Source organism: Nocardia caishijiensis NBRC 108228 (assembly GCF_001612825.1).
GTDB lineage: Bacteria > Actinomycetota > Actinomycetes > Mycobacteriales > Mycobacteriaceae > Nocardia > Nocardia caishijiensis.
This window is the reverse complement of the sequence record NZ_BDBE01000021.1, coordinates 1-57,671: the sequence shown is the minus strand read 5'-3', so window position 1 is coordinate 57,671 and position 57,671 is coordinate 1. Positions and strand designations below refer to the sequence as shown.

General features: G+C 69.3%; 31 protein-coding genes (1 of these 31 running past the window's edge). 14 read left to right on the top strand and 17 right to left on the bottom strand.

What is annotated here, in order from left to right; all coding sequences use genetic code 11:
* From NC7_RS05690 to NC7_RS30365, 3 genes are all read right to left on the bottom strand, one after another.
* Nucleotides 1-5,841: the 5' portion of a non-ribosomal peptide synthetase gene (locus NC7_RS05690; protein ID WP_067979812.1), read on the bottom strand. Its footprint begins 39,027 nt before the window's first position; only the first 5,841 of its 44,868 coding nucleotides appear in the window; its start codon is at nt 5,839-5,841; its stop codon lies beyond the left edge, outside the window.
* A 457-nt stretch (nt 5,842-6,298) separates the two neighbouring features.
* On the bottom strand, nt 6,299-7,048 hold the full coding sequence (gene cobM, locus NC7_RS05685; RefSeq protein ID WP_067979809.1) for a precorrin-4 C(11)-methyltransferase: 750 nt from the start codon (nt 7,046-7,048) through the stop codon (nt 6,299-6,301).
* 95 nt (nt 7,049-7,143) lie between these two features.
* Nucleotides 7,144-10,599, bottom strand: coding sequence for an Ig-like domain repeat protein (locus tag NC7_RS30365; protein WP_067979807.1), 3,456 nt, complete (start codon nt 10,597-10,599; stop codon nt 7,144-7,146).
* Nucleotides 10,600-10,838: 239 nt separating this feature from the next.
* Here NC7_RS30365 and NC7_RS05675 point away from each other — a divergent pair, with 239 nt between their 5' ends.
* Complete coding sequence (locus tag NC7_RS05675; protein WP_201449840.1) at nt 10,839-12,035, top strand: TerD family protein; 1,197 nt, start codon at nt 10,839-10,841, stop codon at nt 12,033-12,035.
* 92 nt (nt 12,036-12,127) lie between these two features.
* Nucleotides 12,128-12,832, top strand: a complete 705-nt coding sequence (locus NC7_RS05670; RefSeq protein ID WP_084458004.1) for a thioredoxin-like domain-containing protein — start codon at nt 12,128-12,130, stop codon at nt 12,830-12,832.
* Between the two features lies 1 nt (nt 12,833).
* Here the strand turns inward: NC7_RS05670 and NC7_RS05665 are convergent, their stop codons facing one another.
* Nucleotides 12,834-13,259 (bottom strand): PPOX class F420-dependent oxidoreductase, encoded by a 426-nt coding sequence (locus tag NC7_RS05665; protein ID WP_067979805.1) that lies wholly within the window; start codon nt 13,257-13,259, stop codon nt 12,834-12,836.
* An 83-nt stretch (nt 13,260-13,342) separates the two neighbouring features.
* Here NC7_RS05665 and NC7_RS05660 point away from each other — a divergent pair, with 83 nt between their 5' ends.
* The 3 genes from NC7_RS05660 to NC7_RS05650 all read left to right on the top strand — a co-directional run bounded on the left by NC7_RS05660 (nt 13,343) and on the right by NC7_RS05650 (nt 14,428).
* Complete coding sequence (locus NC7_RS05660; RefSeq protein ID WP_067979802.1) at nt 13,343-13,702, top strand: NYN domain-containing protein; 360 nt, start codon at nt 13,343-13,345, stop codon at nt 13,700-13,702.
* A 70-nt stretch (nt 13,703-13,772) separates the two neighbouring features.
* The gene (locus NC7_RS05655; protein WP_067979799.1) at nt 13,773-14,015 is read left to right on the top strand and encodes a type II toxin-antitoxin system Phd/YefM family antitoxin; all 243 of its coding nucleotides are present in this window, start codon (nt 13,773-13,775) and stop codon (nt 14,013-14,015) included.
* Nucleotides 14,012-14,428 carry a type II toxin-antitoxin system VapC family toxin gene (locus NC7_RS05650; RefSeq protein ID WP_067979796.1) on the top strand — a complete coding sequence of 139 codons (417 nt, stop codon included), beginning with the start codon at nt 14,012-14,014 and terminating at the stop codon, nt 14,426-14,428. The genes NC7_RS05655 and NC7_RS05650 overlap by 4 nt, the downstream gene beginning before the upstream one ends.
* A 45-nt stretch (nt 14,429-14,473) precedes the next feature.
* Here NC7_RS05650 and NC7_RS05645 read toward each other — a convergent pair whose 3' ends face one another.
* Nucleotides 14,474-15,199, bottom strand: coding sequence for an SACE_7040 family transcriptional regulator (locus NC7_RS05645; RefSeq protein ID WP_084458001.1), 726 nt, complete (start codon nt 15,197-15,199; stop codon nt 14,474-14,476).
* 84 nt (nt 15,200-15,283) lie between these two features.
* Here NC7_RS05645 and NC7_RS05640 point away from each other — a divergent pair, with 84 nt between their 5' ends.
* From NC7_RS05640 to NC7_RS05610, 7 genes are all read left to right on the top strand, one after another.
* Nucleotides 15,284-16,891: a carboxyl transferase domain-containing protein gene (locus NC7_RS05640; protein WP_236573108.1), complete on the top strand. Its 1,608-nt coding sequence runs from the start codon at nt 15,284-15,286 to the stop codon at nt 16,889-16,891.
* An 85-nt stretch (nt 16,892-16,976) separates the two neighbouring features.
* The gene (locus tag NC7_RS05635) at nt 16,977-19,166 is read left to right on the top strand and encodes an ATP-binding protein (RefSeq protein ID WP_067979910.1); all 2,190 of its coding nucleotides are present in this window, start codon (nt 16,977-16,979) and stop codon (nt 19,164-19,166) included.
* Nucleotides 19,163-20,323: an acyl-CoA dehydrogenase family protein gene (locus NC7_RS05630; protein ID WP_067979793.1), complete on the top strand. Its 1,161-nt coding sequence runs from the start codon at nt 19,163-19,165 to the stop codon at nt 20,321-20,323. Before NC7_RS05635 ends, NC7_RS05630 begins: the two co-directional genes overlap by 4 nt.
* Nucleotides 20,320-20,802: a MaoC family dehydratase gene (locus tag NC7_RS05625; protein WP_067979790.1), complete on the top strand. Its 483-nt coding sequence runs from the start codon at nt 20,320-20,322 to the stop codon at nt 20,800-20,802. Before NC7_RS05630 ends, NC7_RS05625 begins: the two co-directional genes overlap by 4 nt.
* Entirely contained in the window at nt 20,799-21,614 is an 816-nt protein-coding gene (locus NC7_RS05620; RefSeq protein ID WP_067979786.1) for an HpcH/HpaI aldolase/citrate lyase family protein, read from the top strand. The genes NC7_RS05625 and NC7_RS05620 overlap by 4 nt, the downstream gene beginning before the upstream one ends.
* A 19-nt stretch (nt 21,615-21,633) precedes the next feature.
* Complete coding sequence (locus NC7_RS05615) at nt 21,634-23,577, top strand: acetoacetate--CoA ligase (protein WP_236573111.1); 1,944 nt, start codon at nt 21,634-21,636, stop codon at nt 23,575-23,577.
* Nucleotides 23,578-23,589: 12 nt separating this feature from the next.
* The gene (locus NC7_RS05610) at nt 23,590-24,801 is read left to right on the top strand and encodes a TetR/AcrR family transcriptional regulator (RefSeq protein ID WP_067979781.1); all 1,212 of its coding nucleotides are present in this window, start codon (nt 23,590-23,592) and stop codon (nt 24,799-24,801) included.
* 6 nt (nt 24,802-24,807) lie between these two features.
* Here NC7_RS05610 and NC7_RS05605 read toward each other — a convergent pair whose 3' ends face one another.
* From NC7_RS05605 to mftA, 9 genes are all read right to left on the bottom strand, one after another.
* On the bottom strand, nt 24,808-25,425 hold the full coding sequence (locus NC7_RS05605; protein ID WP_067979777.1) for a Uma2 family endonuclease: 618 nt from the start codon (nt 25,423-25,425) through the stop codon (nt 24,808-24,810).
* A gap of 70 nt (nt 25,426-25,495) precedes the next feature.
* Nucleotides 25,496-25,720 carry an MbtH family protein gene (locus NC7_RS05600; protein ID WP_067979774.1) on the bottom strand — a complete coding sequence of 75 codons (225 nt, stop codon included), beginning with the start codon at nt 25,718-25,720 and terminating at the stop codon, nt 25,496-25,498.
* On the bottom strand, nt 25,717-28,257 hold the full coding sequence (locus NC7_RS05595) for an AMP-binding protein (RefSeq protein WP_067979772.1): 2,541 nt from the start codon (nt 28,255-28,257) through the stop codon (nt 25,717-25,719). Before NC7_RS05595 ends, NC7_RS05600 begins: the two co-directional genes overlap by 4 nt.
* Nucleotides 28,257-47,273 carry a non-ribosomal peptide synthetase gene (locus NC7_RS05590; RefSeq protein ID WP_067979770.1) on the bottom strand — a complete coding sequence of 6,339 codons (19,017 nt, stop codon included), beginning with the start codon at nt 47,271-47,273 and terminating at the stop codon, nt 28,257-28,259. Before NC7_RS05590 ends, NC7_RS05595 begins: the two co-directional genes overlap by 1 nt.
* A 433-nt stretch (nt 47,274-47,706) precedes the next feature.
* Entirely contained in the window at nt 47,707-49,077 is a 1,371-nt protein-coding gene (locus tag NC7_RS05585; protein WP_067979767.1) for a GAF domain-containing protein, read from the bottom strand.
* Nucleotides 49,078-49,182: 105 nt separating this feature from the next.
* Complete coding sequence (gene mftG / locus NC7_RS05580) at nt 49,183-50,562, bottom strand: mycofactocin dehydrogenase MftG (RefSeq protein WP_067979764.1); 1,380 nt, start codon at nt 50,560-50,562, stop codon at nt 49,183-49,185.
* Nucleotides 50,563-50,572: 10 nt separating this feature from the next.
* Nucleotides 50,573-51,970: a mycofactocin biosynthesis glycosyltransferase MftF gene (mftF, locus tag NC7_RS05575; protein ID WP_067979762.1), complete on the bottom strand. Its 1,398-nt coding sequence runs from the start codon at nt 51,968-51,970 to the stop codon at nt 50,573-50,575.
* 142 nt (nt 51,971-52,112) lie between these two features.
* Complete coding sequence (mftC, locus tag NC7_RS05570) at nt 52,113-53,603, bottom strand: mycofactocin radical SAM maturase (RefSeq protein ID WP_084457996.1); 1,491 nt, start codon at nt 53,601-53,603, stop codon at nt 52,113-52,115.
* Nucleotides 53,604-53,605: 2 nt separating this feature from the next.
* Nucleotides 53,606-53,710 carry a mycofactocin precursor MftA gene (mftA, locus tag NC7_RS05565; protein ID WP_067979759.1) on the bottom strand — a complete coding sequence of 35 codons (105 nt, stop codon included), beginning with the start codon at nt 53,708-53,710 and terminating at the stop codon, nt 53,606-53,608.
* Between the two features lie 164 nt (nt 53,711-53,874).
* On the opposite strand from mftA, the gene mftR2 reads away from it, so the two are divergent.
* On the top strand, nt 53,875-54,513 hold the full coding sequence (mftR2, locus tag NC7_RS05560) for a mycofactocin system transcriptional regulator MftR2 (RefSeq protein WP_067979757.1): 639 nt from the start codon (nt 53,875-53,877) through the stop codon (nt 54,511-54,513).
* Nucleotides 54,514-54,550: 37 nt separating this feature from the next.
* A complete protein-coding gene (locus NC7_RS05555) occupies nt 54,551-55,606 on the top strand; it encodes a ferredoxin--NADP reductase (protein WP_067979754.1) in 1,056 nt (351 codons plus the stop codon).
* Here NC7_RS05555 and NC7_RS05550 read toward each other — a convergent pair.
* The 3 genes from NC7_RS05550 to NC7_RS05540 all read right to left on the bottom strand — a co-directional run bounded on the left by NC7_RS05550 (nt 55,603) and on the right by NC7_RS05540 (nt 57,451).
* Nucleotides 55,603-56,343, bottom strand: coding sequence for a DNA alkylation repair protein (locus NC7_RS05550; RefSeq protein ID WP_067979751.1), 741 nt, complete (start codon nt 56,341-56,343; stop codon nt 55,603-55,605). The two genes, NC7_RS05555 and NC7_RS05550, sit on opposite strands and share 4 nt — an antisense overlap.
* 92 nt (nt 56,344-56,435) lie before the next feature.
* A complete protein-coding gene (locus NC7_RS05545) occupies nt 56,436-57,200 on the bottom strand; it encodes a glutamate racemase (RefSeq protein ID WP_067979748.1) in 765 nt (254 codons plus the stop codon).
* Nucleotides 57,201-57,241: 41 nt separating this feature from the next.
* Nucleotides 57,242-57,451, bottom strand: coding sequence for a hypothetical protein (locus tag NC7_RS05540; RefSeq protein ID WP_067979887.1), 210 nt, complete (start codon nt 57,449-57,451; stop codon nt 57,242-57,244).
* Nucleotides 57,452-57,671 lie beyond the last annotated feature (220 nt).

Below are 57,671 nucleotides of genomic sequence, written 5' to 3'. Positions count from 1 at the left end.
TTCGCCGAAACGGTTCCAGCGCGCGAGGTCGCCGGAACGGTAGAGGCGTTCGCCGTCGCCCATCGGGCTCGCGACGAACCGGGTGGCGGTCAGGTCCGGGCGGCCGAGGTAGCCACGCGCCAATTGCGGTCCCGCGACATACATCTCACCCGCGACACCCACCGGGACAGGACGCAGACGCGAGTCGAGCACATACACGCTCAGACCGGCGATGGCGCGGCCGACGATGGAACCGGAAGCGGCGGCGATGGTTTCGGCATCGAGGGCGCGGTACGACACGTGCACCGTGGTCTCGGTGATGCCGTACATGTTCACCAGCGTCGGCGACGAATCACCGTGGCGGGCAACCCAATCCGACAGGCGACGCAACTCGAGCGCTTCACCACCGAAGACCACGTAACGCAGGCTCAGCGGCTCGGCGCCAGGGCCAGCATTCCGGTCAGCCTCGGCCAGCTGGTAGAACGCCGACGGCGTCTGGTTGAGCACGGTGACGCGCTCGGTGCGCAGCAGATCGAGGAACTGCTCGGGCGAGCGCGAGGTGAAGTAGTCGACGACCACCACGGTGCCGCCGAACAGCAGCGGACCCCACAGCTCCCACACCGAGAAGTCGAAGGCGTAGGAGTGGAACAGCGTCCACACATCGTCGGGACCGAAACCGAAGTCGCGATCGGTGTTCGCGAACAGTCGCACCACATTCCGGTGCGCGACGGCGACGCCCTTGGGGCGACCGGTCGAGCCGGAGGTGTAGATGACGTAGGCGACATTGTCCGGCGACAGCGGCGCGCGGCGGACGGCGTCGGTGATCGGCGCGCCGTCGGCGTCGTCGAGTTCACCGAGCACCAGCACGGGCAGGTCGTCGGACAGCTCCACCTCGGAGTCGGCGTCGATGACCACGCTCGTCGGACGCGAGTCCTCGAGCACGTAGGCGATGCGCTCGGCCGGATACGTCGGGTCGACCGGTACATAACCGGCACCCGTCTTCACCACCGCCAGTAGCGCGACGACCAGATCCAGGGATCGCGGCAGGATCACCGCGACCAGCGACTCCGGGCCCGCGCCGTCGGCGATCAGCTTGCGCGCCAACGCATTCGCGCGGTGGTCCAGCTCGGCGTAGGTCAGCGACTCCGTGCCGTAGCGGGCCGCGACATTGTCCGGATGCGCCGCGACGGCGGATTCGAACAGGTCGACCAGGGTGATCTCCCGGTCGGCGAACTGCCCGGTGCCACCGTCGGGGGCGAAGCTGACCCACTCGCGCGACACATCGAGGCGTTCCTGCTCGCCGAGCAGATCAATATCGCCCACAGCCACCGACGGGTCGACGGTGATCGCGCGCAGGATCGACAGCAGCCGGTCGATGAACGACTGCACGGTCTCGGTGTCGAACAGGTCGGTCGCGAACTGCGCGACCGCCGCGAGACCCTGCGGGGCACCACCGCTGCTGTGCTGCTCGGTGATGGTCCACTGCAGGTCGAACTTGGCGATCGCGACCTCGAGCTCGTCGGCGCTGACCGTGAGACCGGGCAGCTCCAACTCGCCGTGCGCCATCTCCTGGAACGACAGCATCACCTGGAACAGCGGGTGGCGCGCCTGGGAGCGGGTCGGGTTGAGCACGTCGACCAGGCGCTCGAACGGCACATCGGCATTGCCGAACGAGGCCAGGTCGGTGTCGCGGGTGCGGGCCAGGAAATCGGCGAACGACAGGCCGGGATCGACGTCGGAGCGCAACACCAGGGTGTTGACGAACATGCCGATCAGGTCGTCGAGCGCCTGCTCACCACGGCCCGCGATGGGGGTGCCCACCGCGATGTCGCGGGTGTTGGACAGCCGCGACAGCAGCACCGCGAGCGCGGCGTGCAGCACCATGAACAGGGTGACGCCCTTGGCGCGGGCCAGGGCGATCAGGTCCGCGTGCAGCTCGGGGTCGATGTCGAAGGCCAGCTGCGCGCCACGGAAACTCTGCTGCTGCGGGCGGATCCGGTCGGCGGGCAGGTCGAGCTGGTCGGGCAGGCCGTCCAGCGCCCGGCGCCAGTAGTCGATCTGGCGGGCCGCGATGGACTCCGGATCGGACTCCGAACCGAGCAGTTCACGCTGCCACAGCGTGTAGTCGCGGTACTGCACCGGCAGCGGTTCCCACGCCGGGGCCAGCCCCGCCGCGCGGGCGAGGTAGGCGGTGGCGACATCGCGGGCCAGCGGGCCGAAGGAGAAACCGTCGGCGGCGATGTGGTGGACGACGAAGGCGACCGCGTATTCCGGTGTGCCATTGGTGGTTCCGCCGGTGACCCGGTAGATCCGCACCCGGATCGGCAGTTCGAGGGTGACGTCGAAACCCCTCGAAGCGAAGTCGACCAGCTCGGCGGGCAGCTCGGCCTGATCGATCGAGGACACGGTGATGCCCAGGTCGAACTCGTCGGCGCCGAGCACCCGCTGGAAGCCACCGTCGGCGTCGGGGAAGATCGTGCGCAACGACTCCTGGCGCACCACAACATCATTGAGCGCCGCGATGAGCGCGTCGACCTCGACGCGGCCCTTCATCCGCACCACGAAGGGCAGGTTGTAGGTGGGCGCGGCGGGGTCGAACTGGTTGATGAACCACATCCGCTGCTGGGCCAGCGACAGCGGCACCCGATCCGGATGCTCCTGGGCGACCAACGGCGGACGCGACGAAACCTCGGCGGGCGCAACGGCTTCCGCCCGCGCGGCCAGCCCGGCCACGGTCGGCGTCTCGAACAGGGCGCGCACACCGAGCTGGATGCCGAACGCGGCGCCGATGCGGGCCACGACCTGGGTGGCGACCAGCGAGTTGCCGCCGAGTTCGAAGAAGTTGTCGTCGGCGCCGACCCGTTCCTGGCTCAGCACATCGGCGAAGATGCCCGCGACGATCTGCTCGGCGGCGGTACGCGGAGCACGGAAATCGCCTGCGGCGGCGGTGAACACGGGCTCGGGCAGGGCCTTGCGGTCCAGCTTGCCGGAGGTGTTGAGCGGGAAGGCGTCGAGCACCATGATCGACGCGGGCACCATGTAGCTCGGCAGCTTCTCGGCGACGAACCTGGTCAGGGTCGCCGGGTCGGCGGACTGGCCAGGCGCGGGCACCACGTAGGCCACCAGCTGCTGACCGGTCGCGGTGTCGACCACGAGCACCGCCGCCTGGCTGACGCTCGGGTGCGCGAGCAGGTCGGTCTCGATCTCGCCGAGTTCGATGCGCTGACCACGGAACTTCACCTGGAAGTCGGTGCGGCCGATGTATTCGAGGACGCCGTCGCTGTTCCAGCGCACCAGGTCACCGGTGCGGTACATGCGCTCGCCGGGGCCACCGACGGGGTTGGCGACGAAGCGGTCCGAGGTCAGGTCGGGGCGGCCACGGTAGCAGCGGGCCAGCTGACGACCGGCCAGATACAGCTCACCCGGTGCACCGATCGCGGCCGGGCGCAGCCGCGAATCCAGCACGTAGACTTCGACATTCCATTCGGGGATACCGATCGGCACCGTGACGGTGTCGGCTTCGGTTGCCTCCCAATAGGTTACGGAGACCGCGGCCTCGGTGGGGCCGTACAGGTTGTGCAGTCCGGCGCTGGAAATGGCGCGCAGACCGGCGGCGGTCTCCGGCGGCAGCGCCTCACCGATCACGAAAACCGCACGCAGCGAAGCACATTGGGCGGCGGTGGCGTGCGAGACGAAGACGGTGAGCATGGACGGCACGAAATCCGTCACGGTGACGCGGTGGCGTTCGATCATGTCCGCGACATACAGCGGGTCGCGGTGCCCGTCGGGCGAGGCGATGACCAGCTCGGCGCCAACCATCAGCGGCAGGAAGTAACCCCACAGCGACACGTCGAAGGTGGTCGCGGTCTTCTGCAGGTACACGTCGTCGGCGGTCAACCGGTACTCGTCGAGCATCCACAGCTCTTGGTTGACGATCGCGTGATGGGTGACCGCGACGCCCTTGGGGCGGCCGGTGGAACCCGAGGTGTAGATGACGTAGGCGGTGTTGTCCGGGCGCAGCGGAGCGAGCCGGTCGGCATCGGACACAGGTGTGGCGTCGAAACCGGTGGTGTCGAGTCGATCGATCTCCACCCGGGCGACATCGGCGGGCAGGTCGAGGTCGTCACGGCTGGTGGTGAGCACGCAGACCGGTGCCGCGGATTCGAGGATGTAGGCGGTGCGGTCGGCCGGGTGATCCGGGTCGATCGGCACGTAGGCGCCACCGGCGCGCAGCACGGCGTGCATGCCGATCACCAGCTCGAGCGAGCGGCGCATGCCGAGGGCGACGAGGGATTCCGGGCCGACACCGTCGGCGATCAGGAAACGCGCGAGCCGGTTCACCCGGTCGGCGAACTCGGCGTAGGTGAGCGTTTCGCCCTCGAAATTCAGGGCGATGTTGTCCGGGGTGCGCGGGACCTGCGCGTCCAGCAGGGCGGGCAGGGTGGTCGCGGGGACCTCGTGCGCCGAATCGTTCCACTCGGTGAGCGAGCGTTCCAGCTCCTGGGCGCCGGTGACCGGCAGCGCCCACACGGGCAGCTCGGCGTCGGCGGCGAGGAAGCGGTCGAAGAACTCGAGGAAGCGGGCGTGGTGGGTGCGCGCCTCGTCGGCCGAATACAGGTTCGGGTTGGTCTCGAAGTCGATGTGGGAGCGGGTGCCGCCGTGCGACTGGTAGAAGTTGACGCCCAGGTCCTCGATGCTGCCGGTGGACAGCACGTTGAGCGTGCCCTCCATGTCACCGAAGCGCAGCTGGTTGTCGAACAGCATGATGTTGACCCACGGGCCGAAGAACTCCGTGGAGACCATGCCGTCGCCCGCCGAATCGCGGCGGATGTCCTCGTGCCGGTAGCGCTGATGACGCAGCGCGCCCGACACCTCGGTGGTGACCGAACGCAGCAGCTGGGCGACCGTGGTGTCGTGGCCGACACGCAGGCGCAGCGGCACGATATTGGAGGTCGCGCCACCGGAGCGGCGCATGGTCGCGGTGGTGCGGGCGGTGACCGGCAGGCTGAGGATGACGTCCTCGGTGCCGGTGATCTGGGCCAGGTAGGCGGCGAAACCGGCGATCAGCAGCGGGGCGGCGGTGCTGTCGTGGCGGGTGATCGCGGCGGCGAGCAGGTCGTCCTGGTCCTGGCTCAGCGCGGCGCTGGTGATGTCGTTGACCGGCGACGGCGGCGCCGACCGACCGGTGAGGCTGCTGCCCTCCTCCAGACCGGCGACGCGCTGGGCCCAGTGCTCCTTGTCGGACTGGAAGCGGGAGCTGTCGCGGTAGGCGATCTCGGACTCGTAGAGCGAGCGCAGATCGGCGGCCTTGTTCGGCGGGGCCGGGATGCCGGTGACCTCGGCGGTGTAGAGCTGTGCCGTGCGGTTGACGAAGTTGTTGGCGCCGAAACCGTCGAGCACGATGTGGTGGACGCGGGCGTACCAGTACCAGCGCTCGTCCTCGAGCTGCAGCGCGGCGGCCTGCACCAAGCGGTCGGCGACGATGTCGAGCGGGCGGCTGTACTCGGCGCGCATCCACGCGGCGGCGGCGGCCTCCGGGTCGGCCTCACCACGCAGATCGACATAGATCAGCGTCGCGTCCTGGGTGGGGTCGATGGTCTGCATCGGCTCGCCGTCGATCTCGACGATGCGCAGCCAGCCCGATTCGAGGTCGGTGGCGGCACCGGCGCTCGCACGCTCGAGCGCGGCCACATCGAGGCGGCCACGCAGGTCGACGTACTGGGCGATATTGATCGGCACCTGTGGGTCGACGTGCTGCGCGTACCAGATACCCAGCTGTGCGGGCGAGAGCGGGAAGTACTCCGCAGAGCCTCCACGTCCGTCACCAGTTTCGCCGTTTCCGCCGAAATCCAGCCGGTCCAACCCAAACCTCGCTTCCGGAACACCCGCATCAGGCGCTCCCCGACGACACCGGAACGCAGACGCCCAGCCAGAACCAGCGGTGGCGCCTGCGTCTCGGGTTCAATTCTCGAAATCAATCAGGCAAAAAATGTCCATAGGCACTATCTGTCGGCTCAGCCGATCTCGTTACATGGCCGAGACCATGCTTCGGACCGTCCGGCCGACCGCGCCGGTGTGCTCGTCGCAAACCATCGCACCAATCTACCGGTGCCGCTGCCCCGCAACCAACCACCTCCATAGCTGGCGGGCATCGGCCCAGGTAAACCCGCCGCAGCCGGTTTGCTGACCGTTCCACCCACCTCACATCACGACCGTCGAGGTCGTGCGCGCGAGCGATTGAGTGATGAGTCACATCTCGGCCGTCGCCATGGCTGCGGGGTGGGTGGGTGCGGTCACCGTGCTCGGGCGGGGCACGGGATCATTCCGAGCGCTGACGAGCCGGGTCGTAGAGGTGCGACTGGGCGCAGGTGGCGGGAATGTTCATCGCACGGCCGACGAGGATGACGGCGGCTTGGCGCAGACCCGCCGATTCGACCTGGGTGGCGATGTCGGCGAGGGTGCCGCGCAGGACCAGTTGTTCGGGTTGGCTGGCGCGGTAGACGACGGCGACCGGGCAGGTGGGGCCGTATTCCTCCGCGAGTTCCTCGGCGAGGGTCTTGATCCTCGTGACGGCCAGGTGCAGAACGAGGGTGGCGCCGGTGGCGGCGAAGTTCGCCAGAGCCTCGCCCTCGGGCATCTTCGTCGAACGGGCCTGGGTGCGGGTGAGGACCACCGACTGCACCACCTCGGGGATCGTGAGTTCGGTGCCGAGGATCGCCGCGGCAGCGGCATAGGCGGGGACGCCGGGGGTGATGTCCCAGGGGACGCCGTGCGCGTCGAGGCGGCGGGTTTGTTCGGTGAGGGCCGAGTAGATGGACGGGTCGCCCGAGCACAGGCGCGCGACATCCTTGCCTGCCTCGTGCGCCTGGACGAGATGGGCGGTGATCTGGTCCAGATCCAGCTGCTGGGTGTCGATCAACTGCGTGCCGGGCGCGCAGTGGGCGAGCACCTCGGGGTCGAGGTAGGTCCCCGCGTACAGGCAGACCGGGCTGTCGCGCAGCAGGTTCACCGCGCGCACCGTGAGCAGGTCGGCTGCGCCGGGGCCCGCCCCGATGAAATGCACCGTCATGTCAGCAGCGTAGAACGCCGCCGGTTGCCGGGCGGTCCTGGCTGCCGACGCCCGGTCTGCTCGGCGCACGGCGCACTCGCCGCGATCGAAGGTGTTCAGCTCGTCCGCGGGCGGACGAAGGTCGATGCGAGGTGCAGGTTGTTGGTCCGGTTCATGTCGGTGCTCGCGCTCGAGGCGTGCAGGAACGAGGTGATCAGCGCCAGGCGCGGTGGCGCTTCGAGGACGACCGTGAAGGTCCGCGTCTCGCCCGGTTCGAGGGTGGGCATCCGGAAGCGCACATGGTTCGGGCGCGCCTCGCCACCTCCTGGGTCGACCAGGCGGTGCCAGCCCTGGGTCGACAGCCGCGCTTCCACGTCGGCGGCTTGCCGTCCGCCCGCGTTGGTGACGGTGACCGTGGCGGTCACCCGCTGGCCGGGATCGGCGGTGCGGGGCAGGTCGAGACGTACGCCGACATCGCTGGGATGGTCACCCGGTGAGCCGCCGACCTTCAGCACCCACAGCGTCATCGTGCCTCGGCTCGGCGCCACGCCGGTGTCGGCGTCACCGGAGTAGTCGGCGGTGACCAGGTGGGTGCCGAAGCCAAGGTGGGAGACGTCGACAGCACGGGCGACGGCGATGCCGTCGTCGACCGGGACGGGTGCGCCGAGCGGCTTGCCGTCGGCGGCGAACTGGACGGTGCCGGTGTCGATCTCGCCGACGGGGTCGCGGGTGACGGTCGCGGTGAGGTCGAGGCGCTCGAAGTAGGTCACCGGGTTGTGGTTGGCGCGCACCGTCGTCGTCGAGGTCGCGGTGTACACGGTGAGTTCGGCTCGGCCGCTGGATTGTTCGTAGCTGTCGTCACCGAGGTAGTGCGCCTCGATCGTGCCCGAACCGGCCCGCAGCGGCGGCGAGCTCGCCGTGCCGTCCGTGCCGAGGGGCACCGGATCGCCCAGCGGGGAACCGTACTGCGCGAACTGGATCGCGCCGGTGGGGTTCGGGGCGTCGGGCTTCGGTGTCGGCACGGTGACGGTGGCGCCGACCACCGCACCGGCCAGGACCGGCGGTGGTGGCAGGGTCAGATGGACCTCGGTGGGCACCTTCACCGGCCCCACCAGCACCCCGACACTGCCGAAGACCGGGGCGAACACCCGGCTCGGGTCGTCGGCCAGGTAGGTGGCGAGGACGTGGTGGGCGCCGGGGCGCAGGCCGTCGATCGGCGGCAACGTCGCCACCCCGTCGACCAGCTCGATCGGTCCCGGCGTCGCGACACCGTCGATCTCGAAGCGCACGTGCCCGGCGGGTGTCCCGAATGCCGGTGCGGTGCCCGGTTTCTGGCTCACCTTCGCACTGAAGCCGACCGGCTCGCCGACCCGGGCGAGGTGGTTCGGCGCGGTGGTGGTCACCTCGATCTCGGTCGGCACCTCGTCGTCGTGCAGCCGGAACACCGCGCCGCCGATCAGGTGCGCGGGATCGTCGGTCGCGGACGCGGTGACCAGGAATCCGCCGGGCAGTTCGCCCTGGCGGGTGGCGGCCAGCGCGGTCAGGTTCACCTGGGCGTAGCCGTCGGCGTCGGTGGTCGTCCGGATCGTGTCGCCGCCGTTGTCGAAGACGGCGGCGGGCGGCTGACCGGCGGGCAGCGCGAAGGTGATCGACTTGCCCGCCTGGGGGCCGTGGATCGCGTCGACGAACCGCACCCGCAGCGGCTCGGCGAAGGGCTGACCCGAGTAGGCGCTCTGACTGTTGCCCGAGATCAGTTCCACCCGACTGCGTTTCGACGGGATCGGGACGATCAGCTGCACCTTGCCCTCGTTGAGCCGGTCCCGGTTCCCGTGATTGCCGTCGGGTCCGTTGTAGAAGTGCGGCGGCTGGTTCGCGACGCTGTCGACGACCGACTCGCCGCCACCGCCACCGCCGCCACCACCGTCGTTGCCGTCCTGCGCGCCGTGCCCCTTGCCGCCGCCGTGGCTGCCACCACCGCCGCCGCCCCCACCACCGCCGGTGGAGCTGCCGGTGGCGTGCCCGCCGTGCGTGCCGTGCTCGCTGCCGCCGTCACCGCCGAAGCCGCCACCGAAACCGCCGCTGGTGCCGTCGCCCGGCTGGGGACCGCCGCCGCCGCCGTCACCGCCGTCGGCGCTGAACCCGTTGCCTCCGCCACCGCCTCCGCCACCGGCGACGACTATCGCCCGATTGTCCGACGACGGCCGGGTGCCGCAGTCGGCGCCGTTCTGACTCACCGCCGACGCCCCGCCACCGCCCGCCCCGCTGTAGGAGGCGCCGGAGTCGGCGGTGCCTCGGGCGCCACCGGTGCCGTATCCCCAGCCGCCGCCGGGGCCACCGTAACGACCGACGTCGATCTTCAGCTGTTTGCGTTCCTGCACGGCGATCACCGCCTGTACACCGCTGCCCGCGCCACCGGTGCCGACGTCACCGAAATCGTGTCCACCGCCCGCGCCCGACCCGCCGAGCACGTCGGCGAAGATCTCGTCCACGCCGTCGCCGACGCAGTAGTACTGCGCGGATTCACCGTGCGCACCGAAGGTCGTCGTGCGGACACCGTCGGCGGAGGTCAGGAACAGGACGTAGCCGTCACCGGAGACCGACGCGGTGGTCACGCTCGCCTTCGACAGGCTCGGCGACGCGTAGGAGGTGCCACCGCCACCGCCCGCACCACCGGCGCCCGGTGCGGCGTGCGGACCGTGCGAGATCGGCGTCTCCGGCGCGGCCGCGCCACCACAACCACCGCCCTGCCCGGCACCACCGAGGTAGCCGCCGCCCCCACCCCCGCCACCGCCGCCGCCCCCGGTCTTGTCGAACGTGTGGCCCGCACCGCCCGCCCGGGTGCCGCCGCAGGTCAGACCGCTCGGTGTGGTGCCCGCCGGATTGTTCTCACCCGCGCCGCCGGTCCACGGCGGACCCTCCTGCCAGCCGACCGCCGCGCTGCCGTCGCCACCGTCACCGCCGTCGCGACGCGAACCGCCACCGCAGTAGAAGAAGGTCGAATCCTGTACGGGCGACACCGAATAGCAGTCGGGGGCGTTGCCGCCCGCTCCCCCGCCACCACCCGCGACCAGCACCGGAGTGTCGTCGGCGCCGAGCACGGCCGACGCACCGCCACCGCCGCCGCCGTCCCAGCCGCTCGAATAGACCGTGCCGAAATTCGTCAGCTGGTCGACCGCTTCGCCCCTCGCTCCGCCGGAGGCGTACGGCGAGAAGCCGCCGTTCTCCCCGCCCGCGCACCCGACCTGCACCTGGAACTCCTGGTGCGGGCTCACCCGCAGACCACCGCTGACCTGTCCGCCGAGCCCGCCGATGCCGGTGAAGTTCGGATTCGGCGTCTGCCCCTGTCCACCGACCGCCTCGATGTAGAGGCTCGTGGTGCCCGCCGGAACCCGGTAGGTCTGGGTCCGGTCGCTGCAATAGAACACATCGATCGAGAGGCCGGACTCGGGATCCTCGACATGGTCGGCGACCCCGCCCGGCGGTTGGGTCCGCGCGCCCGGCGCGGTCGCGAGCACGAGCAGCACACCGAGAAATGCGGCGGCCCATGCGTGGGCCACGGTCCGTCCGGCCATGCCAGAACTCCGTTCACCAGCCTCGTTGCTCAGGGAACTTGTCGAAACGGTAGCCGTGGTTGTCGCCTCAACCTGCCAGCGACGCGCGCGTTTTCGCTGGTCACCCTGGTTGTCGACGGCTCGTTCCTTGGCTGGGGTGCCGGTTGCTCACCGCATGCGCGGCTGGATGCGCGTCGCGCGCGGCAGTAGGTTCGGTGGCGATGCGGGCCGTTGCGGCTCCCGATGAGGTGAGGTAGACCATGGAGTTGTCCAAGGGCGCGAACACACCGTTGCCCTCGCCCGAAGTGCGGATCACCGTGGCCGCCGACACCGGCGCCGACCTTGCCGCGCTGCTGCTGACCGCCGCCGGAAAGGTGCGCTCCGACAGCGATTTCGTCTTCTACAACCAGCCGGTCGCCCCCGGCGTCGAAGTCGTCTCGGCCGAAGCCGTCCGGGTGTCGTTCGCCTCGGTGCCCGCCGAGATCGATCGAATCGTGCTCACCGCGAGCCTCGACGGCACCGGGCCGACCGAATGGGGGCAGGCCGGACCGCCCCGGACCACGGTGACCGACGAGTCGTCCGGCGCCCTGCTCGCCGCCTTCACCCCGACCGGACTCGGGCCGGAGACCGCGCTGATCGCCTGCGAGCTGTACCGGCGCGGGGACGGGTGGAAGGTGCGCGCGGTCGGTCAGGGATACGCGCAGGGGCTGGCGGGCATCGCGACCGATTTCGGCATCACCGTCGATGACGAACCGGCCGAGGGACAATCGCCACCGCCCGCCGAGGTCCAGCCCGTCCCACCGGCCGAGGTTCGATCGGCGCCGACGACCGTGGCCGATCCACCTCGGTTCGGACGCCCCACGGTCGACCTGTCCAAAGGCCATGTGACCCTGCGCAAGAGCGAAACGGTGTCACTCACCAAACCCGGTGCCCCGGCACTCACCCGGGTGCGGATGGGCCTGGGTTGGGACCCTGCGACACACGGCGGCCGGATCGACCTCGACGCCTCCGTCATCGCCTACGACGACCGCGCGAAGAAGCTCACCAACGTCTGGTTTCTACGCCGCGAGGCATTCGACGGCGCGATCAAACACTCCGGCGACAACCTGACCGGCCACGGTGACGGCGACGACGAGGTCATCACCGTCGACCTGACGGCCCTACCCCCCGAGGTCTACGCCCTGATCTTCACCGTCAACTCCTTCGCGGGCCACAAGTTCGATCAGGTCGGTCGCGCACACTGCCGTCTCCTCGACGACCACACCGGCGCCGAACTGGTCCGCTTCGAACTGTCCAAGGGCGAACCGACCACGGGCGTCTTCCTCGCCATGCTCACCCGCGCCGCACCCGGCTGGAATATGACCGCGCTCGGGGAGTATTCGAAAGGCGCGACCGTGCGCAAGATGGTCGACCCGGGCAAACAGTTCGTCTCGACCAGTCGTGCGTCCACGACCTGATCGCACCGCCGGAGCCGGGTCCACGGCGGTGTGGGCGGACTGCCAGTAAGTTCGTCTCGGACGGCGAGCGCCGACACGACGAGGAGGGGCCCATGCGGGTACGGAACAGAGTGAGCGCGTGTCTGCTGGCGGTCGCGTCGATCACGCTCGCGGGTTGTGGCGACGATGCCGTCGAAGGTCATCCGATGATCGCCATGGACAGCTTCGCGCCCTCCGAGGACAACCAGGACCCGGCGAAAGACATCCCCGGTGTCGTCACCGCCGAATACCCCCTCGGCAATCATGTGCCGAGCACGCAGCGGGTGGCGTACACGTCGATCCCGCCGATGGGCGGCACGCACGACGCGGTCTGGGCGGCCTGCGACGGTGTGGTCTATCCCGAGGGCATCCGGACCGAGAACGCGGTGCACTCGATGGAACACGGCGCGGTGTGGATCGCCTACGACCCTGCGCGGGTGAGCGCCGACGACCAGGCGACGCTGCGGAACAAGGTGCAGGGCAGGACATACACCTTCATGTCGCCCATCCCGAACATGGCCGATCCGATCTCGCTGCAGTCGTGGGGCCACCAGCTCGTCCTCGACAGCGCGACCGACGCGCGCGTCGACCAGTTCATCATGGCCCTGCGCAACAACCCTTACACCACACCGGAACCCGGCGCCTCCTGCAGCAACCCGATCTTCGACCGCGATCCCGCGCCCTACGACCCGTCCACTCCCGGCCCGGACGCCGCGCCGATGAACAGCGAGCCCGTCTTCCCGACCGAAGTGCCCGAGCTCCCGCCCGCGCCCCGCTGATCTACCCGGTCATGTCGAAATGCGCGATGACCTTCGTCGGCCGAACCCGCACCACCAGCTCGCCTGGCACCCCGTTGCGCTTGCCGAACTCCTCGGCCCGGTCCGCGCCCATGTACCGGGCGGCGATCGCGGTCGCGGTCCGCACCAGCTCCGCCGGATCCTCCGACATCTCGACCGTCCCCTGCACCTCCACCAGCCCATAAGGTGGCTCTTCCAGATCAACACACACCGCGACCCGGGGATCCCGCGCGAACGCCCGCCCTTTCGCGGTCTCCTTCCCCGTGTTGAACACCAGCTCATCACCTTCCACGATGAACCAGATCGGCGTCACCAACGGCCGCCCGTCCTTGGCCGTGAATGCCACCTTGCCCGTCCGTGTGCCGTGGGAAAGGAACTCTCGCACCTGAGGATCCGTCAGGGAAGTCATGCGCCCAGCGTAGGCCCCTCCCCTGCCGCCACACAGGAACCCGCGAGGCCTGTCGCTCCCCGCGGAAGGGGCAGACTGGGCTGATGGATCAGCTGATCGTCGTCGATGCGGCCAACGTCATCGGTTCGCGCGCCGACGGGTGGTGGAAGGATCGGGCAGGCGCCGCGCGCAGGCTGCTCACCGAGCTCGCCGGGCTGACCGAGACGACCGACGTCACCGTGGTTCTCGAGGGCGCAGCGAAACCAGGCTCGGATGCGGCGGCCCCGCCCCTGAAAGTCGTGCTTGCCAAGGGTTCGGGTGACGACACGATCGTCGACGTGGTCGCCGCCGACAACCACGACAAGATCATCGTCGTCACCGCCGACCGCGAACTCCGCGAACGAGTGGCGGCGCACGGGGCCGAAACCGTCGGCCCGGGCTGGTTATGGGATCGGATTGCCTGATTCCGAGCGCCGTGATGCCAGCCGTGAAACTTTGCTAATGTAGGTACATACCTACCAAGAGGAGGGCATCATGGCCACCATGAGCGCTCGCGAACTCAACCAGGATGTCAGCGCGGCCAAACGCGCCGCCCTGCAAGGTCCCGTGGTGATTACCGACCGTGGCGAAGAGGCGTTCGTGTTGCTGTCCATCGCGGAGTACAGACGCCTTCGCGCCGACAGTCAAGACCTCGTAGGCCGCTTGAGCATGGACGATGACGACATCGATTTCGAGCCGACTCCGCTCGGCATCGACCTGAAGGTCCCCGAGCTGTGACCTACCTCCTCGACACCAATGTTCTGAGCGAATTGCGCAAGTCCGCGCGATCCGCGGACCCGAGGGTGCGAGCATGGATCGCGGCCAGGCGACCATCGGAACTCTATTTGAGCGTTGTCACGATCATGGAGATCGACATCGGCATCGGGCGGGTCGAGCGCCGCGACGCCGACCAGGGTAAGAGGCTGCGCGCCTGGCTCGACGACACGGTGCTCGACGCGTTCGACGGCCGCATCCTCGCCGTCGATCTCGCCGTCGCACGACGTGCGGCCCGCCTGCACGTACCCGACCCTCGTCCAGAGCGCGACGCCCTGATCGCGGCAACAGCTGACGAGCACGGGATGACCGTGGTCACTCGCAACACGAAGGACTTCGCCCCGACCGGTGCGCCGGTGATCGATCCTTGGGAATGAAGAAGCGACGCCCGACGGCTCGGAGTCAGCGAATCTGCCGACTCGTCAGTGGCGCTGGTCGTCGATCAGGTCTGAGACCGGGCCCGCCTGCACCGGCTCGGGAGCCGGACGTTTCGGTTGGCGCGCGGGCTGAATTCGACCTTCGGCGTGCAAGTGATCGAGTCGGCTTTCGTCATCGGCCGTCAGTGCGGCCAGTGCCATCTGCCGAAGCACCGGGCGCGCACGGGAAGCACTCGCAGCCGACGCGCTGTGGGGTGTGGAGTTGATGAGGCCGAAGGCGGCGTGAGCTTGGATTCGGGCGGTTTCCTCCGCGAGGCCGGGACGTAGTTCGCGGAGGACCTCTACCCAGACTTCGACGTACTGACGCTGGGTGCGGCGCAGGACTCGGCGTTCCGGTGTGGGGACCTTGTCGAGGTCGCGGTCCTGGATGCGGATGAGTTCGGGGTTGCCGAAGGCGAAGTCGAGGTGGAAGTCGACCAGGCCGGCGAGGGCTTCGGCGGCCGTCGACGATTCGGCGACCACGGCGCGGCCGCCTGCGAGCAGATGCTCACTGATGCCGACGAGCAGTTCGACCAGCAGTGCCTCTTTGTTCGCGAAGTGCCGGTAGACGGCGGGTCCGCTGATACCGACGGCGGCGCCCAGGTCGTCGAGGCGCACACCGAGGAAACCCCGGTCGGCGATCAACCGGGCGCCTGCCGTGAGCAACTGTTCCCGGCGCTGCGCCTTGAGCTGCTCGCGCCGGGTCGCCGGGACGGGTTCGGCCACCGACACTCCTTTCCCCTCTGGACAACTTGGTTAATCAACATTAACCTGAATTTCAGTTATTGGCGATTAACCGGATGGCAGGATGGCCCGATGACGGTGACACACGACCTCGGCAATGACACCGAGGCCGCCACGAGCAATCGAGACGCGCACCTCGCCCTGGTGGCAGACCTGCGGCAACGGCTGGCCACGACCGCGCTCGGCGGCCCGCAGAAGTCGCGCGAACGGCACGTCGCCCGAGGCAAGCTGCTCCCCCGCGACCGCATCGACCAACTGCTCGACCCGGGCAGTCCCTTCCTCGAACTCGCCCCGCTGGCGGGCAACGGCATGTACGACGACGAATGCCCCGGCGCGGGCGTGATCGCGGGCATCGGCCGGATCGCGGGCCGGGAATGCCTGGTGCTGGCCAACGACCCGACGGTCAAGGGCGGCACCTACTACCCGATCACGGTGAAGAAGCACCTGCGCGCCCAGGAGGTGGCCGCGCAGAACAACCTGCCGTGCGTGTACCTGGTGGAATCCGGCGGCGGGTTCCTGCCCCGCCAGGACGAGGTGTTCCCCGACCGCGACCACTTCGGTCGCATCTTCTACAACCAGGCGAACATGAGCGCGCGCGGCATCGCCCAGATCGCGGCAGTGCTCGGCTCGTGCACCGCCGGTGGCGCCTACGTCCCCGCGATGGCCGACGAGGCCGTGATCGTGCGCGACCAGGGCACCATCTTCCTCGGCGGCCCGCCGCTGGTGAAGGCGGCGACCGGTGAGGTCGTCACCGCGGAGGAACTGGGCGGTGGTCTGCTGCATTCGCGCACTTCCGGCGTCACCGATCATCTCGCCGACGACGACCGCGACGCGCTGCGCATCGTCCGCGATATCGTCTCGACCCTCGGCCCGCGACCCGAGGCCCCATGGCAGGTGCTGCCGAGCACCCCGCCCGCCGAGCCCGAGGACGAGCTCTACGACGTGGTCCCCGTCGACCCGCGCACACCGTACGACGTGCGCGAGGTGATCGACCGGATCGTCGACGGCGAGAGCGGTTTCCAGGAATTCAAGGCCGAGTACGGCAAGACGCTGGTCACCGGTTTCGCCCGCATCCACGGTCATCCGGTTGGCATCGTGGCCAACAACGGCGTGCTGTTCAGCGAATCCGCCATGAAGGGCGCGCATTTCATCGAACTGTGCGACAAGCGCAAGATTCCGCTGCTGTTCCTGCAGAACATCACCGGCTTCATGGTCGGTCGCGACTACGAGGCCGGTGGTATCGCCAAGCACGGCGCGAAGATGGTCACCGCGGTGGCGTGCGCGCGGGTGCCGAAGCTGACGGTGGTGATCGGCGGGTCCTACGGCGCGGGTAACTACTCCATGTGTGGGCGCGCGTATTCGCCGCGCTTCCTGTGGATGTGGCCGAACGCGCGCATCTCGGTGATGGGTGGCGAGCAGGCCGCGTCGGTGCTGGCAACGGTGCGCGGCGATCAGCTCGACAGCGCGGGCAAGCCCTGGTCGGCCGAGGATCAGGAGGCGTTCAAGGCCCCGATCCGGGAGCAGTACGAAACCCAGGGCAACCCCTACTATGCGACGGCGCGCATCTGGGACGACGGCGTGATCGCCCCCACCGACACCAGAACAGTGCTCGGACTTGCCCTTTCGGTGTGTGCGCAAGCGCCACTCGAACCCGTTTCCTACGGCGTCTTCCGGATGTGAAGGAGCGTCAGCGAGTGAACCCAAAACACAGTGCGCCGTCGCGCACGACGAAGCCGAGCGCCAGCGAGGCGCAGGAGTGAGCGACATGCTGAACAAATCTCAACCCGTCGAATTCGACACTGTCCTGGTCGCCAATCGCGGTGAGATCGCGGTGCGCGTCATCAAGACGTTGCGCGCCATGGGCATTCGTTCCGTCGCGGTGTACAGCGACGCCGACGAGAACGCGCGCCATGTGCGTGAGGCCGATGTCGCGGTGCGACTCGGCCCGGCGCCCGCGCGCGAGAGCTACTTGTCGATCGAGAAGGTCGTCGACGCCGCTGTGCGTTCCGGCGCGCAGGCGGTGCACCCGGGTTACGGCTTCCTGTCGGAGAATTCGGCGTTCGCCGCCGCGTTGGCCGACGCGGGCATCGTCTTCCTCGGACCGCCCGCCAAGGCCATCGAGGTGATGGGCGACAAGATCACCGCGAAGAAGACGGTGACGGCGTTCGGTGTGCCGGTGGTCCCCGGCATCGCCGAACCCGGCCTCACCGACGACCAGTTGATCGCCGCCGCAACCGATATCGGCTATCCGGTGCTGGTGAAGCCGTCGGCCGGTGGTGGTGGCAAGGGTATGCGTCTGGTCGAGCGGGCCGAGGACCTGCCCGCCGCGCTGGTGAGTGCCCGCCGGGAAGCCGGTGCCGCCTTCGGCGACGACACCCTGTTCCTGGAACGTTTCGTCACCCGGCCACGGCACATCGAAGTGCAGGTGCTGGCAGACGCTTTCGGCAATGTTGTGCACCTGGGCGAGCGCGAATGCAGTTTGCAGCGCAGGCATCAGAAGGTCATCGAGGAAGCACCTTCGCCCCTACTCGATGCCGCCACCCGGGCCCGGATCGGCACCGCGGCCTGCAACACCGCGCGCAGCGTCGACTACGTGGGCGCGGGCACCGTGGAGTTCATCGTCTCCGCCGACCGGCCCGACGAGTTCTTCTTCATGGAGATGAACACGCGACTGCAGGTGGAACATCCGGTGACCGAGATGGTCACCGGCATCGACCTGGTGGAATGCCAGGTCCGGGTGGCCGCCGGGCAGAAGCTGGCGCGCACCCAGGACGAGATCCACCTGGCCGGGCACGCGATCGAGGCCCGTGTGTACGCCGAGGACCCGGGCCGGGGATTCCTGCCGACCGGTGGCACGGTGCTGGCCCTGGCCGAGCCGGAAGGCGACGGCATCCGGGTGGATTCGGGGCTGTCCGTGGGAACCGTGGTCGGCAGCGACTACGACCCGATGCTGTCGAAGGTGATCGCCCGGGGCAACACCCGCGCCGACGCCCTCGCCGCACTCGACCGCGCGCTGGAACAGACGGTGTTGCTCGGTGTCACCAGCAATATCGAGTTCCTGCGCTTCCTGCTGGGCGACGACGATGTGCGGGCGGGGCGCCTCGACACCGCGCTGCTCGACCGCCGCGTCACCGACTTCGCGCCCGCCGAACCCACCGACGACGAGTTCATCGCGGCCGCCGCGTATCACTGGCTGCGTCGCTGGCCGGAGCACGGCACAGACCTGTGGTCGGTACCGTCGGGTTGGCGACTCGGTACGCTGGCGCCGACCACGATCCGGCTCGCCTCCGGCGATCGGATCCGCCACGTGTTCATCACGGGCACACCGGATTCCGCGCAGGTTTGGCTGGCCGACGACCACGCCACGCTGCCGCACTCAGGACAACACCCGACACCGCGACCGGCCGAGCGGCCAGCCGTTGGTGCGGTTGACGGCCCGGTCACGCCACAGCCCGCAGGCTCCGCGGCAGCCACGTCCGAGCCGCGGCCCGAGGAGTCCGCGGGTCCGAACGCCAGCTCGCTGACCGCTGTCCTGCTCGACGACGGACTCGAGCTCACCGTGAACGGCCTGCGCCGCACCGTGACAGTGGCCGAGGCCGACGACCAGCTGTGGGTGAGCGACAACAGTCGCGTTTTCGTGCTGCGCGAAGTAGCGGAGGCGAGTGTGCGTGGGGATGCCGCGCATGTCGGTGACGCCGAAATCCGCAGTCCCATGCCCGGTTCGGTGATCGCGGCACCGGTCGCGAACGGCGCGACGGTCGCCGTCGGCGATCCGGTGATCGTGATCGAGGCCATGAAGATGGAGCACACCCTCACCGCACCGGTGGCGGGCACCGTGGAGGTGCTGGCCTCGCCGGGCACCCAGGTGAAGCTGGACCAAGTGCTGGTGCGCGTCGTCGCCCATCCCGCCGACGTGAACACGGCCGACGCCGACAGTGAAGGAACCACCGCATGACCGACTACCTGTCCACCGGTTCCCTGCCGGAGGAATACCGTCAGCTCGCCCTCACCGTGCGCGACTTCGCTCAGCAGGTCGTCGCCCCGGTGTCGGCGAAACACGATGCCGACCACAGCTTTCCGTACGAGGTCGTGGCAGGCATGGCCGACATGGGCCTGTTCGGCCTGCCGTTCCCCGAGGACTTCGGCGGCATGGGCGGCGACTACTTCGCCCTCTGTCTCGCGCTGGAGGAACTCGGCAAGGTCGACCAGAGCGTGGCCATCACCCTCGAAGCCGGTGTCTCCCTCGGCGCCATGCCCATCTACCGGTTCGGCGACGACGACCAGCGCGCGGAGTGGTTGCCCCAGCTCACCAGCGGGCAGGCGCTGGCCGGTTTCGGTCTCACCGAGCCCGACGCGGGCAGCGACGCCGGTGGCACCAGGACAACGGCCGTCGAGGACGGTGACAGCTGGGTGATCAACGGCAGCAAGCAGTTCATCACCAACTCGGGCACCGACATCACCCGCCTGGTCACCGTCACCGCGGTGACCGGCAACAACGGCGGCAAGAAGGAGATCTCCACGATCCTCGTGCCGACCTCGACCCCGGGATTCGTGGCCGAGCCCGCGTACAACAAGGTCGGCTGGAACGCCTCCGACACCCATCCGCTGAGCTTCACCGATGTGCGGGTGCCGCGCGAGAACCTGCTCGGTGAGCGTGGGCGCGGTTACGCCAACTTCCTGCGCATCCTCGACGAGGGCCGCATCGCCATCGCCGCGCTCGCGGTCGGCGCCGCGCAGGGCTGTGTGGACGAGAGTGTGCGGTACGCGGGCGAGCGGCAGGCGTTCGGCCAGGCCATCGGCCGCAACCAGGCCATCGCGTTCAAGATCGCCCGGATGGAGGCCCGGGCCCACACCGCGCGCACCGCCTACTACGACGCGGCCGCGCTCATGCTGGCGGGCAAACCCTTCAAGAAGCAGGCCTCGATCGCGAAGATGGTCGCCAGCGAGGCCGCGATGGACAACGCCCGCGACGCCACCCAGATCTTCGGCGGCAACGGCTTCATGAACGAGTACCTGGTGTCCAGGCACTACCGTGACAGCAAGATCCTGGAAATCGGTGAGGGCACGACGGAGGTGCAGCTGATGCTGATCGCTAGGGAGCTGGGACTGTGAGCGAGACCAGGCGCGTCGTCCAGCGCGGCCTGTGGTTCGAGGAGTTCGAGATCGGGACGGTGTACGAGCACCGCCCCGGCCGCACCATCACCGAGGCCGACAACGTCCTGTTCACCACGCTGACGATGAACACCCAGGCCCTGCATCTGGACGCCTCGTTCGCCGACGCGCAGCCGCCGTTCAATCAGCGGCTGGTGAACTCGATGTTCACGCTCTCGACCCTGGTCGGGCTCTCGGTCGCCCAGCTCACCCAGGGCACCCTGGTCGCCAACCTCGGCTTCTCGGAGATGACCGTGCCCGCCCCGCTGTTCCACGGCGACACCATGTACGCCGAAACCCTGGTCACCGACAAGCGCGAGTCCAAGAGCCGCCCCGGTGAGGGAATCGTCAGCTTGGCGCACACCGCGCGCAATCAGCACGGTGTGGTGGTCGCCACCGCTGTCCGGCAGACCCTGGTCCGCAAGGCGCCGACCGCATGAGGATCTGGCAACCGGCGGGTCCGGCCTGGCTCTTCTGCCCCGCCGACCGCCCCGAACGCTTCGCCAAGGCCGCCGCGGCCGCCGATGTGGTGATTCTCGACCTCGAGGACGGCGTGGCCCCCGCCGACAAGGCCGCGGCCAGGCAGGCGCTGCTCGACACCCCGCTCGACCCACAGCACACCGTGATCCGGGTGAACGCGGCGGGCACCGACGACCATGCCGAGGACCTCGCCGTCCTGGCGAGGACCGAGTACCGGCGCGTGATGCTGCCCAAGTGCGAATCCGCCGAACAGGTCAGAAACCTCGCCGAATGCGAGGTGATCGTGCTGGTCGAATCACCGCTCGGGGCGGTGCGGGTCACCGAATCGGTGCAGGTGGACAATGCCATCGGCGTGATGTGGGGCGCGGAGGACCTGATCGCCGGGCTCGGCGGCAATGCCAGCAGGCACGCCGACGGCAGCTACCGCGACATCGCCCGGCACGTGCGTTCCACCAGCCTGCTCGCCGCCAAGGCGTTCGGCCGGTTCGCGCTGGATTCGGTGTATCTGAACATCAAGGACCTGGACGGTCTGGCGGCGGAAACGCTCGACGCGGTCGCGGTCGGCTTCGACGGCAAAGTCGCCATCCACCCGAGTCAGGTTCCGGTGATCCGCGCCGGGTACGCGCCTTCCGAGGCCGAAACCGACTGGGCGCGGAGAGTTCTCGCGGAAGTCCCGAACCACCGTGGCGTATTCGCCTTCGAAGGGCGCATGGTGGACGCACCGGTATTGCGTCATGCCGAGCAGATCGTGCGCCGCGCCGACCTGTCCTGAACCGAGGAGGACCACGCCAGTGCAACCACAATGGGTACCGACCGACGACGACATCGCGGCTGCCCGGATCACCGATTTCGCCGCGTTCGTCACCGCCCGCACCGGCCTCGCCTATCCGGACTACCGGGCCCTGTGGCAGTGGTCGGTCGACGACCTCGAGGGTTTCTGGCAGGCGCTGTGGGACTACTTCGAACTCGGTGAGACGGCGGGCGAGGTCCTCGGCACCCGGGAAATGCCTGGTGCGCAGTGGTTTCCGGGCACCCGGTTGAACTACGTCGACCAGATCGTCCGGATGGCCCAGTTCGGCAGGCCCGCGATCATCGCGCTGCACGAGGACGCCGAACCGCGCGAGATCCTGTGGTCGGACCTCATCGAGCAGGTCACCGTTTTCGCCCGCACCCTGCGCGAACAGGGGGTCGAGGCGGGTGACCGGGTGGTTGGTTATCTGCCCAACATCCCGGAGGCGGTCGTCGCCTTCCTCGCGACCGCGAGCATCGGCGCGGTGTGGAGCGCCTGTGGACAGGACTACTCCGCCAAGGCCGCGCTCGACCGGCTCGGACAACTCGACCCGACGGTGCTCGTCACCGCCGACGGCTACCGTTTCGGCGGCAAGGACCACGACAAGCGAGCCGATATCGCCGCGCTGCGAGAAGGGCTGCCCGGTCTGCGCGCGACCGTCGTCGTGCCTCAGCTCGGTCTCTCGGTGCCGGACGCACTGGCCTGGGCCGACACAGTCACCGACGAGAATTTCGGCATCATCGAAACCACCCCGGTCGATTTCGATCATCCGCTGTGGATCGTGTTCTCCTCCGGCACGACGGGACTGCCCAAGGGCATCGTCCACGGCCACGGTGGCGTGCTGCTCGAGCACCTCAAAGCCGTTGCGCTGCAGTCCGATATCGGCACCGATGATGTCTTCTTCTGGTACACCAGCCCGAGCTGGATGATGTGGAACTTCCAGGTCGCCGGGTTGTTGGCAGGCGCGACCATCGTCACGTACGACGGCAGCCCCACAGCGGGCGGTCCGGATGCGTTGTGGCGCATCGCCGCCCAGGTCGGTGCCACCGTATTCGGCACCAGCCCAGGGTATGTGCTCGGCTGCATCAAGGCCGGTGCGGTGCCGCGCACCGATCACGACCTGGCCGCCCTGCGCACCGTCGGCATCACCGGTTCGGCGCTGCCGGAGACGAGCGCGCTGTGGCTGAGCGAGAACGTCGGCCCGCGTGTGCAGGTGAGTTCGATCAGCGGTGGCACGGACGTGGTATCGGCCTTCGCCGGTGGCACGCCGACCGTCCCGGTGTGGCCGGGTGAGCTGTCGGCACCGTACCTCGGGGTTGCTCTCGACGCGTTCGACGAACAGGGCGAGCCGGTGCGCGGCGAGGTCGGTGAGCTCGTGGTGACCGAGCCGATGCCGTCGATGCCGGTTCATTTCTGGCGTGACGAGGACGGAAAGCGTTACCGCGACGCCTATTTCGACACCTATCCCGGCGTGTGGCGCCACGGCGACTGGATCACGCTCACCGAACACGGCAGCGTGGTGGTACACGGACGCTCCGACTCCACCCTCAATCGGCACGGTATCCGGATGGGCAGCGCCGACATCTACCAGGTGGTCGAGCAGTTCCCGGAAGTCGCCGAGGCCTTGGTGATCGGGGCCGAACAGCCCGACGGCGGTTACTGGATGCCGCTGTTCGTCGTGCTCGCACCCGGTGCCGAGCTCACCGACGAGCTGAAAGCCCGGATCAATGCCGCCATCCGGAGCGAGGTCTCACCCAGGCACGTCCCCGACGAGATCCGCGAGGCCCCCGGGGTTCCGCACACCCGCACCGGCAAGAAGCTCGAGGTGCCCATCAAGAAGCTCTTCCAGGGCGCCGACCCGGCTCGCGTGGTGGAGCGGAGCGCCGTCGACGACCCGGCGTTGCTCGACTGGTATGCCCGGATCACCCCCTCCGACACGGTTTAATACACTTCGGGTATGAATGGCGGCGAGTCTCGTGGGGCACGTGGGTCGGTAGTCGATGGTGTGCGGCGCAGGCCGAAGAATCGGCGCGCGCAGATCGCGGCCACCTCGGCGGCGGCGTTCGGGGCCGCCGGGTATCACGGGGTGAGCATGGAAGACATCGCGGCCGCGCTCGGCATCAGCTCGGCCGCGCTGTACCGGCACTACCCGAGCAAGTACGCGTTGTTCCGGGAGGAACTGCTGCGGGTCGGCCAGGCGTTCACCACGGCCGTGGAGGTACCCGCCGAGGTCAGGTCGGCACCGGAACGGTTGCGGCACAGGCTCGCCGGGCTCATCGGCGCCACCCTCGAGAACCGGGCGACCGTCACGTTGGTGCGCTGGGAGGGGCGCTATCTCGAGCCCGCCGACCGGGCGGTTCTGGATCGGCAGCAGAGTTCCGTCCTCGCCGGGTTCGACCGTGAACTCGCCGTCCTGCGTCCGGAACTCAGTGCCGAGGAGCTACGGCTGGTGTCCACGGCCATGTTCGGCGTGGTCACCAGCCTCGCCGACCACCACGCCGCCCTCCCCGCGCGGGCGGTGCACAAGCTGCTCGGCTCGGCGTGCATGTCGTTGCACGAGTGTGAACTTCCGCCTGCCGCAACGGTTTCCGAACAGTCGGTGCGGGCACAGATTCCCGCCGCGTTCAAACACGAACTGCTGCTGCGCAAAGCGGTCGAGCTGTTCCACGAACGCGGCTACCCGAATGTGAGTGTGGAAGACATCGCCTCCGCCGCAGGGCTTTCCGCCGCGTCGGCGGTCTACCGCTTCTACCGTGGGAAGAGCGACATCCTCGCCGCCGCGTTCCGCCGCGCCGCCGACCGGGTGTCCGGCGCCATCGGTCCCGCCGTCGCGAGCACCCCACACAGTGCCGCCGCCCTCGATGTGCTGATCGACCAGTTCGTCGCCGACACCTTCGACGAACGCGCCCTCGCGGTGGTCTACTACGCCGAATTCGGCCACGTCCCCGCCGAGGAACGCGCCGTCCTGCGCAATATCCAGCGCCTCAGCGTCCAGGAATGGGCCCGCCTGGTCCGCGAGGTCCGCCCGGCCCTCACCCCCGCCGAGGCTCGCTTCCTCGTCCACGCGGCTTTCGCCATGGTCATCGACCTCGGCCAAGCCTTCGGCAACACCCCCCTGGCCGGGCGCGCCCGGGTCACCTACCTCATGCGCCGGGTCCTCCTCGGCTGAGTCCGTTCACAGGCGTGGAGCGACGGTGAGTTGGGACCAGTCGATGAGGATTCGGAAGGGGGCGGTGATGTCGACCGCGAGACCGTGTCCGTCGCGGTGGGTGGTTTCCACGTGGGTGTATGCGCGTTTGCGGATTTCCAGGGCGTAGCGCTCGATGCTCACCGCGCCGACCTTGTCGAATTCGACGATCCAGTAGTGCGGGATGCCCGCGTCCGCGTAGTCGGCCATCTTGTGGATGCGGTCGCGGCGTCCGGACCCCGGAGACACCACCTCGACCACGATGAGCACGCGGTCGGCGGTGAGCTGGTCGAAGTCGTCGAGACAGCGGTTGACGACCACGTCGGGGATGCGCGCGGTCGGTGGCATCTCCCACAGCAACACGCTGGTCTCGGTATTGGTTTCAATGCATGTGTCGCCGTTGCTTCGCATCTCCTCGACTGCCGATTCCTCGATGGCGTTCGACAATCGACTGGCAACCTTCTGGTGCCGTGCATCACGCTGCTCACGGGGAACTACATATCCGTCGACTATTTCCAACCCACGACGTGTTTCTTCATCGATGTCGAGGAACTGCTCCCAGGTGATCGGGGAGTCCTGAAATCGGCCGCGCCACGGGATCGACATGCGGCAAGCCTAGCGAACTCGCCCGACCAGCAAGCCGGACTCATGGGCGGACACCGGGACGCGAGAACCCCTACTCGGGGCGGGGGTCGGTGGCCATGGCGGCGATGAGGGAGTTGGGGCGCATGTCGAGCCAGTGGGACTCGACGTAGTGCAGGCAGGAGGTGCGGGGGGCGGCGCCGAAGGCCACGGTCCAGCCGCCGGGAACGGCGGCGAAGGTCGGCCAGAGGGAGTGTTCGCCTTCGGAGTTCACGAGGACGTAGAACTGGGCGTTGTCGTCGTCGAACGGGTTGGTCATGGGAGGGCCTTCCTGGTGGGGTTGGTAGTGCCGAGGCGGACCAGAGCGGCGGTGGTTCCGTCGATCTCCCAGCGGGCGCGTTCGCCGGTGCGGAACATGCGTTCGCCGGGGATGCCGAAGGGGTTGGCGACGAAGCGGTCGGCGGTGACGGTCGGGTCGTCGCGGTAGCCTCGGGCCAGTTGCGCACCGGACAGGTACAGCTCACCGGCGACGCCGGGGCTGGTCGGGCGCAACTGCGCGTCGAGCACGTAGACGCGCCGATTCCACTCACGAACGCGGACCCGCGGGGGTTCACCCAGGTCGGTGCGCGGTTCGTCGGGGTAGCTGAGGGTGACCGTCGCTTCGGCGCGACCGTAGTCGTGGTGCAGGTGCGCGCCGGAGACGGCGGCGAAGTCACGGATCTGCGCCGCACGCAGCGGTGCGCCGAGCACGACCGCGCTGCGCAGGGTCGGCACGCGGTCGGGCACACCGGTGAGGTGCTCGGTGAATTCGGTGAGCCGCTGCGGGGTGAAGTCGGCGGCGGTGATGCCGTAGGTGACGACGAGGTCGGTCAACCTGCCCGGATCAGGAGGTTCGGTGAGGACGACGGTGGCACCGACCCGCAACGGCAGCACGTACCCGTGCCATTCGGTGGCCTGGTGCAGATACACGTCGCGGCCGGTGAGTCCGTGCCTGCTCTGCATGGCGGTGATCCGGTGCACGGCCGCCGCATGGCTGACGGTGACGCCCTGCCCGGCGCCGCGCGGATACAGCACGAAGGCCGGATGCTGCGGCAGCACGGGGGTGCGCCGCTCGCCGGGGGTGATGGGTTCGTCGGAATAGTCCGACAGCGCCACCTCGTCGAGGACGACGCGCGGAATGTCGTACACCGCGGTGTGTTCGCGCCCGGCGACGGTGACGAGGAGCGCTGGCCCGACGACCGGCGGCAGCACCCCGCCCTCCACCGGCACCACCGCACCACCGGCCTTCAGCACCGCGTACACGCCGACGACCAGCTCCAGTGAGCACGGAATGTCCACGAGCACCGGGCATTCGGGGCCGATGCCGAGGGCGGTCAGGTGGCGGGCGAGCTGATTGGTCCGCCGGTCGAGATCGCCGTAGGTGATGATCGACGCGGCGCCCGCCGCGTGCACGACGGCCGGGTCGAACGGCGTCGCGGCGGCCTGTGCTTCGAACTCGTCGAGCAGCAGTTCACCGGGCAGCCCGCCGCGCGTCGGGACGACGGCGTACCGGTCGGCCCGCTCGTCGACGCGTCCGACGTATTCGAGCTCGGCGGTCCACCCCTCCCCCGGCGGCCTGCGGCGCACGAGGTCGCCGGTGGCGAACATGCGGTCGTCGACGGGGCCGATGGGGTTGGCGAGGAAGGTGGCGGCGGTCGCCTGACGTCCGAGGTAGCCACGCGCCAACTGCACACCGGAGACGTACAGTTCACCCACCGCACCGTCGGCGACGGGCTCGAGGTGTTCGTCGAGAACGAGCAGTTCGACGTCGTCGGCGGCGCAACCGAGCGGCACCACCTCCAGGTCGGCACCGGTCACCTCGTGTGCGACGACCTCGCCAGCGGTTTCGGGTTTGCCGTAGACCTGCCACAGTGTCGCGCCGCTCACCGACCGCAGGGCGGCGGCGGTCCTGGCCGGAAGGGTCGCGCCGCGCGCCAGCACCACGCGGAGCGAGTCGAGCAATTCCTCGGCGTCGGGTAGGTCGGTCAACTCGGCCAGCTGAACCGCGTCGAATGCCGCTGTGGTCACGCGGGTTTCGGCGACGGACTGGGCGAGGGTGGACCCGACCGGCAGCACGAGGGCCGCGCCAGATTGCAGGGCGAGCAGAAGTTCACCGATCGCCGCCTGCGACCCCAAGGGTGCGTGCCACAGCACGGAGTCACCTGCCCCGATGCCGCAGAGTCGGTACCGCCATACCGAATTTGCCTGTGCCGCACGGTGTCCGACCACTACTGCGGTCGATGCGGTCGGGTCGACGACGAGGTAGGCGGGGTTGTCGGCACCGGGCCCCGGTAGCGAACGGGATTCTTCGACGGGCAGCGCACCGGAGCCTCCGACGGCCAGCACGGAAATACCCTGTACCGCACCAACCGCGACCGGTTCGGCGGTATCGAGATCACCCGTCGAAGGCGTGGCGGCCCCGGCGAGCAGCAAGACGGGCGCCGCCAGCGCGAGGGTGCGGTTTCGCAGGTCGGCGGGCGCGTCGGGGTCGAGCAGCACGAACGCGGCCCCCGAGGCGACCACGGCCTGCACGGCCACCACCAGCTCAGTGGAGCGCGGCAGGCACACCGCCACCGTGGTCTCGGGGCCCGCACGATGTCGCACCAGCACCGCCGCCAGTTCCTCGGCCCGCTCGGCGACCTCGGCGTAGGTGAGGACGTGTTCGCCGTCCACCACGGCCGGGGCATCGGGGTCGTCGGCGACCTGGTCGATGAACGCGGCGAGCAGGGTCGCCGGATCACGCCCGTCTTCGTTCGTCAGTTCCCGCGAGAACGTGTCGAACCCGACGGCGGACGTGACCGAATTCGTGTGCGACATCAGAGTTGTCCTTCCGAGTCGTCAGCCGACCCCGCCCCGGCGATCACCGCGGCGGCATCGGTCACCAATGTGTGCAAAGTGGTGGCCAGACCCGCCGCGCCGAGGGCGCCGAGCACGCCGGGCACCAGCCCGGCAAGCGCGACGTTGATCAGCGCTTCGGGTTTCATCTTCGCGCCCATCGACCGGCTCACGGCGGTGAGCTTGGCGTCGAGTTCGGCGAAGGAGATGGCGTGCTCGCCGTGGACGAATGCCACGGTCGCCGGCGCCACGCGCGCCGCGGAGCCGATCAGGCTCGGCAGGTCGGCGGTGGTCGGTGCGGTGGGTGCCTGCTCGGCGTCGGTGCGCACGTCGATGGCCCGAACCACCACGGCGGGATCGGCGGCGACGGCGGCGAGCACCTTGCGGAATCGCTCGGTGAGCACCCGGATGGTCTTCGCGTCGAAAAGGTCTGTGGCGTAACCACAATGCATATCGAGGCCGTCGAGTTCGCCGTCGGCGTCGTAGCGCTGCACGGCGGTCAGGTGCAGGTCGAACTTGGCTTCGGGCAGGCCCGGATCGAGCGGCTGCACGCGTAGGCCGGGTAGTTCGATGCTGCCCGGTGGCATGTTCTGGAAGGTGAGCATCACCTGGAACAGCGGCGTGTAGGCGCCCGACCTGGTGCGGCCGAGCGCGTCGACCACCTGCTCGAACGGGACGTCGGCGTGTGCGAGGGCGGCCAGGTCGCGGCGGCGGGCCTGGGCGAGCAGGTCGGTGAACGGGGCACGGGAGTCGACCTCGGTACGCAGCACGACGGTGTTGACGAACATACCCACGAGGTCGTCGAGTTCGCGCGCACCGCGACCGGCCACGGGGGTACCGACAGTGATGTCGCTGCTGCCCGACTGCTTGGCGAGCAGCACGGCGAGGGCACTGTGGACGACGGTGAACAAGGTGGTGTTGTTGCCGCGCGCCACCTGGTCGAGGCGTCGGGTCAGTGCTGAATCGACAGTGAATTCGACAGCAGCGCCGTGCGTCTCGCGTCGCGTGGAGCGGGGGCGGTCGGTCGGGAGCGACAGAAGTTCCGGTGCGCCCGCGAGTTCCTGCGACCAATACCGCAGCTGCTGGGACAGCACGCTGTCCGGGTCGCGCTCGTCACCGAGCATGGTGCGCTGCCAGACGCTGAAATCGCTGTACTGGATTTCCAGTGGCGCCCAGCCCGGTTCGTTGCCATGAGCACGATCGACGTAAGCGCGCACCAGATCCCGGGTCAGCGGTGCGATCGAGTAACCGTCACCACTGATGTGGTGGACGACGACGACCAGCACGTGCTCTTGCGCGCCGAGCCCGTAGAGCGCCACCCGCACCGGCGGCGCGGCGGTGATGTCGAACGGCTGGGCCACCAGGGCGGTGATGCGCGCCTCCACCTCGTCGGCGGCGACCGGGATGGGTGTCAGGTCGACCGCCGACGACCACGCGGGCAGCACCTGCTGCACCGGCCCGTTCGGGGTGTCCGGGTACCGAGTGCGCAGACTCTCGTGGCGGGCGAGCAGGTCGGCGATCGCGGCCTGCATGGCGGGCAGGTCGAGCTCGCCGGTGAGGCGGATGGCGGCCGGAATGTGATACGCCGCCGACTGCGGGGACAGCTGGTGCAGCACCCACATGCGCTGCTGAGCGGGCGAGAGTACGGCCGGTCCGGCCTCCGCGCGCCGGGTGAGCGGCGGACGCGCGCCCGTGCGCTCGGCGGCGGCCAGCCGCTCGGCCAGGGCCGCGACGGTCGGTGCCTCGAAGACGGCCGCCACCGGCACCTGGGTGCCGAGTGCCGCGCCGAGCCGGGCGGCCAGGCGGGTCGCCATCAACGAGTTGCCGCCGAGGGCGAAGAAGTCATCGTCCAAGCCTGCGCTCGGGCAGTCGATCACCTCGGTGAAGACTTGTGCGACAAGCTGTTCCAGGGCGGTGACCGGTGCGCGGAAGGCCGCCTCGGTGAAGGCCGGTGCGGGCAGTCGGGCACGGTCGACCTTGCCGTTGGCATTGAGCGGCAGGCTGTCGAGCACCACCACGGCGGCGGGGACCATGTAGGCGGGCAGTTGCTCGGCGAGTTCGCCACGCAGGCGCGACGCGATGGACTGCTCGTCACCGGGGGTGTGGTCGGCAACCGCCGCGTAGGCGATCAGGCGGGTGCCCGCGCGGTCGTCGTCCTTGGCGATCGCGACCGCCGCACGCACATCGGTGCAGCGCAACAGGGCCGTTTCGACCTCACCGAGCTCGATCCGGAAGCCACCGATCTTGACCTGGAAGTCGGCGCGTTCCAGGTAATCGAGGGTGCCGTCGTCGCGCCAGCGGACGATGTCGCCGGTGCGGTACATGCGTGTCCCGGTCGGCTCGAAGGGGTTGGCGACGAAGCGATCGGCGGTCAGGGCGTAGCGGCCGTGGTAGCCACGGGCCAGCTGCGCGCCGCCCAGATACAGCTCGCCCGCCACCCCGATCGGCGCCGGGTTGAGCCGGGTATCCAGCACGTACACCGCACTGTTCCATTCGGGCGAACCGATCGGAACCACATGCGAAGGGTGCTGCGCGACTTCGTACTCCGTAATCGACACAGCGGACTCGGTGGGGCCATACAGATTGTGCAGGTGAGCCGAGGTGCCGCACGCCAGGAACTGGGTAGCGATCGCGGCCGGTAGCGCTTCGCCGATGGCTAGGACCGCGCGCAGCGACCGGGGCAGGACTGTTGCGGTGGGCGCGTCGGCGTCGGCTGCGGTTGGAGAGACAACCGCTGGGGAATGCGCCGCGGCTGCCGTCGCAACGATGTCGATGGTGGTTGAGGACGTGGCCGCCTGATCCGCGGACAACGCCGCAGCAGTCACCGCGCCGGTGCCGATGGTGGTCGAAGACGTGGCCGCCCGATCGGCGGAAAGCGCCCCAGCTGTCACCGCACCGGTGCCGATGGTGCTGACGGACCGGGCAGAGTCGGCAGCATGGGCCGCGACAGCGGACAGCGCCATCGCGCTGGCATCAGAACTGGCACTGGCACTGGCGAGGAGCATGCCGATCAGTGATGGGACGGCGTGCAGCACCGTGACGCCGTAGCGGCTCATGGTGTCGCGCAGACGTTCTGGTTCGCGTTCATCGCCCGGGCGAGTGACGATCAGCGCGCCGCCGCTGGTGAGCGGGGACCAGAACTCCCACACCGAGAGGTCGAAGGTCGCCGGGGTTTTCAGCAGCACCCGATCGGTGTCGGTCATGGTGAACCGGTCGTGCAGCCAGGCGAGCTGGTTGACGATCGCCGCGTGCGGAACCGTGACGCCCTTGGGGAGACCGGTGGAGCCGGAGGTGAAGATGACGTACGCGGGGTGCTCCGGGCGCAGCGGGGTGATGCGCTCGGCATCGGTGATCGGCGCGTTCGTCACCTCTTCCAGCGCACGATGATCGAGCTCGAAGACGGGAACGTTCACCGTGACGGGCACACCGTCCGCGACGGTGGTGAGCACACACATCGGTGCGGCGGTCTCGATGATGTAGGTGATGCGGTCGGCCGGGTGGTCCGGGTCGATCGGCACGTACGCACCACCGGCACGGACCACGGCGTGCATGGCGATCACCAGGTCGAGCCCCCGGCGCATGGCGAGCACCACGGTGCGTTCCGGGCCGACGCCTTCGGCGATGAGCAGGCGGGCGATGCGGTTCACCCGGGCGTCGAAGGTGCGGTAGTCCAGGGATTCTCCGGTATCCGCGTCGATCAGGGCGGTCGCGTCCGGCGTCCGCGCCGCTTGCCGGGCGCCGAGGTCGGCCAGCGTGGCCGGAGCGACGGGGTGGGCGGTGGCGTTCCAGGTGTCGAGCACACGCGCGCGGTCGGCGCCGAGCAGGTCGAGGTCACCGACGAGCGCTTCCGGTGTCGCGGTGACGGATTCGAGGATCCGGCGCAGGGACGCGGCGAACCGCTCGACCGTGCTGTCGTCGAACAGATCGGTCGCGTAGCCGAGCACCATGTCGATGCCCGCGGGTGTGCCGTCGGCGGTGTAGTTGTCGAAGGCGAACAGATGCAGATCGAATTGTGCGACGCCGGAATCGAATTCGATGTCGGAGACGGACAGACCCGGCAACTCCAGGTGACCGCGGTCGTGGTTCTGGAAGGAATAGCCGACCTGGAACAGCGGGTGCCTGGCCGTGGACCGGACCGGGTTGAGCACCTCGACCAGGCGCTCGAACGGCACATCGGCGTGGGCGAAGGCGGCGATGTCGGCGGTGCGTGCCGTGCTCAGCAGCTCGGTGAACGGCGCCGAAGGTGTCACCGGGGTACGCAACACCAGCGTGTTGACGAACATGCCGATGACCTCGTCGAGTTCGGCCTCACCGCGTCCGGCGGTCGGGGTGCCGACGGCGATGTCGCCGGTGCCGGAGAACCGTGCGAGCAGGGCGGCGAAGGCCGCGTGCACCACCATGAACAGGGTGGCGCCGTGCGCGCGGCCGAGCGCGACGAGCCCGGCGTGCAGGTCGGCATCGACGGTGAAGGTCACCTTGTCGCCGCGCAGGCTCTGCCGGGCCGGGCGCGGACGATCGGTCGGCAGCGCCAGCTGATCCGGGAGGCCAGCGAGCTGTCGCTGCCAGAAGGCGAGTTGCTGGGCGGCGACCGATTCAGGGTCGCTGTCGTCGCCGAGGAGTTCACGCTGCCAGAGGGCGTAGTCGGCGAACTGGACGGCGAGCGGCGTCCAGCCGGGCGCGGTGTCGGCCAGCCGGGCGGTGTAGGCGCGCATCAGATCGGCGACGAACGGTGCGACCGATGAACCGTCGGCGGCGATGTGATGCAGGACCGCCGCCAGCACGAACTCGGACTCGCCGAGGCGGAGCAGGCGCAGCCGGACCGGGATCTCGGCGGTGACGTCGAAGGTGGTCTCGGCGAGCTCCCGAATCGTGTGCGGCAGCGCCTCGTCGGTGATCTCGACCGGGTTCAGGGCCGGGATCGCGCCGGAGTGCGAGGCGTGGCCGGTGCCGGACGCGTCGGCCGTCGGGCGGACAAGAGCGATCGCCTCCGCAGCACGGTCGGTGCCGGACACGTCGGCCGTCGGGCGAGCAAGGGCGATCGCCTGCGCAGCGTGGCCGGTGCCCGACGCGTCAGCCGTCGGGTGGGCGGGTGCGATGGCCTGCGCGGCGGGGACGATCGACTGGGTGGGGGTGCCGTCGACCTCGGGGTAGATGGTGCGCAGGGACTCGTGCCGGGCGATCAGATCGGCAACGGCCGCTTGGAGGGCGGGGATGTTCAGGTCGCCGGTGAGGCGGAGCGCGAACGGGATGTTGTAGGCCACCGAGGTGCGGTCGAAGCGGTTGAGGAACCACATGCGCTGCTGGGCGGGCGAGAGCGGCAGGCGGTCGGGGCGTGCCCGGCCGACCAGGGCGGGACGGTCCACCTTCGCCTGCGTGTCGACGGCGGCGGCCAGGTCGGCGACGCGCGGCGCCTCGAACAGGGCGCGCACCCCGACCCTACGGTCCAGTGCCGCGCCGATGCGGGCCACGGCCTTGGCGGCCAGCAGGGAGCTGCCGCCGAGGGCGAAGAAGTCGTCGTCGGCGCCGACCGGTTGGTCACCGGTGCCGAGTACCTCGGCGTAGACCGCGGCCACGATCTCCTCGGTGACGGTGGCGGGCTTGCGGTACACGGTGGTCTCGAAGACCGGCGCGGGCAGCGCGGCCCGGTCGAGTTTGCCGTTGACCGTCAGCGGAATCCGCTCGACGGGCACGACCGCGGCCGGAAGCATGTGCTCGGGCAGTGCGCGCGACAGTTCCTGGCGCAGCGCCGAGGTATCGATGTGCGCGGTGCCCGGCACGAGGTAGGCCACGATTCTCGGCTCGTCGACGAGGTCCGTGCGCACCAGCACCGCGACTTCACGGGGGGCCGCCGAGCTGTTCAGCAACGCCGCCTCGATCTCTCCGAGTTCCACCCGGAAGCCGCGCAGGTTCACCTGCTGGTCGGCACGACCGAGGTACTCGAGGTCGGCGCCGTCGCCGGTGGCCTTCCAGCGGGCCAGGTCGCCGGACCGGTACGCGAGGGCACCGGGCGGGCCGTACGGGTCGGCGACGAATCGGCTCGCGGTCAGGTCGGGTCGGTTCAGGTAACCACGCGCCAACTGTGGGCCGGACACGTAGATTTCACCGGGCACGCCCGCCGGAACGGGACGCAGCCGCGAATCGAGGACGCGCACGGTGAGTCCGGCGATGGCGCCGCCGATCACGCTGGCCGAGCCGGTGTCCGGGGTGATCTCGCGGTAGGACACATGCACGGTGGTCTCGGTGATGCCGTACATATTCACCAGTCGAGGCGTGTGCGGATGGCGGGCGAACCAAGCATCCAGTCGCTGCGGTTCCAGCGCTTCACCACCGAAAATCACCGCGCGTAGGGCGAAGTCGGCGGGAGCACCCTCAGCCGAGCCACGCGGTCCCTGCGCATTCGCCGTGACGCGGTCTGCCCTGCCGCCCGCAGGAAGCGCATCCGGGTCGGCGTCCCCACTGCCGGATTCGGCACCGGCGGGCGGGTCACACGGCCGGTCCGCATCGGTGGCGCATGCGACCGGATCGACAGCGACGGCGGGCGCGACGCCATCGGCGGCGATGGCTGGGGTGTCCAGATCGGCGGCGATGAGCTGATAGAAGGCCGACGGGGTCTGGTTGAGGACGGTGACCTGTTCGCGGATCAAGAGTTCGCGGAACTGTTCGGGTGAGCGGGAGGTGTAGTAGTCGACGAGCACGATCGAGCCGCCGTGCAGCAGGGCGCCCCACAGTTCCCAGACCGAGAAGTCGAAGGCGTAGGAGTGGAACATCGTCCACACGTCCGACGGCCCGAACGCGAACTTCGCGGCCGTATTGTCCAGCAGCGCGAGCACGTTCGCGTGCGGCACCTGCACGCCCTTGGGGCGGCCGGTGGAACCGGAGGTGTAGATGACGTAGGCCGTGTGCGCGGGTGCGAGCGGGGCACGGCGATCGGCGTCGGTGAGCGGTTCGGCACCGAAGTCGGCCAGGTTGCCGCAGTTCGGGTCGATCACGGGTCCGCCGAACCAGTCGCGCGGCAGGCCGGTCTCCGCATTGGCGACGGCGCACAGCGGGCGGGCGTCGTCGAGGACGTACTCGATGCGGTCGGCGGGATAGTTCGGGTCGATCGGCAGGTAACCGCCACCGGCCTTCAGCACCGCGAGCAGCGCGACGGTGAGTTCGACGGTGCGCGGAAGCGCGACGGCCACCAGCGTTTCCGGGCCGACACCTGCCGCGACGAGCCGCCGGGCGAGGCGGCTGGACCAGGCATCGAGCTCGGCGTAGGTGAGCTGCCGCTCCCCTGCCTTCACCGCGACGGCCTGCGGATCGATGCGGGCGGCGCGGGCGAACCGGTCGATCATGCTGTCGCCGGTCTCGCCCACCGCGGCCTCGACGCTCGCCCAGTCGTACAGCGTGCGCTGCTGTTCCTCGGCGCTGAGCAACTGGATGTCGCCGACGACGACGGTCGGATCCGCGACGACAGCGGCCAGCACCTGGGTGAAGCGGCGGGCGAGGACGGCCACGCTCGATTCGTCGAACAGGTCGGTGGCGTAGGCGATCTCGATCGCCATGCCGTCGGCGCGACCGTCGATGTCGTCGGATTCGCGCAGGGTGAACTGCAGGTCGAACTTCGCGACGGCGGCGTCGAAATCGACGGGGGCCGCGTGCAATCCGGCCGCGTCGAGCGCGGGAACGGTGAAGTTCTGCAGGACGAGAGCCACCTGGAACAGCGGGTGCCGGTTGCGGGCCCGTGCCGGATCGACGGCCTCGACGACCTGCTCGAAGGGGACGTCGGCGTGGGAGAGGGCGTCGAGGTCGCCCGCGCGCACGGCGTCGAGGGTGGTTTCGAACTCGGCGCGCGGGTCGACCTGGGTGCGCAGGACGAGGGTGTTGACGAACATGCCGATCAGGCCGTCGACGGCGGCCTCGCCGCGACCGGCGACCGGCGTGCCGATGGCGATGTCACCGCTGCCCGACAGCCGCGCCAGCAGCACGGCCAGCGCCGCGTGCACGGTGCTGAACAGGGTCGCCTCGTGCTTGCGGGCCAGTTCCCGCAGTTCACTGTGCAGATCGGAGTCGATCTGGAACCGGTGCACGCCGCCTCGGTAGCTCGAATCCGCGGGACGTGGCCGGTCGGTCGGCAGTTCCAGCTGTTCGGGCAGACCGGCGAGCGTGCGCTGCCAGAAGGCGAGCTGCGTGTGGGCGAGCGAGCCGGGCTGGGCGGGGTCGCCGAGGGCCTCGTCCTGCCAGAGGGCGTAGTCGGCGTACTGGACCGGCAGCGGCGACCAGATGGGGGCGATGCCGTCGCGGCGGGCGGCGTAGGCGGTCATCAGGTCGGCGGCCAGCGGACCGAGGGAGAAACCGTCGGCGGCGATGTGGTGGACGACGAGGACGAGGACGTGCGCGTCGTCGGTCGCGAACAGTGCCGCGCGGAACGGGATCTCGGCGGTCAGGTCGAAGCGCACAGCGGCACATGCCAGCAGGCGGGCGGACAGTTCCTGCTCGGTGACCGGCTCGGGTGTCAGCGCGAGCGGGGCAGTGGCGGCGATCCGCTGCTCGGCGCCGTCAGGGCCCTCGGGGTAACTGGTTCGCAGGGTTTCGTGCCGGTCGATCACATCGGCGAGGGCCGCCTCGAGCGCGGCGATATCGAGGTCGCCGGTGAGGCGCAGGGCAACCGGGATGTTGTCGACGGCGTCGCCGGGACCGTCGGCATCGGCGAGGAAGCGATTGAGGAACCACATGCGCCGCTGCGCCGGTGAGAGCGGAATATGCTGCGGGCGTGTACGAGTCGTGAGCGCTACCCGACCGCCGGTGCCGCGTAGAGCCGCGCATCGCTCGGCCAGTGTGTGGACGGTCGGCGCGTCGAAGAGCAGACGCACGGGCACCTGGGTGTCGAGGGCGACGCCGAGTCGGGCGACGACCTGGGTGGCGGTGAGCGAATTGCCACCGAGGGCGAAGAAGTCGTCGTCGAGACCGACCTGCCGATCGGCCGGGAAGCCGAGCACGGCGGCGAAGGTGGCGGCGACGATCCGCTCCACCTCGGTCGACGGCGCGCGGAATGCCTCGGCCTCGAAAACCGGTGCGGGCAGCGCCTTCCGGTCGAGCTTGCCCGAAGCGTTCAGCGGGAACTCGGCGAGCACCACGAATGCCGACGGGACCATGTAGGCCGGGAGGATGCGAGCCAGTGTCGATTCGACGACCTCGAGATCCGGGGCGCCGACGAGATAGCCGACCAGCACGTCGTCGCGGACCAGTACCGCGGCCTGGGCAACCTCGGGCACCCTCGACAGCACGGCTTCGATCTCGCCGAGCTCGATCCGGAGGCCGCGCAACTTGACCTGGAAATCGGTGCGGCCCAGGTACTTCAGCGCGCCTCGTCCACAGCGCGCCCGCGTGCTGGCCGCGACGTAGCCATCCACGGCACCGTTGGCGCTGTCACCGAAGATGGCGCCGACCGCCTCGACCACCGCATCACCGGCATGACCGGGCGCCGCATCGCCATCCGTGGCGGAGGTGTCGTCTTGGACCAGAAGGCGATCCGGGACGCGCTCGGACACCTCATTGTCGGTCCAGGTCACCAAATCGCCGGTGCGGTACATCCGCTCGCCTGGGTTGAACGGGTTTGCGACGAAGCGGTCGGCGGTGAGGTCGGGGCGGCCCGCGTAGCCACGGGCCAGCTGAATACCTGCCAGGTACAGCTCGCCGGGGACGCCGGGCGGGACCGGGCGCAGGCGGGCGTCGAGGACGTAGACCTGGGTGTTGTGGACCGGGGCGCCGATCGGGACGGTGACCTCGTCGGCGTCGACGACCTCGTGGAAGGTCACGTCGACCGCGGCTTCGGTGGGGCCGTACAAATTGTGCACAGCCGTACCGGTGAGGCGGCGCAGCACCTGGGCCGGGGCAGGTGCCAGCGCCTCACCCGAGGCGAACACCAGCCGCAGCGAATCGCACCGGGCCGAGGAAGGCTGACGCGCTCCGGCACTCGAGCGGACTCCGAGATCCGCGCGCGTGGCGATGTCGGAGGACATGCCGAGCTCGACCAGCGCGCAGTCGCCCGAGGACGTGCCGACGTCTGCCGACGTGGCAGCATCCGAGTGGGCATCGAGGTTTGTTGAGGGTGCAATGCCCGAAGCTGTTGCGGTCGGCGCGGTGAGGTCGGCCCCCAAGGCCGCGACGAACACCGTGAGCATCGAGGGGACGAAGTGGGCGACGGTGACGGCTTCGCGGTCGATCAGGTCCGCGAGGTAGGCCGGGTCACGATGACCGTCAGGGACGGCCAGGAGGAGGCGGGCGCCGATCTGCAAGGGCCAGAAGAACTCCCACACCGAGACGTCGAAGGTGGCGGGTGTCTTCTGCAGGACGGTGTCGGCGGGGGTGAGGCGGTAGGCGTCCTGCATCCAGATCAGCCGGTTGACGATCGCCGCGTGCGAGACGACGACGCCCTTGGGCTTGCCGGTGGAGCCGGAGGTGAAGATCAGGTAGGCGGCGTTGTCCGGGGTGAGGGTGGCGAGGCGGTCGCCGTCGGTGACCGGATCGGCCGGGTGATCGGTGGTGTCGACCTGATCCAGGTCGAGGACGACAGCGCGCTCGGCGCGGGCCAGATCCAGGCCGTCCGCCGCGCGGGTGAGCACACACACCGGGTCGGCGGCGTCGAGCACCTGCGCGATGCGTTCGGCGGGGTGATCGGGGTCGAGCGGCACGTACGCCCCGCCCGCGGTGAGCACCGCGTACATGGCGACCACCAGGTCGGTGCCGCGGCGCAGTCCGAGGGCAACCGTGCGGTCGGGGCGCACACCGATCGAGATGAGCAGGCGAGCAAGCCGATTGACCCGCTCACCGAACTGGGCATAGGTGAGGGACCGACCCTCGAATGTCACCGCGGTCGCACCCGGGGTGCGGGCGGCCTGCGCCTCGAACAGCGAGACCAGGTTCGCCCCCTCGATCACCGGGAACGCGGTGTCGTTCCAGGTTTCGAGCAGCAGGGTGCGCTCGGCGGCGCCGAGCAGGTCGATGTCGCCGATCACGACGTTGGGATCGGCGCTCACCGTATCCAGCACCCGTAGGAGCCGGGTGCTGAAATCTGTGATGGTCCGCGCGTCGAACAGGTCCGTGGCGTACTCGAAGCGGGCGAGCAGACCGTCGGAGGTTTCGCGCAGCGTCAGGTGCAGATCGAATTTGGCTGTGTGGGTGTCGATCTCGACTTCGGTTGCGGTGAGGCCCGCGAGTTCGAGTTCGGTCCGGGTGGTGTTCTGGAAGTCGAGCATCACCTGGAAGAGGGGGTGGCGTGCGGTCGAGCGCGGTGGGTCGACCACCTCCACGAGCCGGTCGAAGGTGACGTCGGCATTGGTGAGTGCGCGCAGGTCGGCGTCGCGGACGGTGCCGACGAGTTCGGTGAAGGTGGCATCCGACGGGATCCGGGTGCGCAGCACGAGGGTGTTGACGAACATGCCGACGAGCCGGTCGAGGGCTTGGTCACCGCGACCGGCCACGGGCGTGCCGACCGAAATGTCGTCCTGGCCCGAAAGTTTCGCCAAGGCGGTGGCGAAGGCCGCGTGCAGCACCATGAACAGCGATGCGTGGGACTCGGTCGCCAGCGCGCGCAGGCGGTCGGTGATCGTCGCGGGAATCGAGAAGGCGTGGCGGGCTCCGCGACCCGATGCGACAGCCGGACGCGGGCGGTCGGTAGGGAGCGCCAGCAGCTCGGGCAGGTCCGCGAGTTCTGTTGTCCAGAAATCGATCTGACGGGCCATCGGCGACGACGGGTCGTCTTCGGCACCCAGCGCGTCCCGCTGCCAGAGGGCGAAGTCGGCGTACTGCACGGGCAGCGCGGTCCACTCCGGTGCGGTGCCCGCGCGGTGGGCGGCGTAGGCGAGCATCACGTCGTGGGTGAGCGGTGCCACCGACCAGCCGTCGGCGGTGATGTGGTGCACCACGAGCACCAGGACGTGCTCGTCGGCGGCGATGCGCAGCAGGCGCAGGCGGACCGGCGGCTCCTGATCCACCGCGAACGGCACGGCGGCGAGCGCGCGGACGCGATCGTCGAGCGTCACGGGATCGATGTCCTCGGGCTCGAGGGCGACGGAGAAATGGTCGAGAACCTGCTGGAACGGAATACCGTCGACGGCCGGGTAGCGGGTGCGCAGGGCTTCGTGCCGGACGATCACCGCGTCCACTGCGGCGGCGAACGCGGCGTGGTCGAGATCGCCGGTCAGGCGGATGGCGGCGGCGATATTGTCGGCCACCGAATCCGCGTCGAACTGGTTGAGGAACCACATCCGCTGCTGCGCGTAGGACAGTGGAATCCGTTGCGGCCGTGCGACTGCCGTCAACGCGGGCAGCGCGGTGTCGGGCGCCGAGTCGGCGAGGCGGGCTGCGAGGGTGGTGACGGTGGACGCTTCGAACAGCGTCTTCACAGCGACGTCGACCCCGAGCACGGCCGCCAGCCGGGAGGCGACCTGCGTGGCGATCAGCGAGTTGCCGCCGAGCGCGAAGAAGTCGTCGTCGGCCCCGACCCGCTCGACCCCGAGCACGTCCCCGAACACCTGCGCCACGACGGACTCGGCGCCTTCAGCAGGCGCACGGAAGGCCCGCGCCGCGAACACCGGCTCCGGCAACGCCCGCCGATCCAGCTTCCCGTTCGGGGTCAACGGCAACGCGTCGAGCACCACGAACGCCGACGGCACCATGTGCGCCGCCAGCCGTCCACGCAGCGCCGCCGCGATGTCGTCGACATCCAGCTGGGCGACTCCGGCTTCACCGTCGCCATCCGGTCCGTCGACCGACGCAGATCCAGCACGAGTCCGTTCACCGTGAGTCACCACGGTCGCTTCGGCGGATGATTCCGCCGTAACCTCGGCTACCGGGATGCCCGCGACCGTGGGCACCACACCGACCTTCTCGGCGTGCGCCACGAGACGGTCACGCCCATGCGGCACCGAAGCACCGATCCGGTTCACCTCACCCGTCGGCCCATCGCTCGACAGTATCGACCGGGTGGTCGGAACGAGATAGGCGACGAGTTGGTCGCCGCGGTGGGCGTCGGGGCGGACCAGGACGACGGCCTGGCGGATCGCCGGGTCGGCGAGGAGGGCGGATTCGATTTCGCCGAGTTCGATGCGGAAGCCGCGTAGTTTCACCTGGTCGTCGTTGCGGCCGAGGTAGACGAGGGTGCCTTCGGGAGTCCAGCGGACCAGGTCGCCGGTGCGGTACATGCGGGCGCCCTGCTCCCAGGGGCAGGCGACGAAGCGGGTGGCGGTGAGGGCGGCGCGGTCGCGGTAGCCACGGGCGAGCTGGGCGCCCGCCACGTACAGCTCGCCGGTGACGCCGACCGGCACCGGGCGGAGCCTGCTGTCGAGCACCCACTGGGCGATGCCGCGCAGCGGTGTGCCGAGGGTGAGCGGGGTGTCGGCGGTGAGGGGTGCGCTGATGTTGGTGGCGACGGTGGTCTCGGAGGGCCCGTACGCGTTGACGAACACGCGGCCCACCGGGCCCTCGGTCCAGCGGGCGACCAGCTCGGGCGGGCAGGCCTCGCCGCCGACCATCACCATGCGCAGGTGCTCGAGCCGGGCGGGATCGAGCACGGCCAGCGCCGACGGGGTCATGAGCGCGTGGGTGACCCGCTGCTCCGAAAGCAGTCGCGCCAGTTCGTCACCGACGTGTCGACCGGGCACGGCGATCACCAGGGTGGCGGCCGAGTTCACCGCGAGCAGGAACTCCATCACCGAGATGTCGAACGACGGTGAACCCACCTGCAGCACCCGCGCGTCCGGTGCGCCGACCATGCGATCGGTCTCCTCGGCGGCGAACCCGGCGATCCCGGCCTGGGTCACCAGCACACCCTTGGGCAGACCGGTGGAACCGGAGGTGTAGATGACATAGGCGAGGTGCTCGGCCCGCAGCGGCCGCACCCGGTCGAGATCGGTGACGGGTTCGCTGGAACGCGAAGCGCATTCGGCCATCAGCTCGAGCTCGTCGAGGGCCAGCCACTCGATCGAGGTGGGCAGCGCGGCGGCCGACTCTTCCACGGTCAGGCCGAGGCGTGCACCGGAATCGGTGACCATGTGGGCGATCCGGTCCAGCGGATAGCTCGGGTCGACGGGCAGCCACGCCGCACCCGCCTTCGCCACCGCCCACACGGCGAGCACGGACTCGATGGAACGCGGGATGCCGACGGCGACAACATCGTCCGGGCCGACACCGGCATCGATGAGCACCCGGGCCAGTCGCGACGAGGCCCGCTCGAGCTCGCGGTAGGTGAGGTTGCGGTCGCCGTCGGTGACGGCCTCGCGCTCGGGGTCGGCCGCGACGGCGGCGGCGAGCAGGTCGGGCAGCAGACCGGTGGCGGTGACAGGTGCGCCACGCATGCCGGTGAGCCGGGTCTGCTCCGCCACCGACAACAGCGGCAGGTCGCCGACGGCGGTTTCCGGTGCGGCCGAGGCGGCGGCGAGCAACCGCACGAAGCGCGCACCGAGGTCACGGATATCGGTTTCGTCGAACAGGTCGGTGGCGTACAGGGCGACAGCCTCGATGCCGTCGGCTTCGCCAGTGGTGGAGTGCTTTTCGGCCAGGGTGATCTGGAGATCGAACTTGGTGATGTCGAGTTCGATCTCGTGCACCGTGACCGGCGAGCCAGCCAACTCGAAGGTGGTGTCGAGCACCGCCTGGAAGTTCAGCGCCACCTGGAACAGCGGGTGACGTGACTGCGAGCGCGCCGGGTTCACCACATCGACGAGCCGGTCGAACGGCACCGTGGTGTGCGCGAACGCGGCCAGGTCGGTCTCGCGCGTGTGCTCGAGGGCAGCCGCGAAACTGGCCGCCGGGTCGACCTCGGTGCGCAGCACAAGCGTGTTGACGAACATGCCGATCAGGTCGTCGATGGCCCGGTCGCCACGTCCGGCGACACCGGTGCCGACGGCGATGTCGGTGGTGCCCGACAGGCGGGCGAGCAGCACGGCCAGCGCGGTGTGCAGCACCATGAACAGCGAGGCCCCGGCCTGCTGCGCCAAGTCGGTGAGCTGCCGGTGCAGGGCGGGGTCGATGGTGAAGCTCACCCGTGCGCCGCGCATGCTCGGTTCCACCGGCCGCGGCCGCGCCGACGGCAACTCGAGCTGATCGGGCAGTCCCGCCAGAGTCCGTTCCCAGAAGGCGATTTCGCGCGCCGCGAGCGAGTTCGGGTCGCTCTCGGCGCCGAGGAGTTCACGCTGCCACAGGGTGTAGTCGGCGTACTGCACGGTCAGCGGCGCCCAGTCGGGGGCGACACCGTCGGTGGCGGCGCGGTAGGTGGTGAGCACATCGCGGACGAGCACCTGCAGCGAAACACCGTCCGCCGCGATGTGATGCAACACGACGGCGAGCACGCATTCACCGTCACCCGCCGTGCCAGCGTGGCCGACCGCGTCGGGTTCGGCCACCACGAACACCTGCGCGCGGAACGGCGCCTCGCGCTCCAGATCGAAACCGGTGGAGGCGAATCGGGTGAGCTCGGCATCCAGTTCGGCGGCGGCCACCTCGGTCGGCGCACCGATACGCACCAGACCGGCCGGGCACACCACCTGCTGGGCCACCTCGCCCGCCGTGTCGACAGCCGGGAAGATGGTGCGCAGGGCCTCGTGCCGCTCGACCACGGACTCGAGCGCGCTCAGCAGAGCAGGCAGATCCGCGGTGCCGCGCAATCGCACCACGAAGGGCATGTTGTAGCCGGGCGCGGCCGGGTCGAACCGGTTCAGGAACCAGATGCGTTGCTGCGCGGGCGAAAGCGGAAGGAGCGAAGGGCGCGGACGGGCCGCCAGCACCGGCAGCCGCACCGAGAGTCCGGCATCGGCGCGCTCGGCGATCACGGCCGCCAGTCGGGCCACCGTGGTGGCGCCGAACAGATCACGAACGGTCAGGCCACAGCCGAGATCAGCACCGAGGCGAGCCGCCACCTGGGTGGCGACCAAGCTGTTGCCGCCGAGTGCGAAGAAGTCGTCGTCACGGCCGATCCGCTCGAGGTCGAGCACCTCACCGAACACCCGTGCCACCGTCTCTTCCACCGGTCCGGCGGGCTCGGTGTAGGCGATCACGGTGCGCGTGGGAGTGGGCAGTGCCTTGCGGTCGAGCTTGCCCGAGGCGTTCACCGGCAGCTCGTCGAGCAGCACGAACGCGGCGGGAACCATGTAGGCGGGCAGCGCGCGCAGGGCGGCCTCGCGCAGGGCGTCGACGGCGACGGCGCCGGTCTCGGCCACCACGTAGGCGACCAACTGTTCGCCGACCCCCGCGTCGTCACGCACGACGACAACCGCGCGCGTGACGCCCTCGACGCTGTCGAGGATCGCTTCGATCTCACCGAGCTCGATCCGCAGACCGCGCACCTTCACCTGGAAGTCGGTGCGGCCCAGGTATTCCAGTTCCCCATTGGTCGTCCAACGCACCAGGTCGCCGGTCCGGTACATGCGTTCGCCCGCCCCAGCCGGGTCGGCGACGAACCGGCCCGCGGTGAGCTCGGGACGACGGACATAACCCCGGGCGAGCTGTACCCCCGACAGATACAGCTCACCCGGAGCCCCGACCGGAACCGGCCGCAGCCGCGAGTCGAGAACATGGAGCCGGGTGTTGAACACCGGCGCGCCGATCGGCACCGTCACCCGGTCGGCGTCGGTCACCTCGTGGAAGGTGACGTCGACGGCCGCCTCGGTCGGACCGTAGAGATTGTGCAGCCGGGCCCCGGTGAGCAGCCGCAACCGCTGGGCCAGTGGAGCGGGCAGGGCCTCGCCCGAGGCGAAAACCAGTCGCAGCGAACCACGTTCGGCGATGTCCTGCTGAGCCAGGAACGCCTCGAGCATCGACGGAACGAAATGCGCGACGGTGATGTCGTGGTCGGCGATCACCCGGCGCAGGTAGGCGGGGTCGCGGTGTCCGTCGGGTTCGGCGAGCAGCAGCGTGGCACCGATCTGCAAGGGCCAGAAGAATTCCCACACCGAGACGTCGAAGGTCGATGGAGTCTTCTGCAGCACCGTGTCCACACCGTGCAGGCGGTAGCTGTGCTGCATCCACACCAGCCGGTTCACGATGGCCGCGTGCTCGACGGCCACCCCCTTGGGCAGGCCGGTGGAGCCGGAGGTGAAGATGACGTACGCCGGGTGTCCGGGGCGCAGCGGTGCCGTGCGGTCGTCGTCGGTGAGCGGCTCGTCGGCGTACCAGCTCAGGTCGAGATCGTCGACAGCGAGCACGGGCACCTCGACGGCAGCCGAACCAGCCTCCCGTGCTGTGGTGAGAATCGCTGCGGGAGCTGCCGTTTCGAGGATGTGGGCGATGCGGTCGGCCGGGTGGTCCGGATCGATCGGTACGTAGGCAGCCCCGGCGGCTAGCACCGCGTACATGGCGATCACCAGGTCCGTGGAACGCCGCAGATTCACCGCGACCAGGGATTCCGGTCCGATACCTTCGGCCCGGAGTCGACGGGCCAACCGGTTGGCGCGCTGCGACAGTTCGCGATAGGTGAGCACCTCGTCGGTGCCCGCCATTCGGAGGGCGACGGAATCGGGCGTGCGCCGGACCTGTGCCTCGAACATAGCGGGCAGGGTCGCCGACGCCACCGCACGCTCGGCGAGCGCGGCGGGGACATCGAAGGCGGTGGCGTTCCAGATCCTGGTGCTGACCTCGAGTTCCAGCTCGGTCGCCACCTCGACGGCGCCGACGGGCGTATCCAGGTCGACCGCCGTCAATCGCTCGAGAAAGCGCAGGAAGCGGCAGTGGTGGCGGGCCAGCGTGTCGGGGTCGTAGAGGTGGGGGTTGGCTTCGAAATCGACGTGCACCCGGTCGTGATCGCCGTAGTACACATTCAGGCTCAGATCCTCGATCGGCCCCGTCGACAGCACCCGGTAGCGCCCGGTGGTATTGCCGAGCAGCAGGCTGGTGCGGAACAACATGAAGTTCGCCAGCGGACCGAACAGCGCGCGCCGGGCCGGGCGACCGTCGTCCTCGGCGTCGCGGCGGATGTCCTCGGCGCGGTAGCGCTGGTGGCGCAGCGCACCGGCCACCTCCACTCGGGCGGCGCGCAGCAGCTCGCCCCAGGTGGTGGTCGCCCCGGCCGCACCGGTGGGCAGGCGGAGCGGAACGATGTTGGACAGCATGCCCGCCGAGCGGCGCATGACCGCGGTGGTCCGCGCGGTGACCGGCAGGCTGAGCACCGCGTCCGGCCGGTCGGTGAGCCGACCCAGATAGGCGGCGAACGCGGCGAGCAGTACCGCCGAGAGTGTCGAATCATCGCTGGCGGCAATCGTTTCCAGGCGCTGCACCAGCTTGTCGGTGAGCCTGCCGCCGGTCACCAGGTTGATCGCCGAGCGCGGCGCGGTGCGCGGGTCGAGCGCGGTCGGGCTGTCCAGGCCCGCGATGCGCTCGGCCCAGTGCGCGCGGTCGGCGGTGAAACGGGTGCTCTCGCGGTAACGCTGTTCGCCCTCCACGAGTGCGGCCAGGTCACCCGGCACCGCACCCGACGTCTCGATCTCGAGCATCCGGGCGGTGTAGAGCTCGGCGATGCGCTGCGACAGCGTGAACGCGCCGTACCCGTCGAGCACGATGTGGTGTCCGCGCAGGTACCAGAACCAGCGCTGTTCGGCCACCCGGAGCACCGCGCCCGCGACGAGGCGGTCGGTGAGCAGGTCGAGCGGGGCGCCGAACTCCGCGCGCATCCATTCCCGCGCGGCGGCGACGGGGTCGTCGTGGTGGCGCAGGTCGATCAGCGGGAGTTCGGTCTCGATCGGGAGCGTGTGGTCGACCACCTGGTACGGCACGCCGTCGCGCTCACCGATGCGCACCAGCGGGGAACCGTAGGCATGCGCGGCCTCGGCCGTAACCGCCTGCAGGACATCGGGTTCCAGCTCACCGGTGATGTCGACGTACTGGGCGATGGTGATCGGGACGTCGGGGTCGAGCAGCTGCGCGTACCAGACCCCCAGCTGAGCGGGGGTCAGCGGGAACGGTGCCGACGCACCCTCCGCTTCCTGCGGTCGCGCGCTGAACCCACCCAACTCCGTACCGTGCACCAGAGCCTCCTCGTATCGCGAAAAAACAGCAGTCCGAACCGTTTTCGGGCAGCACAAAGACACCTCAGGTATCCCGTGGAGCCGAAGGTCCGGCCAAGAGCGCGATGGGCGCAACGCCACATCCGCGCAGATCCCCGACAGATCATGTGGACGAGAGCGGCGGTCCCGATGGACCGCCCGCGGCGGCGGACGGGTTTCGTCGGCCGCTTGTGGTCTAGCTGTTGATCATTCCTCCAATGTCGCCTACATCACATGGCGCCTGTCCATGCAGTGCCGACACTAGGCGTTCAGTTAATAAAAAGGAACTTATTCCGATAAAAAAATCGGACGGCCGTCCAGTCGGTTTCAGAATGAGCCCGCGACCGAGCCATGAGTGTGCGCTCCAACACATCGTCGGTAGATATGTGAGCTAGCACACTTTCAGAACGGGAGACTAGGAGCCGAAACGTTGCATCTGCGTTGCATCGGCGCCGAGGCGGCGATCGAGCACCCGAATCTTGGCCTCGATCTGCGCATACAGGGGTGAATCACGATCGACCGTCGCCCGGTACGCGGCCCAGGCGGCGGCGTCGTCACGGCCCTCCTGACCCGCCGTCCACCGGCGCAGCACGGCCGGGTCGGCCGAGGCGAGCACAGCGGTACGCAATCGCACCCGCAACTCGTCGCGCAGGTCGCAGATGCCCGGCGCCGAGGAACGCGGCAACACCGGCCCGGCGTACAACCGTAATGCGGATTCGATATCACCGGAGTCCAACGCCGCCCGCAGCGCCTCCACATCGGTTGCGACATGCACCCGCAAGCGGTAGGGGCGTGAGGCGACCACGGCCGCGCCGACCACCGCCCGCAATCGCGACATGGCGGCGCGGATCGTGCCGTTGTCCAGATCCGTGTCGTCGAGCAGCAGCGCGAGATGATCCGAACCGAGGCCCTCGGGGTGCTCGGTGAGCAACAGCAGGATCTCGGCATGCCGTTGCGACAGTGCCACCCGCTCCCCCGCCATACTCAATTGCGGTTGCCCGAGCCCGAGCACGTCGAGGGCGAGCCTGGCCTGTTCGGGTTCGGCGACCGGACCACTGCCGCGCGGCGAGGCGGTTTCGCCGCGGTCGGCCCGCATGGCACGCAGCACCAGATCCATCTCGGCGGCGGTGGCCGCGGCCTTGACCAAGGCGAGGATTTCCGGCTTCGCCACCCGCATCCCACCGGCAATCATCAAAACCCCGACCAGCCTGCCGTCCGGCTCGTGCACGGGGGCCGCCGCACCCGTGATCTGGTGCATCCGATGCAGGAAATGTTCGGGCCCGTGGATCCAGGTGGCCCGACCCGTGCGCACGACGAGCCCGACGGCATTGGTGCCGATGCGTCGTTCGCTCAGATCGTCGCCTTCGCGCAAACCGATCTCGGCGGCCGCGGCGACCTGGTCGGGATGACCGTGCACGCACAGCACCCGCCCGAACTGGTCGGCGACGGCGACGATGAGCCCCGCCCGCGCCGCGTCCTGGACCAGCAGTTTGTCGATCAACGGCATGAGGGCGGCGATAGGGTGGGCATCGCGATACCGCGCCAGGTCGGCACCGCGCAGACCGCGACCGTCGACCATCTCGGCGGGATCGATCCCACCGCGTACGCTGCGTAACCAGGACTCGAGAACGAGCGGACGCAGCAGACCGGCCAGCTGGGTCAGCTGTTCACCACCGGCACTGAGAAAACCATGGGCCTGTGCGGCATAGGCTTCCAGAGCACCGAGCTGCGCGCCCGCCTCCGTAGCCTGCCGTGGGGGCCGCCCACCTGCAAGATTGCTGACCATTTGCCTTTCTTTCCCGCTACAAACTGTACCGGGCAGTTATCGGGGCAAACGCCAGAAGTGCGGGTTTGTCCCGCAGGTCACATTGTGCTAGCGGATGTCACTCCGTCACACGGCGTAGCACGCCGCTATGGCTGCGGCGAGCGTCACTACCGTGGCCTGTGGACCGCGCGGAAGCGGCACCGGGACGACCGAAAGGTCGACAATGCTGAGCCCGTCGATGCCGTGGACGCGACCGAGATCGTCGACGACCGATTGCTCGTCGTTCGCCGGGCCCATCCGGCAGGTCCCGGACAGGTGCTGGGAGGCGCCACTGTTGGCACGTAGCCAGTGGTCGTCGACGGGCCCGAAGCGCAGGTCGAACAGTTCGCACGCCAGCTCGACTCCCGAACGCAGGTTTGCCCGGTCCGCCGACGTGACCAGACCGCTCTGATCGATGTGGGCGGGTACGGCGGGGTCGGCGCGACGCAGGGTCAGCTCGGCGCTGCCGGTCGGCCGCATGAGCGTCACCCCCACCCGGCGCAGGCCGGGGGTGAACATCGGTGTGTACGGACGAAATTCGAGGTCACCGTGTTCGAGGACGTACTCGAGCGCCACGGCCGAGGTGCCGTGGTCGGTCCCGGCGAACTCGATCCCGATCTCGGGGTGGTCGGTGCACCACGTGCCGACGGGGGCGGGCCGGACCACCGGAATGCCGAGTGCGCGCAGCTGCCGCTCGGGTCCGATACCCGAACGCAGGAGCAGCGCCGCCGATTCCACCGCACCGGCACAGAGCACGATCCGATCGGCGTCGGTGCGTCCGTATTCGTGGCCGCGCACCCATTCCACGCCGACCGCGCGGGTGCCCCGCATGACCAGGCGGGTCACCGTGGTCTCGCCGACGACGGTGAGGTTGGGCCGGTCGAGCACCGGATAGAGATGCGTGATGCCGGGTCCGGCACGCCGGTTTCCCGAGAGCGCGAGCGGCACCCGGCCGAAACCGTCCGTGACGTCGAGCGCGTTGAGGTCGGCGACTTCGCGCAACCCGGCCGCCGCGCATCGCTCGGCGAAGTCGGCACTGAACGGGGTGGGATCGGCGGCCCGGACGACCGGGATCGGACCCTCGGTGCCGTGACCGGGGTCGGTACCGTGATCCAGGTCGGTCTCCAGGTCGCGGAAGAACGGCAACAGTGCGTCGAAGGTCCAACGGTCGCTGTTCCAGTCCCCGAACCGCGCGGCGGGCGGTCGGACGAAGTAGCTGCCGTTGATCGCGCCCGATCCGCCGATCAGCTTGCCACGCACCAGGTTTCCCGCATAGCGCCAGAGCACCGCCGATTCCGGCCCGACCGGAAGGTGGCCGGGGTCGAGCAGATCGGCGGGAATGTCGGCCGGGCCGGGCCATACCGTTCCCGCCTCGAGCACCAGCACCGTGTGGGCCGGGTCATCGCTGAGCCGGGCCGCGAGCACACACCCCGCCGAACCGGCACCCACCACGAGAGTGCTTGGCACCGGGATCCCCTCAGCTCGGTGGAACGTGCGGTTTCAACGCTTCGAAGCTGCGGGCCCGGATGACGCCGAGCCACAGCCCGCTGCCGTACGCGACATCGTCGAGTCGTTTGTAGGCCACGTAGCGCAGCGGGTCGAGACCACCGGAATCGCGGTGGGTGAACCAGTCGGCCAGGCCGTCGGCCAGCGCCATGGTGACGGCGATCTTCCTGATCCGGCTCGACGCGAGGACCGCCAGCAGCGTCACCGGCCAGTAGTCCCGGCACATGGCCGAGGCCAGCCGCCACAGTCCGGCGAAGAATCCGCGCGCCAGATACACCGCGGCGATACGGGTGGGATTGTCGAGTTCGGCGAAGACCCGCCGCATCCGGACCAGGGCGGTCGCCAGGGTGACCAGTCCGCCGAGCAGGCCCCACTTCGACATGGTGGCGAACAGGATCGCGGCGAGCACCGTCCACTTGGGCACGCTCAGCGGCGAGACCATCTCGCCGTGCCGCTTGCCCAGCGGCGCGGCACCCGTGCCGTAGAACAGCTTTCGCGTGAACCAGGCCCGGAACTCCACCCGGTGATCGTGCGCGACGTGCGCGGCGGGCTCGTAGCGCAACCGCCACCCCGCCCGCTCGAGCCGCCAGCACAGGTCGACATCCTCGGCCACCTGCATGGATTCGTCGAACCCACCCTCGCCGAGCAGCGCCGCGCGCCGGGCCAGTAGTGCCGCGCTCGGCACATAGGACACGATGCCGCGCGCGTGCACCGCGGCCTCGCGCCTGCCGAGATCGAGCGAGGAGCGGGTGTGTTCGTAGCGGGCCAGCGCGTTGGACTCGGAGTCGAGGGCGACGATGCGCGGCGCGACCAGCGCCACCTGCGGGTCGCTGAAGTGCCCGAGCATCACCTCGAGCCAGCCGCTGCGCGGCACCACATCGGAGTCGAGAAAGGCCACGAAATCCGTTGACGCCGCCCGTAGCCCGGCATTGCGGGCGGCGGCCGGGCCGAGGGGACGCTCGTGGCGCAGCACCGTCACCTGGCCGCGACCCGGCCGGGGTGGAATGCGCACCGGTTCGTCGGAGCCGTCGTCGACGACGATCACATTGTGCCCGCGCAGCGATCCGAGCAGTCGTATCAGTCCGTCGGCGTTGTTGTAGAGCGGCACGACGACCGTGACGTCGTCGGGCGAGGGCAGCAGCCGGGGTCGCGGGTTGGCGACCCCGGAGTCGAGGAGCCTGCGGGCGACGATCGCGGACTTGGTATCGGTGACCTCGAGGTACCCGTCGCCGATCAGTTCGGCGGCCTCGGGTGCCAGGCGCAGCATCCGTGCGGGCGATCCGCCGATCAGGATCCGACCCCCGGAAAATGCGCGTACCCGTGGATCGATCCGTACCCCGAAGCCGTCGGGCAGACGATCATGGCGCATTCCTCGCATGCTATTCGCACTTGGCCCGCCAAACATCATCACCCCAGAAAAAAGGAAGAAACTCCGCTCGAAATGCCGCTCCGACCGCTTAGTTGACGTGTCGAGCAAGATCGGCAGCGCACCCCCGGCAACCGCGACGCGGCTACCCGAGCGGACTCTCGTCGCACGCCTTGGCGGGCGGCTGGCGCACGGTCAGCGGCAGTGACACCCGGGTGCGGGCGCGCACCGGCCGCGAGTGGTCCACCGCTGGGCGCGGAACGACGCGACCCGGTGCCGACAACGCCGCCTCCCCGTACCCCTGCACACACTCCGGGTCGGGTCCGTTGGCGGGCAGTCCGGTGAAGAACTTGGCCGCCATGCACCCGCCGCGGCAGGCGTCGTAGTGGCTGCACTTGGTGCAGGCGCCACCGTCGACCGGCTCACGCAACTCGGCGAACAGCTCCGCGTTGGTCCACACGCCGTCGAATCCGCCGTCGGTGAGGATGTTTCCGGCCTTGAACCGGTCGTGGATGGCGAACGGGCAGGCGTAGACGTCGCCGACCGGGTCGACCAGGCAGACCACTCGACCCGCGCCGCACATGTTCAGGCCGGGCAGGGCCGAGCCGAAGGCCGACAGGTGGAAGAACGAGTCGCCGGTGAGCACGCCCTCGCCGTTGTGCACGAGCCAGTCGTAGAGCTCGCGCTGCTGTTCGGGCAGCGGGTGCAGCTCGTCCCACACGTCGGCGCCGCGGCCCGAGGGGCGCAGGCGGGTCAGGCGAAGGGTGGCGCCGTAGCGATCCGCGATGGCCTTGAACTCGTCGAGCTGGGCGATGTTGTGGCGGGTCGCGACCACCGAGAGCTTGGCGTCGCGGAAACCCGCGTCGTGCAGGTTCGACAGCGCCCTGATGGCGGTGTCGTAGGAGCCGGGGCCGCGCACGGCGTCGTTGACCTCCGCGGTGGCGCCGTCGAGGGAGATCTGCACGTCCACGTAGTCGCTGGCGGCCAGTCGCGCGGCCACCTCCTGGTTGATGCGAACGCCGTTGGTGGAGAACTTGACCCCCACGTGGTGGGCCGTGGCGTAGTCGACCAGTTCCCAGAAATCCGGGCGCACGGTGGGTTCACCGCCGCCGATGTTGACATAGAAGATCTGCATGCGCTCGAACTCGTCGATCAGCGCCTTGCACTGTTCGGTGCTCAGTTCGTTCGGGTCGCGGCGGCCCGAGGACGACAGGCAGTGCACGCACGACAGGTTGCAGGCGTAGGTGAGTTCCCAGGTGAGGCAGATCGGGGCGGCGAGACCGGACTCGAAACGGTCGATCAGCCGTCCGCCCTGCGGTGCGTCGACCGGGGCAGGCGGGCTCGGCTCCACCGGCGTGACCGGGCCCGGCGCGGGCACGATCATGTCGGTGCGCGCCAGTTGGTCGAGCGCCTCGACATACGCCGCCGAGGCATCGAAGCCCCTGGCGTGCAGCGCCTCCCGCACGGAATGGTGTGCGGGCAGCGACCGCACCACGTCCACGAGCTCACGACTCTTGAGGAACGAGAGCTTGCGGGTGCCGAAGTGGTACAGCAGCGCACCGAAGGACTCCGGCCGCAGGGAGACCCTCGGATGCAGCGCCCATCGGGCATCGAGATCGAGCACGCCTGCCGCCATCGTCAGTACACGCCGCACATGCCGTCGATGCTGACCTCTTCGATCAGCGTCTCGGCGACCAGGTCCTCGCCGGTGTCCTCGCTCGCGGGTGTCGGGTTCTCGGCCATGACTACCTCCCATGTGTTGACGGTCACTCGCGACTTTAACGTCAGTCACTGCCATAAAGGCGGGATTCGGAAAATCTCAACGGACGGGCAACGACATCTAGACTTCCGGGAGCAGGACGGAAGGGGCTCGGCGAGCCCAGCGGCAGTAGAGGTGAGGCAGAGGCTTGCGTAACCACGGTGGGGTCGGCAGCGGCGCGAATTCGACACTCTCGGAAGCGGAGATCGTCGAAGCGGCGCTGCGCGTAGTTCGCGAGGACGGTGTGGAGAAGCTGTCCATGCGCAGACTCTCGCGTGAGCTCGGGGTGTCGCCGATGGCGCCCTACTACTACGTCGCCGACAAGCGCGAACTCCTGGACCTGGTCGCCAGCGCGGCCCTGGTCGGGGTACGCAAGCCGTCGCGCGAGTCCGGGCCGTGGCAGGGACGCCTGCGCGATCTGATCGATCAGATAGACGATAAACTGCGCAGGCATCCCGGCCTGGGCGACATCCTGCTCGAGCAGATGCTCGGCAAGCAGCTCGACCTGATCGAAGCGGTGATGGAGATCCTGTTCGACGCCGGGTTCTCCGATCGCAACGTGCTGGCCGCCTACGCGACCATTCACACCTACCTGTTCGGGCGAAGCAGGGTGAACCCGCGCGACCGCTCGGCCCCGGCGGACGTGTTGCTGCCCGAAGCGGTGGCCCGAGCCACGAAGTACATGTCCGACCTGCGCGGCAAGTACTCCTACGACTTCGGGATGGAGGTGCTCGTGGCCGGGCTCGAGGCGCAGCTTGCCCTGCAGGCGCGTCCGGACTTAGCATGAAACTGAAACACGTTCTAGTTTTGCCCGAGAGGACGACATGACCACAGTCGAGGTTCCGCACGGTTCGCGCTCGGTGGTGCTGCGGGTCGCCGCGGTGATCGCCGAAACGACCGACACCCGCTCGGTGGTCTTCGAGGTGCCCGACGAGTTGCGCGAACGCTTCGCCTACCAGCCGGGACAGTTCCTCACCCTGCGCATTCCCAGCGAACTCACCGGCTCGGTGGCCCGCTGCTACTCGCTGGCCAGCTCGCCGTTCACCGACGACCTGCCCAAGGTGACGGTGAAACGCACCGAAGGCGGCTACGGCTCGAACTGGCTGTGCGACAACATCAGCGCGGGCGACGAGCTGGAGGTGCTTCCACCCTCCGGCGTGTTCACGCCTCACGACCTCGACACCGACCTGCTGCTGTTCGCGGCGGGCAGCGGCATCACGCCGGTCATCTCCATCCTGAAATCGGCGCTGGCCGAGGGCACCGGCAAAATCGTGTTGGTCTACGCCAACCGCGACGCCGACTCGGTGATCTTCGCCGACGAACTGCGCGAGCTGGTCGGCGAGTTCCCGCAGCGGCTCAGCGTGATCCACTGGCTCGAGCCGCTGCTCGGGCTGCCGACCGCCGACATGCTCGCCCGTCTGGTGAGCCCCTACACCGCCTACGAGGCGTTCATGTGCGGGCCGAAACCGTTCATGGACCTGGTGCACACCGCACTCGCCGCGCTGGACGTGCCGCGCAACCGCACCCACGCCGAGGTGTTCAACTCGCTGGCCGGTGACCCGTTCGCCGATCACGCGCCGGTCGAGGTGTCCGAGGAAGAGGCCGCCGACGCCGCGACCGTCGAGGTGGAACTCGACGGACAGGTGCACGAGCTGAGCTGGCCGCGCAAGCAGACACTGGTCGACATCATGCTCGACAAGGGCCTCGACGTGCCCTACTCCTGCCAGGAAGGCGAATGCGGGTCGTGCGCCTGCACCGTGCTGGAGGGCAAGGTGGAGATGGACAACGCGGAGATCCTCGATCCCGAGGACATCGAGAACGGGTACATCCTCGGCTGCCAGGCGCGGCCGGTGACCGACCACCTGAAGATCCAGTTCTAGCGCAGCGCCCGGTACGCGGCGCGGGTGTCTTTGTCGAGGTGCTCGGTGGCGTAACTCAGTGCGGTACGGCCCATTTCGTTGGCGTGGGCATCGAGGAACCCGGTGAGCAGCGTGGGGTCGACCTTCTTGCCCAGCTCGCGCAGCATCCAGCCGAGGGCTTTCTGGATGAGGTCGCGGTGGTCGTCGAGCAGTTCTTCGGCGAGGGCGAGGGTGGTGCTCGCGTCACCGGCGCGGATGAAGGCGAAGGTCGACAGCAGGGCGACACGGCGTTCCCAGAGTGAGTCCTGGTGTGCCAGTTCGAAAAGCAGCGTGCGGTCCTTGTCGAGCAGCCACGCGCCGAGGATGTACTCGGCCGAGGAGTCGACCAGATCCCAGTTGTTCACCCGGCCCCTGGCTACGGCGGCCAGGTAGCGGTCGACGATTTCCTCGCGGGTCTTGTCGTCGCGAGTACGCGGTTTCGATGCGCTGGCGAACTTCGCGTCGAGGATCAACAGGGCGACCAGGCGTTCCTCGTGGATCGGGCTGTCGAGGAGGTGGTCGACCTGGTCGAGCGGTAGGGCGGTGAAGCCCTTGGCGACCTTTCTGCCGGCGGGCACACGGACGCCGAGGAACACGTCGCCCTCGCCGTACTCGCCCGGCCCGGTTTTGAAGAAGCGCCGCAGGTGTTGTGCGTCGGCCGGGTCGGCGCGTTCGGCGAGTGCGGCGCGCACCTGCTCGGCGGTGGGCAGTTCGGACACACGCACCTCCTGGGTCGGTCATGGGCATTCAACACCACCGGACCGACAGGATTCGCGAGGCTGTGCCACCGTCCGTAGACGGCCGAGGGATGTCAGGCGCAGACAGCGCCCAGCAGACGTCCTGACTCGAAAGTCGCCGCGCTGGCGGGCAATTCCCCCGGTTCACCGCTGGTGCGGACCATGACGGTGCCGGTGCCGGTGGTCGGCCTGCCGAGCTCGTCCATCTTGCGGACGGTCTGGGCGGCGACGGCCTGGGCGCTGTCGAACAGGCGAACACCGTCGGGCAGTGCGGCCACGATGGCATCGATGACCAGCGGATAGTGGGTGCAGCCGAGGACCACACCTTCCACCTCGGCGGGTGTGCGGGCGGCGGCGTCGGCGATGGAGGCGTTGATCGCGGGCACGTCGCCTCGGTCGATGGCGTCGGCCAGGCCGTGGCAGGCCACACCGACGACCTTCGCGTCACCGCCGAAACGGGCGATGAGATCGGCCTGGTAGCGGCTGGCCGTCGTCGCCGCCGTCGCCCAGACGGCCACCGAACGACATTGCGCCGCAGCGGGTTTGATGGCCGGAACCGTGCCGATCACCGGCACCGACGCCCCCACCTCGGCCCGCACCTGGGCCAGCGCCGTCACACTAGCCGTATTGCACGGCAGCACGATCACCTCGGCTCCGAGCGCCAGCGCCTGCCGCGCCGTCGCGAGCACCCGCTCGACCACCCACTGCTCCGGCTTGGGCCCCCACGGCGCGCCTTCGGGATCGAGCAGCAGCAGCAGATCCACATCCGGTCGCAATTTGCGCAGCCACGCGGCCGTCGGCAACAAGCCGAGACCGGAATCGATAAGCGCGACGATCACGGGTCCACCGTATTACAGCCCCCCGAACGCCCCCGTCCCGCCTACAACAACTCCACCTCGTCGAACCCGACGGTCAGCCGATGCCGGTCCTCCCGCAGCACCCCACCCTCCCGATGCGTGGTGCCGACCGCGAACTCCAACCCCAACGTCGCCCGCCCAGTATCCACGCTCCGCACAACGGCACAGACGCCACCGAACGGCCCATGCGGAAAGATGACCACATCGCCAGGCGCATATTCAGGAATCCCCACGGCGCCAGAGTAATCCGATTCGCCTCTCGAAGGCACAGACCACTCGAGCACCTCACCTTTCGAACCCTGCTCAGTCGATCACCACGCCCTGTGGCGCGAGCCCCCGACCGGTGCCGCCACCACAGCGTGGTGAGCCCGTCCAGGCCTGTGCCCGACCCGACACCACGCCTGACCTCGCCACCTACCGCACCCTAGCCACCCGACACCACCCAAGTCCGCC

What these genes read in the sequence shown, in the direction of transcription:
- NC7_RS30365 (WP_067979807.1), bottom strand. Translation starts at nt 10,599, where the DNA reads ATGGCCGGACGGACCGTGGCCCACGCATGGGCCGCCGCATTTCTCGGT.
- NC7_RS05585 (WP_067979767.1), bottom strand. Translation starts at nt 49,077, where the DNA reads ATGGTCAGCAATCTTGCAGGTGGGCGGCCCCCACGGCAGGCTACGGAG.
- NC7_RS05555 (WP_067979754.1), top strand. Translation starts at nt 54,551, where the DNA reads ATGACCACAGTCGAGGTTCCGCACGGTTCGCGCTCGGTGGTGCTGCGG.
- NC7_RS05605 (WP_067979777.1), bottom strand. Translation starts at nt 25,425, where the DNA reads ATGTCGATCCCGTGGCGCGGCCGATTTCAGGACTCCCCGATCACCTGG.
- NC7_RS05675 (WP_201449840.1), top strand. Translation starts at nt 10,839, where the DNA reads ATGGAGTTGTCCAAGGGCGCGAACACACCGTTGCCCTCGCCCGAAGTG.
- cobM (WP_067979809.1), bottom strand. Translation starts at nt 7,048, where the DNA reads ATGACGGTGCATTTCATCGGGGCGGGCCCCGGCGCAGCCGACCTGCTC.
- mftC (WP_084457996.1), bottom strand. Translation starts at nt 53,603, where the DNA reads ATGGCGGCAGGCGTGCTCGATCTCGATGCCCGATGGGCGCTGCATCCG.
- mftF (WP_067979762.1), bottom strand. Translation starts at nt 51,970, where the DNA reads ATGCGCCATGATCGTCTGCCCGACGGCTTCGGGGTACGGATCGATCCA.
- NC7_RS05640 (WP_236573108.1), top strand. Translation starts at nt 15,284, where the DNA reads ATGACGGTGACACACGACCTCGGCAATGACACCGAGGCCGCCACGAGC.
- NC7_RS05665 (WP_067979805.1), bottom strand. Translation starts at nt 13,259, where the DNA reads ATGACTTCCCTGACGGATCCTCAGGTGCGAGAGTTCCTTTCCCACGGC.
- NC7_RS05635 (WP_067979910.1), top strand. Translation starts at nt 16,977, where the DNA reads ATGCTGAACAAATCTCAACCCGTCGAATTCGACACTGTCCTGGTCGCC.
- NC7_RS05630 (WP_067979793.1), top strand. Translation starts at nt 19,163, where the DNA reads ATGACCGACTACCTGTCCACCGGTTCCCTGCCGGAGGAATACCGTCAG.
- NC7_RS05660 (WP_067979802.1), top strand. Translation starts at nt 13,343, where the DNA reads ATGGATCAGCTGATCGTCGTCGATGCGGCCAACGTCATCGGTTCGCGC.
- NC7_RS05655 (WP_067979799.1), top strand. Translation starts at nt 13,773, where the DNA reads ATGGCCACCATGAGCGCTCGCGAACTCAACCAGGATGTCAGCGCGGCC.
- NC7_RS05595 (WP_067979772.1), bottom strand. Translation starts at nt 28,257, where the DNA reads ATGTCGCACACGAATTCGGTCACGTCCGCCGTCGGGTTCGACACGTTC.
- NC7_RS05670 (WP_084458004.1), top strand. Translation starts at nt 12,128, where the DNA reads ATGCGGGTACGGAACAGAGTGAGCGCGTGTCTGCTGGCGGTCGCGTCG.
- mftA (WP_067979759.1), bottom strand. Translation starts at nt 53,710, where the DNA reads ATGGCCGAGAACCCGACACCCGCGAGCGAGGACACCGGCGAGGACCTG.
- NC7_RS05600 (WP_067979774.1), bottom strand. Translation starts at nt 25,720, where the DNA reads ATGACCAACCCGTTCGACGACGACAACGCCCAGTTCTACGTCCTCGTG.
- NC7_RS05620 (WP_067979786.1), top strand. Translation starts at nt 20,799, where the DNA reads ATGAGGATCTGGCAACCGGCGGGTCCGGCCTGGCTCTTCTGCCCCGCC.
- NC7_RS05610 (WP_067979781.1), top strand. Translation starts at nt 23,590, where the DNA reads ATGAATGGCGGCGAGTCTCGTGGGGCACGTGGGTCGGTAGTCGATGGT.